This window comes from Bradyrhizobium tropiciagri (assembly GCF_001189845.1).
GTDB lineage: Bacteria > Pseudomonadota > Alphaproteobacteria > Rhizobiales > Xanthobacteraceae > Bradyrhizobium > Bradyrhizobium tropiciagri.
Genome location: NZ_LFLZ01000058.1, coordinates 1 through 57671 on the forward strand (window position 1 = coordinate 1; position 57671 = coordinate 57671).

Genomic DNA, 57671 nt, shown 5'->3' on the forward strand with positions numbered 1-57671 from the left:
AGCAGCCGCGTTGACCACGACCGAGAACGTAGGTGCCGGGCTGACCGGGCTGAGCCTAGCCTCGGGTGACAACAACGCGATCGACAATGCCGACACGTTCACGGTGAACCTGAGCGTGGCCAACGGCACGCTGGTGGTGGGCGGCGCCCATACCGGGCTGACCGGCAGCTTCGGCGGCGCGACCATCAGCTTCTCGGGCTCGCTGGCAAACGTCCAGGCGGCGCTGGCCAACAACAACATTACCTACTCGCCGAACCACAATTTTGCGGGCGCCGACACGCTGCATTTCACGGCGACCTCAACCGAGGCGGCTGCGGTCGGCGGCAACACCAGCGCGGCGACGACGGACCATACTGCGGCCATTACAGTGACCGGTCAGGCACCAAGTGGGATAGGATTTGCACTACCCACAAGCTTTGCCAACATTGATAGCGGCGGCAAATTGAATGGAATAAACCTCGGTACATTCACCGAAACAGGAGGAATAGCAGGCGATACGTTTACCTACTCAGGATCAGCAAGCGGCGGCGGAGGCACTCTCTCGGTCTCGTCCGCTGGTGTACTCAGCGCTAGCAACGTGACCGGATCAACCAGTGGGATAGTAATCACGCTCAATGTCACCGCGACTGATACGACGAACAGCTCTCAGACCACGGTTTCCTATCACATCGTGGTAGGCACTGATGGCAGCGACACTATCACTCTCGGCGCGAGCAGCACGCCGGCCATCGTCTATGGTCTGCAACTTGGCAGCAAGGGGACGGATGCTATCAACGCAAGCGCTGTTACGGGTCCCGTGTACATCGTGGATGGCGGGAATAGCCTGGGATCAGGAGCTGGAAACGGGACTGGTAACGCCGCTACTGCGACACTCACCGGCGGCTCCGGCAGTGATTTCATTTACGCAGCTACGGGGAACATTTCGAACGCCATAACTGGAGGTTCAGGAGCAGACACCTTAACTGGAGGCGGCAACACCAATACTTACATCATCAACAACGGGCAGTCTTTGGGCACTATTGGAGGGGCGGGAGATAACGGAACAGTTTCCGGTTATGATGTCATCACTAACTTCTCAACGAGCAACGACACTCTAACGCTGGTGGGTTCGGTCGCTGCGGTTGCGAATACGAGCGGTTTCAACGGCCTTGACTCGACGCTTACCATCGGGGGCAATACGGTTAAGTCGGATGCCATTTCGAACGGTATTATTACTTTCGACGTACTGGATCAGACTTTCAATTCGGCCCACACGGTAAGTCTCACGTCGACTGCTGACGTCGCGGCTGTGGTTCAATATTTGGAGAATAACAACATCGGCGCTGCGAAAGCCGTGGGTTTCACCGCGACCATAGGCGGAACGGCGCATACATACGTCTATGAACAAGTTGGGTCGTCGCCAAATAGTGCCAACGACATCTTAGTCGATTTGCAGGGAGTAACGCTAACCTCTGGAGGGACCAGTCTAACGACATTAATTTCAAATAACCACGTCAACCCAGCAGGCCTAGCCGGAAGCCCAATTAATTTGGCGCTGACCAATCTTTCGGCGGCCCCAAGCGACACGATTACCTTGAGCATTTCTGGCGCTGCTTCGGATTGGAGCCTAAGCAGCGGGACGCAGAACGCCGACGGTAGCTGGACCGTGCAAACGAATGATCCGGCGTCTCTCGAAATGATGCCGCCGTCTAATTTCGTTGGTGCAGCATTGCTGAACGTGATCGAAAGCTGGACCAATCTCGACGGAAGCTCCAGCACCAAGGCAATTGCGGACAACGTCGAATCGTACGCGCCTGGCTCACCGATCTTTGCGTGGTCTGGCGATGACAATCTGACTGGTTCGAGCAGTCACGACACTTTCGTGTTCTCGCAGCCGATCGGCAACGATGTTGTGCATAACTTCGAAGTATCCTCTGACGTGATCGACCTGATCAGCTACGGCTGGCAGAGCTTCGCGGACGTTCAGGCCCACACCACTGATGACGCCAGTGGCAATGCTGTGATCACGCTTGCCGATGGCCAGACAGTCACGCTCGATGGCGTGCATGCGGCGGACCTGACCGCAACGAACTTCGAGTTCGACGTGACGCCGACGGTCGAGAATCCGGGTGCAATTACCATCGGCGATGGCGCGATGCTGCCGTTGTCCGGCATCATCCACAACACCGGCACAATCGAGCTTCACGGCTCCGGCGACGACACGCTGCTGCAGCTGATCCAGACGGGCATCACGCTCAACGGCGGCGGTCAGGTAGTCCTGTCTGACGATGACCACAACGTCATTGCCGGCACGGCCTCGAACGTCACGTTCGACAACGTCGACAATGTCATCTCGGGTGCGGGTCAGATCGGACAGGGCAGGCTGACGCTGAGCAACGAAGGCATCATCGATGGCACGGGTACCCACGCCCTGGTGATCGATACCGGCGCCAACGTGATTACCAACGCCGGCACGCTAGAGGCGACCGGTACGGGTGGGCTGGTGCTCGCCAGTGCAGTGGCCAACAGCGGCCTGATCTGGGCCAATGGCAGCACGGTCACAGCGGAGGGCGAGGTTACCGGGAGCGGCAATGCGCTGATCAGCGGGGCCGGCACGATCGAGTTCGGGTCAGCCTCGGCGGCAGGCGTCACCTTCGACACGACCGCCGCCGGCCATTTGATCCTGGATGATGCGTTCCACTTCTCCGGCACAGTAGCCGGCCTCGATGGCAATGACGACATCGACATCAAGGGCATCAGCTTCGGCGCTGGCACCACGGTTAGCTTTACCGAGAACCAGGCGGGGACCGGCGGCGCTCTAACGGTGGCGGATGGCGCTCATACGGCCAACATCGTCCTGCTCGGTCAATACGATCCGAATGGCTTTGCTGAGAAGGCCGACGCAACGAACGGCACGGTGATCACGTATGACCCGCACCACATCGCCTGAACGGTGTGAACGCGTTCGCTCGTGGGCCAGAGCTGTCTGGAGGGAAGCCGCCCCGTAAGTTTACCCTCCTGCGGGATTTGCGCCGGCGGCGGCTATCAACGCGGCCGTTGGCCATGCTAAATGGGGGGATTGGATGATTGATTTATTTGAATCCGTCGACTGCTGCCCAGGGGCAGCCAGCGATCATGTTTAGAAGGTGGCTCCGGCCAATTTCCGCGTGAGTATTCCCCGTAAAAAAGCGGACGAATTCCGGCAGTCGCTGCAAGCCTGCCACGGCTATTTCGTCACTGCGGCCGTGTTCAGCCTGGCCATTAATCTGCTCTATTTGGCCGGTCCGCTGTACATGCTGCAGGTCTATGACCGCGTGATCTCGAGCGCCAGTGAGATCACCCTGCTCATGCTGACGCTTGCGCTGTTGCTGGCGTTCATGGCGCTCGCAGGCCTCGATGCGGTGCGCGCACGCGTCCTGGCGCGCACCAGCATCCGCCTCGATCGGAGGATCGCGCCACGGGTGATGACGGCCATCATCGACCATTCGGCAAAAATCGGCGGTGCGCGCAGCCAGCTGTTGCGCGATTTTGACACTTTCCGCCAGTTCATCACCGGATCCGGAATTCATGCGATCTTCGATCTGCCGTGGGCACCGATCTACATCGCGGTGATTTTCGCTCTGCACCCGCTCCTGGGGGCATTTGCGCTGGGATGCTCGATCATTCTGGTGCTGATGGCCTTTCTCAATGAGTGGATTGTCAAACCTCCGCTCTCCGAATCCGGCGAGGCGGCAAATCGAAATTACGGTTTCACCGAGATGAGCCTGCGCAACACAGAAGTGGTGCGCGCAATGGGGATGACCGCAGGCCTTTTGAAGCGCTGGAGCAGGGACCGCGACCGGATGATCGAGCGCCAGGTCGCCGCGAGCGATCGCGCGGCGACGATGCAGAGCATGATTCGGTTCCTGCGGCTTTCGATGCAGTCCTTGATTCTCGGTGTTGGCGCCTATCTCGTGATCGAGCGGCTCACCACCGCCGGTGCGATGTTCGCCGCCAGCATTCTGCTTGGCCGTGCGTTGCAACCGATCGAGCAGATCGTCGGATCATGGCGCAGCCTCGTCTCGGCCCGGGGGGCATTCTTGCGGGTGCGGGAGCTGTTGGCCGCGAATCCGCAGCGCCAATCAGAACTGACGCTGCCGCGACCGGAAGGCCACCTGTCTGTCGAAGCGCTGTCCTTTGCCGCGCCTGGCACATCGAAGCCTATTCTACGGGGAGTTACCTTCCAGATTGCCGCGGGTGAAGTCCTTGGGATTATCGGCCCCTCGGGCGCTGGGAAATCCACGCTGGCGCGCCATATCGTTGGCGTTCAGGCCCCGTCGGCGGGGGCCGTTCGCCTCGACGGATCCGACGTTTCGACCTGGATCAGGTCGTCGCTCGGCCAGCATCTTGGCTACCTTCCGCAAGATATCGAGCTGTTTGCCGACAGCATCGCGGCCAATATCTGCCGGTTCGATCGGAAAGCGGACGGGGAGATTATTGCGGCGGCGAAGATGGCTGGTGTGCATGACATGATCCTGCGGCTGCCCGACGGTTATGACACTCAGGTCGGGGAGGGTGGCGCGGTCCTGTCCGGAGGCATTCGCCAGCGTATCGCCCTTGCTCGTGCGGCTTACGGCAACCCGAGCCTCGTTGTGCTCGATGAGCCAAGTTCGAACCTCGATTCGGAAGGCGACGCCGCGCTTGCAGAGTGCATCACGGAGCTCAAAAAGCGTGGAACGACGGTAGTCATTATTTCGCATCGACCCGCAACGATCGGAGTGGTCGACAAAGTCCTGGTGTTGCGTGAGGGCGTCGTCGAGATGTTTGGTGCACGCCATGAAGTCCTGTCGCGTCTAACACGTCCCGTGCCGGTACCGGCCGTTCGAGGGGCGACAGGCTAGGAGACGTCATGTCATTGCTTGATCTTCCAGACCTGTCGATCCGTGCCGGCGCGGTTCCACAGCGTACAGAAGCCGCCAACAAGGATGGAACGCCAAGCGATTCCATTCGCAACATTGCTTTGGCTGGCTGGCTGATCATCGCGGTTTTCTTTTTCGGCCTCGGCACCTGGGCGGTCACCGCGCCGCTCAATGGGGCGGTGGTTGCCAATGCGGTCGTGAAGGTCGATGGCAACCGCAAGAGCCTCCAGCACCTCGATGGCGGTATCGTCAAGGCATTGCACGTCAGGGAAGGCGACAGGGTGCTCGCAGGCGATTTGCTGATCGTCCTCGACGAGACCCAGGCTCGCGCGGAGCATGAGGTGCTGACGCAGCAATATGCCGTGCTACGCGCTACCGAAGTCCGGCTGCTGACCGAGCTTGACCACGGCTCCCAACTTGTCATGCCGCCGGATCTGAAGGCGCGCTCTGACGATCCCTATTTCAAGAGCGTCTGGAACGGGCAGCTCAGTCAGTTTGACACCCGTCGGGCATCGCTCGAAGGGCAAAGAAGCGTCGTCCGCGAAAAGATCAATCAGCTGGGGTCCCAGATCGTTGGCGCGGAAGCGCAGGTAAAATCGTTCACCGATCAGATCGACTCAGTGCGCAAGGAGGCCAAAGACATTGCACCGCTCGTCGATCGGGGATTGATCGCCCGTCCGCGCATCCTACAGCTCGAGCGGACCGCGTACGGCCTCGAAGGCCAGATCGCCGATGCAAACGCCAACATCGCGAAGGCGCGCCAGGCGATTGCGGAGCAGGAGCAGCAGATCGCCCAATTCGACAATGACCGGATGACCGACGTCACAAAGGACTTGCGCGACACGCAAGCCAAGCTCCTGGAGGTCATCCCAAAGGCGATGAATGCCAAGGCTGTGCTGAGCCGGATGGAAATTCGCGCTCCCTATACCGGACGCGTGGTCGGACTCAATGTGTTCTCCGTCGGCGGGGTGATCCAGCGCGGCGATAAAATCCTGGACATCGTCCCCGATGAGGATTCGTTGACAATCGAGGCGCAGGTGGCGGTCGAAGATATCAGCGACGTGCATCCGAATACGCGCGCCGAAGTCCACCTAACGGCCTACAAACAGCGCATCGTTCCCATCATTCATGGCGACGTCATTCTGGTCTCCGCGGACCGCTTGACGGATCCCAAAACCAACAACCCGTACTATACGGCGTTCGTTCGGATCGACCAGACCGAACTGGCTGGCATGCCCAACATCCACCTTTATCCGGGAATGCCGGCAACGGTAATGATCCCAACGGTCCAGCGAACCGCGTTTGATTACATCGTGGGGCCGCTCGTGATGTCGTTCAATCACGCGTTCCGGCAGAAGTGAATCATGGACCGATTCCGTTGAGGCCGGTCTGGTTCGCTGGCGACCAATTGTTTTGAAGTCGCTGTTGCACCCGCGTCACCAATAAGGCTGCTGTGCAGGTCTATGCTGCTCCCTGCAACAGGGCGCTCTCATGTATGACGTATACTTGGGCGGGAAAAACGATCTGCTGGTGATCCGGCATGGACTTCCCATCCCTTCGAAGTTAGGCGGAAACTGGCGCAAAAAGAAGCGCACCGTGCGATCGGTGAGCGAAGGAATTCGGGAGGACGTCGAAAAGCGTGGCTACCACTGGCGCAAGCTGGCCAGTCGGGTTCGATGAGACAGCTACGTTGAGGAGCGCGTTCTGCTCTACGCTCGCCTTAAGACTCTGGTTACCGTTTTCGGCCAGCATTCGCTATTGTAGGTAGGTCGCGATCAGCGACAGCGAAGGTTCGATACGGTGTGAAACTCTGACAGCCCGGTTGGCGGTCTCTTTCGTAGGGGAGGCCCATTATGATCAAGGGCTTCGCGGTAGCCGCATTGGTGGTGCTGGGAGCATCGCAAGTAGATCAGTGTCTCACGCATGGTCGGTACACCGACGCGACGCTGGCTATGCTGAGGCAGATCAGGCACTCATTTCGCATTTGAAACGCACGCCGCGCCAACACACGCACCAGCTCCAGCCTGTCCGCGCCAGGGTTGGAGGATTCGGAGCAATCTAGATTAGGCCGGGGCGGGCCATCATCCGGCGCCGCTCAGGCGAGTAGGCCCGGCCTCGCACGGACGCAACGCGTCCAAGCGGGAGCATGCGCTTGTTAGATACTAACCGGTGACGTCGGAACGATTCAATCTCAGGGAAAGCAGGCCGTCGCCGAGAGCGGAATCACCAATGTCCTGGAGCCCACATTCATTGAATAGTTGACCGACGCGCTGACGGAATTGCCGCATGCAGCAGCGGTATAGGTGAAGGTGGGTGATACATCTGGGCCGAAATACCGGCTCTTGGTGTAGGCAATCGTTGTCGCGGCATCCGAGCAGACGGTGGTTTTGACTGATGCACACCTGGCGCCGTCTTCTACGGCAAAGTGGAGGCTGCCAATCAGAAAGAGGCCGACGCACAGCGTGATGGTGCCGACAAGGAGCGCGATCAGAATGGGCGCAATAAGAGCGAATTCGACCGCTGTCGTTCCTCCTTGATCGAGCCGCAAAGTTTTCAAGGGCTTTCGCACGGTTAGCCTAATCTGATCATTGCCGTTCCGGTGAGGGGAGTCGGAAGACCGCTGGCGATACTGAGGCCCGGGAATAATGGTGTGTAGGTAAACGTTGTTTGCACAACGATGTAATCACCAGGCTGCAAGGTTGGCATGCCGGTGGCAGAGCAATCAGCAGGCTTTGACGTGACGTCGCTGACGTACTGCAGCGCGTTCGACGAATTGATGCAGTAATACCCCTCCGACGGCGACCCCGAGATCATCGAGACGCGCGTCCCCAGGGACGTGCTCTGCAGGGCATTCTGCATGGCCGTTGATAGCCCGGGACAATTCGTCGTTGCCGGCAGATGGGATGGGTCGCAGCTCTTCCAGGCGGCTTGGCCGGCCGCCTGGGTGGCGTTCTCTACCTGCATTCGCTGGTAGATGTAGAACGATACGTCGGTGACGTTCGCCAGCGCGAGCGCGAGGATGATCACGAAAAGACCGAATTCGACCGCGGCGACGCCGCGCTGGTCGGCGGCGATTGCCTTCGTCCGATGAGCGAAACCCAACGCAGCTTTGCGGGACGAATTCAGCCAGCTCGGGAGCCCAGGTTTCATAAGACCAACGTCGCTCTGCCAGGTATCGTCGTCGAGGGCATCGATAATCCCGCGGGGATACATTCGCCATTCGGCAGGATCATCCCTGTCCCGTTCACGGTGATGTCCTTGACGACCATCGCAAAGCAGGATTTTCCGAACCCGGCCTTGTTCACGGCGCCGCTCAACGTGACGCTCGAATTCGGCAGATAGACGAGGCCGGTGATGTCCCATGCAGGGCTATTGCCGGCTGCCGAAATATCCACGCCGCTGGTCAGCTTCGGATCCTGATAGATGGCGACGCCCGACCAGGTTCCGGATGTCGGTGCGGCGATGTCGAGCGTGCCTCCCCCGGTGGGACCATGGGTGTACGAACCCGAATTATCGCCGGAGAAGATCACCGTGAGTCCGGTACCCTTGGTCGTCGTAAACGCGTAGCCGTTGGTGTCCAATTGACCGTTCTCGATGACCAGCACCGCCCCCGCCGGGGCGTCGATGGAGACGTTTCCAGTCAGTTGGAGGTCACCACAGACCACGAATGTACCGCCGAGCGATTGGGATCCGGACCATTGGTTGCTGGCCGGTAACGCCGGATCTTTCTTTTTGGTTGGCTCCTGCGGATAGGAGCTGCAGGGATCGGGTGGAATTTTGCTGGCGAGGGCGGCATAGCTATCGGAGACCGCGGGCACATTCGAATACTGCGTCACCCCGCAGCCGTTATTGGTGTTGTGTGCCGCGCCGATCGGTGCCCCAAGATTGCCGCCGTTGCATGTCGACCCCGTATTCGACATCGCGTTGCAGGCCATGCCGGCCTTCGGTGCGCCGTTGGACCGGATCCCTTGAGATCCAAGCGCCAGCAAGCAAAAGTCCGTCGGCGTGCTCGGCCGTTTTGCAACCGATGCGGCGCCGATCTGCTTTGCTGGGCCACCATTTAATGTTGCGTCACCCCTGTATCCGACAACCTGCGACAAATACAGCGGCACATACCCCGAAATGGTCGCGCTATAGCAGGTGTTGCCGCCGCCCGGACATGCTGCCGAGTTGGAAACGGTGACGCTGATGTTGCCGACACCATCTACAAATCCATATCGCGACGCGACCGCCTTGGCCTCGACATCGTAGTTTGAGCCGTTGTTGGTCGCAGCGGCGAGGGCGGCCGCATCGGCCGCGTTTTGCATGCCGCGCGTCCTCATGGACCAGTTCGAAACCTCAAAGCCGATACCTAGGGCTCCGATCCGAGGAACGAGCAGGACACCCATGATCACGTTGATGGCGCCGCGCTGATCCGAGCGCAGGCGGCAGATATGAAAAAACATCGAACAAACGGCCACGACCATCCTCATTGATCATTCACGAGGACCGGAAAGCACAAAACAATGCTTCACCCGTGACACAAATCCATTAAAAGAATGCCTATTTTTCCCGGAATAAGCGATGCAACGGCTCTTCAATTGCACTCAGAAATCTGAGGCGAATTCAGGTTTGTTTGCTAATATCTTCCTCAATTCCGTGGGAACTACGATCCCCGCGGACGTGGTGGAAAGCTAAGGGTTGACGGAAGTGTCGTAGGCCGCGGAAAGGCGGCCGCTCTCAGGCGATTCAAACCAGCTAGCTAGACCCCGTAGTCTTACGGATCAAGGTCAACTCTCGTGCCGCATCCGGCTGGCCTGTTGCTGGGGCCCGCTCGCCAGGCCATCGAGCAGGAGGCGGAGCCAGCGTCCGAGCTGGCAACGGGGGCAACCTGAACGGCGCGCTCGGAATGTCGCAGCGGTGTTCTGGATCAGATCGCGCGGGCGGTGGCGAGCGCGGCCTGCGCCATCAAGGCGACCGATCTTGTGCGGCCGCTGCTGCCGTTTCCTGAACTGCTCGATCGGAAGAATGCCCTGCGCAAGGCGTTGGCAGGGCAGGTTCAGGCAAGGACACCCTGCGCGAGCGAAACGTGCAGATTCAGAAGCTTCATTTCCGGCTCATCGACGAAGAGCGCAGCAGGCTACCAGCGGCGCCGGCCGACGCGAGCAAGCCGCCGGCGGCGGTCACGCAATGGCGACAATCCAACCCGGAGGGTTGTGGCCGGCTCGGAGGCGACGCTGCGACGTGCTTTTGAGGCGGTGCGAAGCCAGGTTGAAAAACGCATGTCATGCGTCGTTGCTGCTGTCATTGCGAGTCCATCAGCCTCCGAGTTACCTCGTGGATCATCGTGACCCGCAAAGACCGTCGCGTTGGAACATGACACCAGCGGTGATGCAGCAGTTAGCAACCGAAGAACCGATCGCGGACGTTGCTCGATGCCGGTGACCACTTGTAGACCACGGCGAGCTGGGCGCGAGAGACATTATATTGGCCCATGGCGCGCCACCAGGCCATCGCTCGAAGTAGCGTCCACTGCGGATTGGTGAGGGAGGCATCACCGCTCACCGCCGGTGACGGGGAACGCGCGAGCGGTGCGGGCACGCGCGAGGTCTGCGCCTTGGAGGTAGGCCGCGGCGGCGGGGAGCGACCCTGCGCTGCTGCAAGCGGTTATTCATGGAGCCGCCCGGCCTGTGCCGGCAATTGCGCCGGGCTGCCTTATCTCGCCAGCACGGATTTCACGCCGCGCCTCGCTAGCGTTCAGAGAGTATCGCATCGGGATCGGACTTTTGGAGCAATCAGAAGTTGCAGGAACCGGGTTCGTAGCCACGACCAGCCGATGGCGCAACAGGAAAACGTTCCAGTGCACAGGCTCTGTTGCACTCTGGCGATGCAGCCGATGGCAAGCTACGGTCCCCAGCGCTGGAGACCGGGCATTGCAATCATCTAGCGCACCATCGTCCACCGCCGGAACCCGCATGCCTGCGTGGCGCGATCTCGGGCTAAAGGTTCGGTCGCACGGCGGCCGCTGGCCAATCGCGATGGCTTGCTTCATCGGGCTCATGTTCGGCGCCTATATGGCAGTTGCCGATGCATCGCTGTTTCGATCGGTGGTCCCGGCCGGCCAAGCTGAGCTGGTCGCCAGCCTATCGACGATCGAACGGATCGGCTTCTTCGCGTGGCGCGCAGTTGTCGACGAAGTGATCTACCGCTTCATCCTGATGTCAGCCGTGGTCTGGCTGCTGGCCGCGATCGCCGGACGGCCGCAGCCGTGGTGCTACTGGGCTGCGATCGTTATCTGCGCGCTGGTGTTCTATCCGGCGGCACACCTTGGATATCTCGCTACGCTCGATCGGGCGCCGCTGATCTGGCTCCGGGAGGTCTCGCTGCATGGCGCCGCGCTATGGCTGTGGGGTTATCTCTACTGGCGCCACGGCCTTGTGGCATCGATCGTCGGACACATCAGCGCGCACTTCTCGCTGCAACCGCTGCTCAGCCTGTTCTTCAGCTGACGGGTTCCAGCGCAGATCCATCCGCTCGCCGCGGTCGAATCGGCGGTACTTCTCCGCGGTCCAAGCCTTGTGATGGTGCCAAGCCGCGAAGTCGGCCTCGGTGCGGGATTTAAGGAAGGCATCCCACTCGGCACCGAACGCCGCGCGCTGAACCGCGGGTGCATTCACCCGGTCGGCTGCCCGGGGTAGAAGCCGCCAGTGCCACATCTCGGTATTGCCCGGCGCGCCGACAGCGCGCGCGATCGAGCCGGCAGGGATGTCGCCGTACCAGACCTGCCCGCAGTCCTGGCGGTCGGGGTCGAGTCGACGGGTGAGATCGGTCATGACGGCATGCTCGCGGCGTCCTGGGGGTTTTGCAAATGGCGCGTATGCGGCCGGAAACAGGCGGATGAAAACCGCTGCTCATTGCAAAACTGAATAAGAGATTTCAAGTAGATATCCCAAAATTCATTAGGCTCTTGCAGGCGCATCACAAAGATCTCCGACCAAGTCCACAGACCAGATTTTCCTGTGCGTTCAGCGAGCCAGCGTTCGAACAACGACAAGATCCATCGTCCCCCGCTAATGCAATGCGACAGATCGATCCTTTGCCTGCTGGATGCCGCCGGCAAGCGCCTTTGCATATAGCTCGCGCGCCTTCGTCACATCGCCGCGTGTTCCGTAGGTCTTCCACGTGGAAAGAACGAGGGGATCATATGTCTCCGCGAGCATGAAGCTCGCCTGCGCGCTACCCGTCTCAAGAGCGTGTTCGAGCACGATCCGCGCTGCACTGATATCCCCTTGGCCGAGCAGGGCGCTGGCGCGCGCCAGCAACCTGGCCGCCTCCGGACCGCCTTGCGCCTCAGCGACCGCTGGCTGCTCTGTCGCAGCCGCTTCCGGCGCCCCGACCCGGTCGCGCTCCTTCTCTAGAGACTGTCGCAGCTCTGCCGTCGTACTCTTGGCGGCCTTCTTCACCTGCATCGCTTCGTCACCGGCCTTGCTAGACAGCGCCACCTCGAGGTCCCGCCGTGCCCTCGCAAGCTCGCCAGTCAGCGCCTCGGCCCTGTCGTGCTCCGTCTTCAAAGACTGTCGCAGCTCCGCCATCGCGCTGTCCGCGACCTGATTGAGCTGCGTCGCCTGATCGCGCGCCTTGTTCGCCTGCACTACCTGCATCTCAATGATCTGCTGCGCCTTCGCCAGTTCACTTGCTAGAGCCTCTGCGCGGCGCCGCTCCTTTTCAGAAGATTGTTGCGCTTCCGGCTGCATTGCCCCCACACCTTGCTTGCCCTGCGCAGCATCCTGCGGTGCCTGTGAGATCGCCCGGTCGGCTTGCTGATGAAGGGCCGGATCCCGCGCCGATGAATCGGCCTTTTGCTGGTCTTGGCTTGGGACCTGGGTCTCTTGCTTGACGGCCGCCACATCTGCTGTGCCGGGCCTGACGTTTTGCTGCTCACCAATGTATCGCGTCACGTAGGCGACGACCTCGGCGTGGAAATACCAGCCGATGAGCGGCGCCCCGACCATCACTGCGGCAATCGAGGAGATGGCAAACCAGCGCCGCGCGGTCGGTCCGCGCTTCTGTTTGCTCTGCGCGGCCTGCGCTTCGACCCCGACGCCAGCGACAGGGTCCGCGTTCGTAACCAGACGAGTTAATTCCCTCACCCTCGCGCGTTCGGCCAGGCCCGAGGGGAAACAAAAGGAGCGGGGCCCTGGCGACGCCGGGGGGGCGATCGATCCGGTTTCCTTTGGCGGAATGAATTCATCTTGCAGAATAAATTCATCACCTTCCTCTGGAAGATGCATTATTTGCCAATGCGTCGGCGTGATCTCGCTTGGCTCGCCATTTTTCCGAACCCACCCGCGCCCCTCAGCCGACCACTGAGCAGATTCGAAGCTTCCGCTTACGTCATCCTCAAGAATGACGAATGTCCCATCCTTTGGAGCGGTGTCGATCGCGCGGCGCATGTAAAAGACGCCTATTCGAAGCGGTTACACGATTTTTTAGAAGGACTTAGCCAATGCGCGGATTCTACTCCACCCCAAGAAAGGCCTCAAGAAATAGTCATTTGGGTCTTTGGCGGTAGTCCGACCGCAGCACGGCGGGCGGCGCCTACTAGGCTGTGCCGCCGCGGCCGCAGGGCGAACTCGTCCGCCACAGCGGCGGCTTTCAGGCGGCTGAAGGAGTCAAATCCGTATTTTTGGGATCAATGCTAACTCCCGTGCGAAAGCAGATCACCGCTTATGCGGGCGGACGCCCTGTGACTGCGTCAGAGCTCTTTCAGCCTCCGTTATCGCCGCGTCAGTTGAGCGGAGTCAGCGGTTGTCACCGCTGGCGCTCGTGCAGACCAGCCAGGTTAACGCCTGTGCAATTTGGCGATCCGAATACCAGCATAGCGCCGGCTCCGAGCTCTCGAACAATCGGGTGAGGTGAGCCACCGCAAGCGCCGGTCAGAAGTCCCACCAATCGCGCTCGTGGTCAAAAAACCAGGCGGCCCGTTGGATCCGCACTTCGTGGGCAGGGCAGGTTCAGGCAAGGTGCGTGTACGTCGGTAACCGCGCGCATTTGTCCTATCATACCGTTTCGAACGAAGCCCGCTGAAATGTCGTTGAAATCCCTCAATTCGAGGGGACGCTGGCGTTGCTGTGCCGTGGCGCCTTTGATTGTGGAAGTAGAGCTTGAGTTTGATCAACAACCATACGCTCAAAAGCGCGCTTTAGCAGCGCTCTGTCGCACGCTTGTACCGGGCTGTTGGCCTCTTCTTTTCAAGTCGCGCGTGCGATTTGGGTAGAAGTCAAAACTTCTTCTCTAGCAAACCTGCGCTTTGCGTAGTCAATGAGCGGGGCTTCGATCGCGCGCCAGCTTGTTTCGGCCAGAATGCAGGCGATCGGAAGTGCGACGAGGCCCGAATAAATGCCGAAGCCGGAATCAAAGATGGCGTTGAGTACCACCAGATGGAAGAGGTAAAGCGCATAGCAGCGGCGGCCCATCCAGATCAGCGGACGAAGCATCACGCGTTGTTGCGCTACAGCTCCCGACCACACCGTAACGCAGCACATCAATGCTACGCATGAGAGGGGAAAGGGGGCGCCCGCTAAGAAATAGGCGAAGTCGCAAATTGCCGTCAGGCAAGCGAGGACGGCCCATGTTGCGGGAGAGCGGCAATAGCCGCGCATCAAGCAGGCAATCAGAACGCCGCCGAGCAGTTCATCCAAACGACCGGGCAGTAGATACTCCCAGGATTGGTCGTGCAAATAGGTGGCAAACAACCAGCGCCAGACCGGTGCGAGCAGTATGCAGCTCCAAAGGGCTCTGATCAGCCATTGGCGCGACAGCCAGAAAATAAGTACTGGAAGGAACAGGTAGAATTGCTCTTCGATGGCGAGGGACCAGGTGACGAATGCTGGTTCCTGCAGGGGATAGCCAAACTGCAACCATGGCACCGCCTGAGCGAAGAACAGATAGTACCCCCAATGATCTGGCGGAGAGATAGCCAAGAGCAGCCAGTAGAGCGGTAGAATGCGGAATGCGCGCCGGCCATAGAAGGACGAGAAATAGCGGGGCTGCTTGCGACTATCGAGAAGAATTCCACCGATCAGGAAGCCACTCAAGACGAAGAATAGATCGACGCCCAAGACGCCATAGCGGAATATGGCATTGATGAACCCAAAATAGTGGCAGGAGATCACCATTGCGATGGCCAGACCTCGGAGCGCATCAAGCGGCTCGGAGCGGTCGGGCTGAAGCGAGCTCCTCATGACAATTGGCCTGGGCCCAAAAATGAAATGTCAAAAATTTATCACGAGGTTTTCTGGTACAGCAACAATGTTGGTGTCCGTTGGTTACCGGGTGGGCAGAGAAACTCTTGCTGTGGTGCAAGCGACGGTAATCGACGGTCTGCCGCTTTCCGGTTCTGTATCGGATTGTGGACAATGTTCGGGGTGGAATCTTCGCCCAGACGGAGCCGCCACCGTATTCACACGGGGCGCCCAATTGAAATCTAGTGAAATGCAAAAATCCCTGCAATTTAAGCAGTTTTGGCGACCTACTGCCTGAACATCGTGCCGTTGAGGGTGTGGGCGGCCACACCAGGTAGGGTTAATAAACGATTACCAATCGACAGAATTCTCGCGAAAGATTATACGTAATTCTCAGTTGGCACTGGATTTGCCCGCCAACGGTTTTGAGTAAATTCATCGTAAAAAGGGATATTTTCCTATGCTGAAGCTTTACATCCAGACCACCGAAGCTTTCAAGCGTCTCGCTTCGGACAAGGACGGCGTTGTGTCGTTCGAATACGTGATCGTTGCCGCTTGCATCGTCGCCGCGGTTGCTGCCGCGTTTGGCACCACGACCTCCAGCGGTATCGGCGCTGCACTGACCACCGCGATCGGCAAGATCACGACGGCGCTCGGCAACGCTGTCCCGGCTGCTTGATAGGGGCGCGGACAGGTTCTTCTGAACCTCTCGTAACTCTTGCCGTTGGCAGTTTCTCTGCCAACGGTGGAGCACGACTTTCGCAATATTCATTGTCAGAAGAGGGCTTGCTACCATGCGTAAGTATTACTTCGAAGCGAAAGAAGTCCTGGCGCGTTTGCGCACCGACGAAGTCGGCGTGGTGTCGTTCGAGTACGTGATCGTTGCCGCTTGCATCGTTGCTGCCGTGGCTGCTGCGTTCGGAACCACGACTTCCAGTGGCATCGGCGCGGCGCTGAGTACAGCGATTAACAATATCACTACCGCGGTTAGTGCTGCGGCTGCCTAAGTACATAATATCGCGCTTTGGAGGGGGTATTATTTTCGCCCCCGCCATTTTCTGAGGCATATATTTTATGAATTGGATTGCGACCACGACCTCGTGTCTGGAAATCGCATTGTTGTTCTATGTCGCAACGATCGATATCGCGACACGGTTGATCCGAAACGAAATTTGCCTAGCGCTGGCGTTCCTTGGGATCGTCGGTCAATTGGCCGGTCCGATGCAGATCGGGCAGTCGCTGGTCGTTGCTGCAATCCTGTTTCTGATGCTTTTCGTGATGTACCAGCGCGGAATGATCGGCGGCGGCGACGTCAAGCTGCTGGTTGCCTTGGCGATCGGTCTCCCGCTCGCCGGCGTGATTGAGTTGCTGACCGTAACTGCATTGGCCGGTGGCGCTCTGGCCGCAGTGCATTTGATGATGCGCCGTCTGCCATATCCGAGGCTGGCGCCCGCCGGATCCTCGCTTGCGCGAAGGGTCTACGCGGTCGAGCGATGGCGTCATTTGCGACATGCACCGCTGCCCTACGGGGTCGCCATCGCATGCGGCGGTATCTGGACCATTTTGAGCAAAGGATTTTGACATGTCGTCCGCTTTGCGCGTCTCGATCATCATGGTGCTGTTGCTAGCGGCTACAGCGCTCGGGTTGATTGCCTACAATGTGAACCGACCGAAGGACCCGGCTGTCGCGGAGGCGGTCGCGGAAAAGCAGACTCCCGCGCCTGCTGCGACCGTCGCCTACTTTGTTGCGACCCGTCCGCTGTCGAAAGGAACGCTGGCTCGGGACGAGGATTTCTCCGTGCGCCAGGCGGCGCCGAACCGTGTCCCGGCAGGCGCGATCCTCGAAACGCCTGACAGCAAGGCCGGGCTTCCCGGTTCTCTGGTTCGCAAGTTCGTCGACGCCGGCAGCGCCATCACCCTGGATGACATCCTGCGTCCGAAGGATCGGGGCTTCCTCGCCAGCGTTCTGGCGCCGGACAGCCGCGCGATCAGCATCAAGGTCGACGAGGAGACCGGCGTCTCGGGTCTGATCAGGCCGGGCGACAATGTCGATGTGGTGTTGACCCAGGTCTTCGAGAAGGCGGACCCGGTGAAGCGCGCCGTCAGCGAAACCGTTCTGTCCAATGTGCGCGTCATCGCGATCGATCAGGAGATCGCACAGGGCGGGCGCCCCGTCAGCAACGCCGTCGTAGGCAAGACCGCGCAAACCGTATCGCTGGAGCTCAAGCCGGACCAGGTCAAGAAGGTCGCCGTCGCAAAGCAGCTTGGAACGCTGTCGCTCGTCGTCCGCGCTGCGGCCGAGCAGTGGGACAAGGCCGACACGGGTGCGACATCGAGCTGCGATGTCTCGCCCGAGCTGGCGCGCCAGAGTGCCGTTGCCGGCCAGAGCACCACGGTGGCGATCTATAACGCCAGCGGCATGAAGCAATACTCGGTCAGGAAGCAGGATGCGGACGACGACTACCGTGCAGGCTGCGACGGGCCATCCCCGCTCGAGGCTCAGACGACGGCGGCGGCCAGTGACACCGGCAAAGGGGCGGAGAAGCGGTGATGAGTGTGAACATGGCAGTGGTTGATCCCCCCGAAGAGACGACGACGTCCCTCGTCACGCGTAACCGCATCGTCTGCTTCGTGAACGACGAGCTGAGCGCTGCGGCCCTGCGCAAGGGTCTCGACGGCAGCAATCTGGTGATCCGGCGCGGCACTATCCGTCATGCGACGCGCATGCTCGAAACCGACACCGATTTGTACGCGCTGGTGACCGATATCAGCGGTCTGGATGATCCCTTCACCGAACTGGAACGCCTCGCCAGCGTTTGTCCGCCCGACGTGAAAGTGGCCCTGATCGGCGAGAACAGGGAGATTACCTTCTACCGCGAGCTGATGGAGATCGGCCTTACCGAATATCTTCCAACGCCGATCACCCGGGACATGGTGCTCGACCAGCTGCGCCCCAAGCTGCTTGGCGACGCTGCGCCCGCCCAAAGTGATCGCGATCGGGGTGGGCATGTGGTCTCGATCTGCGGTGCGCAGGGCGGCGCTGGAGCAACCAGCATTGCGATCAACCTCGCGCTGCAACTGGCAGAGACCACCAAGGCCAAGGTGGCGCTGCTCGACCTGCATCTGCAGAATGGCGAAACCGCGGTGATGCTGGGTGTCCGTCCGGGACCTGGCCTTCGCATTGCCCTTGAAAATCCGATGCGGGCCGACACGCTGTTTCTGGAGCGGACGGCAATCGAGGTGAACGATCGGGTTTGCCTGATTTCCGGTGACGAAGATCTCGATGCCAAGCTCGACATCACCGAGGCGGGCGTGCGGCACGTGCTGGGCCTGCTCCGGCAGCGCTTCAACTACGTCGTCGTCGATGTGCCGGTGCCGTTCCCGGCATCGATCTATCCGGTCATCAAGATGTCCCGTCACGTGCTGGTGCTGCTGGAAGCGAGGTGACGGGCCTGCGCAATGCACATGCGCTGCGCAACGCCGTCACCAACATCGCCGGCAAGGATCGGGTCTTCACCCTGCTAAATCGCGCTGATCGCGCCGGCGGCCTGCCCAGGGCGACGATCGTCAAGGCGCTTGGTACAGAGCCGGACATGATCATCCCCGATCTCGGCAAGGGAATGACCCAGGCGGTCAATCTCGGCATTCCGGCGCTGAAGCACGTATCCAAACTGCGGCGCCACCTCGCCCCGATTGTACGGGAGATCACCGGCGTCGGCTCCATGAAAAGGTCTGGGTGGAAGAGGTGGCTCGGGCTATGAAAAAGTTCGGCAGGCGCGCAGACGATATGCCAGTACGGATGCCTGGAGCGGTGCTGGTCGCGCCACCAGCGGCACCGAGCGTGCAGCCGGTCCCGCCGCCTTTGCCGCCGACGGAACCGAGCATCGCGCCCCCGGCATCCGGCCTGTTTGCATCGGCGCCGAAGCGTGAGGAGCCTTCGCACCATCCGGTGATGCCGGCGTCGCTGCGCGAACGGGTGATCGAACAGATCGAGCCGTCGGTGGCCACGACCGTGTCCCGCGACGTCCTGCGCCGGCAGATCGAGGAAATCATCCACGGCATCGCCAATCAGGAGCGGCTGGAGCTGTCGGGCCGCGAGCAGCTCTTCCTGGCGGAGGAAATCGCCGACGACATGACCGGCTACGGGCCGCTTCGTCCGCTGCTGCTCGACGAGACGATCAACGACATCATGATCAACGGGCCGAGCAACGTCTATGTCGAGCGGGCCGGCAAGCTCGAGCGGGTCGCGGTCCGGTTCCGCGACAACGACCATATTGCCGCGGTCGCGCAGAAAATCGCCTCGCAGGTCGGCCGCCGCGTCGACGAGTCCAGCCCGATGGTGGACTGCCGTCTGCCGGACGGCAGCCGCGTCAACATCATTCTGCCGCCGCTCTCGATCCATAGCCCCTGCATCTCGATCCGAAAATTCCCGAGCCGGCGTTTCAATATCGCCGGGATGATCGAGAACGGAACGATGAACGCGGCGCTTGGGCAGTTGCTGGAGATCGCCTCCCGCTGCCGGCTCAACGTTCTGGTCTCCGGCGGCACCGGTTCGGGCAAGACGACGCTGCTGAACGCCTTGAGCCAGTTCATCGACCACAGCGAGCGCATCGTCACGATCGAGGACGCAGCCGAGCTGCAACTCCAGCAGCCGCACGTGATCAGCCTGGAGACGCGGCCGCCGAGCCTCGAGGGAACCGGGCAGGTCACCCAGCGCGATCTGCTGTGGAATGCGCTGCGCATGCGTCCGGACCGCATCGTCGTCGGCGAGGTGCGCGGCGCCGAAGCGTTCGACATGCTCCAGGCGATGAACACCGGCCATGATGGATCGGTCTCGACCGTGCACGCCAACAGCACTCGCGATGCGCTGACCCGCGTGGAAAACATGGTGCAGATGGGGCAGGTCAACCTGCCTTCGCGCGCGATCCGCGCGCAGATCGTCGCCGCGCTCGATCTCATCGTGCAGGTCGAACGCATGCGGGACGGCCAGCGCCGCATCGTGCAGGTCAGCGAGGTGATCGGCCTCGAGGGCGAAGTGATTACCACCAACGACATCGCGTTCTTCGAGTACAAGGACGAGGACATTCACGGGCGGATATCGGGCACCTACAGATCCACCAATGCAGTCCCGAAATTCAAGAGCCGCCTCGTCTATTACGGGCTTGATCGAGCCTGGGCCGAGGCAATGAGGCAGATCTGATGTCGATCCCCCTGGTCATCGTTCTGGTGCTTCTGCTGTGCGCGACGATCAATACGTTGTGGCTCGACGGGCGAGAGCGGCGTATGGACCGCCAACTCGAGATTGCTCTGCCGACGGCTGAGGCGGCAACCCTGGTGTCCATCCGTCGCGCGGCCAAGGCTTCGCGTTGGCGCATGCTGCATCGCTTTTTCAATTATCGCCCTGAGATGGTGTATCCGGTGCGCCCGGTCTATGTGCTGCTTGCGGGGGCATTGGCGGCGGCGGGAGTCCTCTATCTCAATGAGATTCTGAAGTTCTCCGGCCTCAAGGCGGGTATTGCGGCTGCGATCGTCGCCGTCCTGGTCGTGCGCGGTCTGTTCGGGTGGCAGCAACGGCGCTTTGCAAATCAACTCTTCCAGCAACTTCCCGACGCGATCCAGCTGGTGACCAGTACCGTCCGATCGGGGTTGCCCGTAAACGAAGCATTCCGCACCATCGCCCGCGAGATGCCGCAACCGACATCCGGAGAGTTTGCCATCGTCTGCAGTGAATTGAATCTGGGCAGGTCGCCCGAGGAAGCCGTGGAAGAGGTCTATCGGCGAACGCAAGTGCCGGAATATGCGATGTTTGCGGTCACGCTTGCGGTGCAATTGAAGACCGGCGGCAGCCTTGCGGAAACGCTGCAGACGCTGGGCGAGACCGTCAGCCAGCGGGTCGCGCTGGCGGCCCGTGCGAAGGCGCTGGCCGGGGAGGTCATCTTCTCCTCGCGCGCGCTCACGTTCGCGCCGCTGATCATCGGCGGGCTGCTTTACTGGATCAATCCGCAGTCGATCGATCTGCTGTTGTTCGATTCTGAAGGGAACGTGCTGCTCGCGTATGCGGCGTGTTCGGTCCTGATGGGACATTTCGTGATCCGCTGGATGGTCAGAAGGGAAACGTCGCTATGACGGCCGGTCTTGGTTTGGCGGCTGTCGCGGTCGCGGTCGCGGCTGTGACCTTCCTGTTGATCATTCGCGAGGTACATCTTCGCGCCCTGGACACGCGTGTGTCGAACGCGGTGCTGGGCATTCCCGACCGCTCGGCCTCGTCGAAGGACCTGATCGGCTGGCTTTCAACCGTTGGTATGCGCTACAGGCGCTTTTACGGTCGGGAGAACCTGGACCAGTTGCGGGTGGTGCTGCAATCGGCGGGTTTCAATCACTATCGAACGCTGCCGATCTGGATCGGCTTCAAGATGGTCAGCTCGGTTGTGCTTCCGATCGCAGCATTCTCCTTCGCGCAGATTATCGGAAGCCCGTTCAGCGACGTGATGATCTACACGTTCCTCGGCCTGGCGATCGGGATCGTGGGCCCCCGCCTGATTTTGCTGTTTCTGAAGCGGCGCTTCGATTCGGCGATTCGGCTGGGCACGCCCGATACCATCGACCTGCTTGTCGTCTGCAGTGAAGCGGGCATGGGCCTGGAGAGCGCGCTTGAACGCGTGGCGGAGGAGATGCGGGAGACCAATCCTGCCATCGCGCAGGTGTTGCACGGTCTTCTTGATGATCTCCGGATCTTGCCGAACCGCGCCGATGCATTCGAGAAGCTTGCCACCACGTCGGAGGGGCTCCGTCGTTTCGGCACTATGGTCAGCCAAAGCCTGCAATACGGCACGCCATTGAGTCAGGCTCTGCGCAGCATCGCGACGGACTTGCGCCGGGAGCGCATCACGAAGCTGGAAGAGAGGGCGCACAAATTGGGCGCCAAGCTTACCCTCCCGATGGTGCTGTTCCTGCTCCCGGCGATGTTCATCATTTTGGGCGCAAGCCCGTTCCTTCACCTCACACGTACATTCACCAACATGGGTCACTGAGCCGTGAGTGCAAGTACAATGTCACTGCCGACAAGCCTCGCTTACGATCGCGTAACGCGAGTGCTAGGCAGCGCGTGGTTTCTTCTTCTGGGACTTACCGTTGCGCTCAAGCTCGGGACATCCTCTGGCGAGCCCTGGCCGTCCCTCGTGTCGAGCCTTTGTATCGCGGTGTTTTACCTGATGCTGGCGCTGCTGGTCCTGACCCGGGCACCCGCCAAGGCGCAAGCGGAAGGTCTGCTGCCGAGGATAGCGGCATTCGTCGGCACCTATTGGCCGTGGACGATCACGTTCTTCGCCAAGACCGAAGATGCATTGCCAAACCTGGTGTCGACGGTTTGCGTGCTGACCGGGATGATCATGATCCTCGTCACCATCCGACATCTGGGACGGTCGTTCAGTCTGGTGCCGCAGGCCCGTTCGGTGGTGCAGACCGGTCCTTACAGGTGGGTCAAGCATCCTCTGTATCTGTCGGAGGAGATCGTGTTCCTCGGTGTCGTGCTGCAGCATCTGAGCGTTGTAACCGTGGCCTTGCTGATCCTGCACATCGGCATCCAGGTCTGCCGGATTCTCTACGAGGAGGACGTGCTTCGGCGCAATCTTCCGGAATATTCCAGCTACGAAGCGTCGCGCTGGAGATTGATTCCCTACGTTTGGTGAGTGGCCATGCCTTGCCGGGAAAGTTGCGAGAGTCTCAAGCGTTTGCTGATCGCGGATCAGCGCGGCGCCGCCGCCTTGGAAATGCCCATCGTCTACCTTTTCCTGCTCCTGGCTATTCTTCTTCCGCTTGCTGATCTTGCGATTGCCGGCTTCCAGTACATATCGGCATTTGCGGCGTTGCGCGGGTTCGGGCAGGCCATCCTGTATTCCCCCCCGCCCGACGTCACCAACTCGAGCACCTGGGCGAATGCCGCGATCGCCAAGGCCGATAGCCGCTATCCGATCTCAAGCATTCAGCTCATTTGTGGCGACAGCAATGCTGCCTGCGGGTCAGGAAATTCCGATCCTAACCTGGCGAAATGGTACGTGTACTCGACAACGATCACGCTGGCGCCGATGGTGCTGACATCGGTGCTGTGCACGAGTGGCAGTACCAACCCCTGTACGTTCACGCTGACTTACTCCGAGCGGTTTCAATAGGATGTGCCATGCGTAACATGCTCAATTGCCGTCGAGGCTCAGTCGCATTCGCAACCACGATTGCCTTGGTGCCGTTGATCGGTGTGATGGCGCTCGGCGGGGAGGCCGGAACGTGGTACGTGACCCAGCAGCGCGCCCAGGGGACGGCTGATGCGGCTGCCTATTCGGGCGCCTTGCGGCTGGCGTGCGACGCTTCTCCAACGGCCGGTACAAGCTGCAACAACACGCAGGCCTACGATTATCGCGGCAAGCAGGTCGCAGCGCAGAACGCGTTCTGCAATGCGTCCGGCGATCCGACCTATCCAGGCTCCACATGTGTGAGCAGAAGCGGCATCACGCAGACGGTCCAGGTCGCATCGCTGGCTTCATGGAACGGGACTGCGGGAACGTACGTCCAGGCCACCATCAGCCAGCAGCAGCCGGCCTATCTGGCCCGCGTCCTTGGCATGACGACGATCAACGTGGCCGCGACGGCGATCGCCCAAGTTGATACGGGACTAGCTCAACCTCCATGTGTGTTGGCCGTGACGGGCTCGGTGACCTTTCAAGGCAGCGCAACCGTGTCGTCGCCAACCTGCGGCATTTCGTCGAACAGCAACGCGTCGAACGCGATCGGGTTCATCGGCAATTCTGGCATCTCGGTAAATGCGCCGAGCTATACGGTCGGCGGCTGTTCGCAGACGGGCGGAAGCCAGTGCACGGGCGTAAAAACTTATCAGCAACCGATCCCGGATCCCCTGAGTGCGGTGAACACTGCGATATCGGCGCTGAAAACGGCGGACTTTCCGAACAAGCAGTGCAAAACACAGCCGACTTCGTATGAGACGGTCAAGACAGGTTCCTGCTACAATGGCAGCGTGACGTTGAGCGGCAACGTGACCTTGAGCGGCACCTACTATTTCAACGGCGATGTCACGATCAGTGGTGCCTCGACAACCGTGACTGGAACTGCCACCCTGATCATTTTCGGAAACGGAACGCTGACGATCAACGGTGGTCCGACCATCCAGCTCACGGCGATGGCCGCTCCCTCGGGCCCGTCGACCCTTTCGTCAGTCCTAAGCAAGATGGCCAAGCTTCTCATCTACGATGGGGAGAATCCGAAGAACAACCAGGATGTGAGTATCGGCGGTAGTTCGACCAGCTACTTCAACGGTATTGTCTATGTACCAAACGCTAAACTCACCTATTCCGGAAATAGCAGCTCGTCTGCCCCGGCAGCCGGTTGTTACGAGGTTATTGCATATGCGGTGAAATTTCAGGGCAACACGAAGCTGGACAACTCTCAATGTCCAAACTCTACGACCAGTCCGGGTGCCGGAGCAGAGCCGAATGTTCAAACCGTACATTTGGTGCAGTGATGAGGAGGCTCGACCAGCGGGGAGTCGCGTCTATCGAGTTTTGCCTCGTTGCCGTGCCCCTGTTCACGCTGATCTTCGCCATCTTTGATTTCGGACGTTATGCGATCACGATGCAGTCGTTGCGCGCGCTTGCCGATGCCGGCGCCCGGGCGAACATCATCCAGTGCTACTCGCCGGCTGTGATCAAGGGCAATTCACCGTCCACTTGTACCACTGACTATCTCTCGGCCACGCAGAAGCAGGCGATTGCTCCCTTCCTCTATAACTCCAGCCTCGGTCTCACGCCGACAGTGACCACGACTGCGGGAACCAATGTGCTTACCGTGACGGCAAAACTGTCAGGCTTCACGATGCTGATGCCGTTCTGGAGCACGACGACGTTCAACTCGCCGAGCGCGACTACCACGATTCCGTTCTGAGACCCGAATCGTAGGGCCTGATCGGGGTGGGTTGCCGGGGCAGGGCAGCCGCCCGATCGGCGGTTGCCCGTTGGATTGGCGGGCGACTAGCCCAAGCAGGCTACGGAAGTGGTGCGCACTGGCAACATCGGGGAGTTTTCTCGGGCATTGCGGCCGCCCGGCAGGGCTCTTTCCTTGCAATCAGGGTACGCGGCGGGGGATGATCCCCAAGCCGCCATTTGCGGCTTGGTGCCGGGCAGGCCGGTTTGCGATCCAGCGTGAGCGTGTCAGGGAATGGGAATGGGAATTCGCAAGTAACTATTTGTAATCGGACAGGTTGTAAGTTCTACGGCGTGGTGCACGAGGGAGACTAGTCAGGACGCCGGGGAGCCGTAAATTTACGGATGGCTGCGACAGCAGTGGCGAAGGGGTTTCGAATGAGTGGCGGTCGCGTGTGGGGTAGCGCGGGACGTAATGTTCTCACCTTGGGCGTAGCGGCCCTCGGTAGCGCGCTTGCCGTTTTTAGCGCGGCTGGCCAGGCGGCGGCCGCGGATCGGCGGGCTGCTCCGTCGCCCAGCGGCGTGTTCGTCAGCGAGATGAGCGACGTCCAGCGCGTCAGGGTCACCGTCAACAAGTCGCGCACCTTCAGGGTCGACACGGCGTTTTCGACGATTGTCGCGGGCTCGCCCGATATCGCCGACGTGAAGTCGCTGAGCGACCATCTCATCTACGTCCAGGGCAAGAAGACCGGCACCACCAACGTCATTCTGTTCGACAGCTCGATGAAGCAGATCGGCATTCTCGACGTCGAGGTGACGTTCGATATCGGCAATCTGCAACAGAACATCCATGCTGGCACGGGCACGCGCGGCATCCGCGTCTCCGCATCCGAAGGCCAGGTGGTGCTGAGCGGAGTGGCGGCCGATGCGGTCGCCGCGGAAAAGGCGCTGACGATTGCCAAAGGCAGCATTCCCGAGGGCGGCGTGGTCGTCAACGCGATGAGCGTTGCGGCGCCGCAGCAAGTGATGCTCGAGGTGCGCTTCCTCGAGGTCAACCGCCAGGCAGGGCGTGACCTCGGCGTGAACCTGATGGCGGCCAACGCCAACGGCACCAACATTGCCAATTCGGGGCTGGGCGGCGTCGTAGCCGCGGGCCGAACTCCCATTGGCGGTATCAATACCAACACCAGCGCCTTGGGTGCCGGAGGCAGTCCCGTCGGGGCCCCTCCCACCGGCAGCCTTCCTGTGCTTGGAACGCTGGGCACGCTTGTCGGTTCTGCCGGCGGCGTATCTCCACCCCCTTTCGGTAGCCTGCTGACCAGCATCTTGAGGACCAGCAACGGCAGTTCAGTGGATCTGCTGATTACTGCACTGGAAACCAAAGGACTGGCCCGCCGGCTTGCGGAGCCGAATCTGACCACGCTTTCCGGCGATGCCGCCCGTTTCCTGGCCGGCGGCGAATTCCCGGTGCCGATCCCGACCCAGTCTGCGGCCGGCTTCCCGACCGTGTCGATCGACTACAAGAAGTTCGGTGTCGAACTGGCCTTCGTGCCCACCGTGCTCTCGCGCGGAGTGATCAACCTCCGCGTCGAGCCCTCGGTCAGCGAGCTCGATTTCTCCAACGCGGTGACGATCCAGGGCACAACGGTACCGTCTTTGACCCGCCGCGATGCTCGCACCACGGTCGAGCTGCGCGACGGCCAGAGCTTTGCCATTGCGGGCCTCTTGCAGACCCGCAACCGGCAGGACGTTTCGCAGCTGCCGTGGATCGGCTCGGTGCCCGTGCTCGGAAGCTTGTTCGGCAGCAAGTCGTACCAGCAGGAGGAAACCGACCTCGTCATCATCGTGACGCCGCGCCTCGTTGCTCCGGCCGCACCCGGCCAGCAACTGGCATCGCCGCTCGACTCCCGCCTGCCGGCCAACGACGTCGATTTTTTCCTCAACGGCCAGATGGAAGTCCGCAAGCGCTACGACGACTACGTCAATTCCGGTGGCGACGTGAAGGGGCCCTATGGCCACATCATCGCGCCCAGTGCGGTCGTCCGCGCTCCGCCACCGGCTGCCGCTGTGGAGCAGCCGGTCGTGAAAACTTTGAACTAGAGGAGGCGATAGATGACCATCAGATATCTGGCTGTTCTCGCTCCCTTGCTGCTCGGCGGCTGCTACGGCGTCTACGGGCATGACGAGATGGACCGCTACGTGCAGCGTTCCGACACCATCACGATGAGCGCCGGCAACGCCAAAGAGGTCAACGCCGCCACCCACACGATCCATCCGTGGCCGGCCTATGTCGGCGATCGCAGGATCGCGTATGACGCACGGCGGGTGACCGAGAGCGTCAAGCGCTACGGCACCACGTCGCGGCCGGTCGATCAGCTGCCCGACTTCGGCGATCCGACCAAGGCGATGGGCCAGGCGCCGCCCGTCACCACAATTCAGAATGTCAACACAACCGGATTGGGAGCGGGGACCGGAGGCTCGGTGGCCGTTGGCGTTGGGGGCAAGTAGCCGTGAGCTGACGGGCCTCAGCCTCCTGGCATCAGTCGTTGGGATGTCGATCTCGCGATTCCTTGCGGTGCAGGCCAGATGCGGGGGCAGGGACTCGGAAGGAGAGATGCGACGTTGGTTCCTGGCGCTGACCCCCGGTGTTTCGGTCGTGCCGTCTGTTTTTCGTAGGTAGTTTTGCGATGATGCTTCGAATAGTGCAGGGAATGCGCTGGGACTGGGGAACGGGACGAGGGTTGTATCGTCTCGCGCCGGCGTTGATCTGTTGCTGCTTGGCGACGAGCCTTGGAGCCTGCGACTACACGACGCGGGAGGCCGCGATCGTTGCTCCCGTGGATCCGCCGGGCGGCGACCCCGTGCAGGAGCCGACCGACGTCAAATACTATCCTTCCGACGAGCCGGTCCGGATGGGCTTGGAGCAATACAACCGCGGCAACTACGGAATCGCGCAGCGCTATTTCAAGGACGCCGTCGAGAAATCGCCCAAGGACCTGACGGCCTGGGTCGGGCTCGCGGCGAGCTATGACAAGATTCGTCGTTTCGATCTTGCCGATCAAGCCTATGCGCAGGCGATCCGGCTTGGCGGTGAGTCCGTGCAAATTCTCAACGATCAGGGATATTCTCTCATGCTGCGCGGCAACCTGAGCGGCGCGCGGCGCAAGTTCGAGAAGGCGTATGCGCTCGATCCGGGCAACCCGGTCATCGCCAACAACCTCGAGCTTCTCAACGGCAGCCGGAAGTTCATCGAGCGGCCGCCGAACAATCAGCCGTAGGGATGATGGCCTCGCGGGATGGCGGAAGCATCGGTGCGCTGGGCGCGGCCGCGTTGGCTAGTCCTCGTGAGTTGGCCTTTGGTCCACGGCCTCAAGGACCCCGTATGATTGATCTAGGCCGCCTCCGGTCGGATTGAGGCGTGCGCATTCCTGCATTCCGCGGAAATCGACCGCGATAGTGCGCGTCCGGTTCAGGCGAAGTCGGTTCAGCTTGCGCCCGAGATGATGACGAAGGTTGTTGAGCACAGGCACGGGGCAATCGGCTACTGCGCAGGCGACGTAGCAAAGGTTGTTGGCGCCAACTGCGCCACGACAAACGTCAAGCTGAGCCTGGGAAATAAACCACAACACCTTGACCATATCTGCGTTGCCGCATGACCGCGTTCGGCTTGCCCGATCCGAAGTTCAGGATCGCGTTCCTGGACACAAAGACCCGAGGACCAGGCTGAAGTGCACCAAGAGATCCTTAAGCCGATTCTTTCTTGGACACTCGATGCCGCAGATGTCGGAATGGCCAGATCACACTATTGATGATGTCGACTCGTTCAGCGGGCACAAGTCCCGTTGTAGGGTACTCGTCCGGTTTCGGCACGCACGCGGTGCCAAACAGAATGTCCCAGAACGGAAGAAAGGCGGCAAAGTTTTTGTCTCGATGCTCGAACTGAACGGAATGATGGATGCGATGCCATTGCGGGTTGTTGATCCACGTCACATACCGACCGAGCGGGATGCGCACGTTCAGGTGAGCGCAAGCATCGGGAAGAAAAAAGATGAATCCCGTGGCGATCGCCATATCCGGTGGGATTCGAAACAGGATCGCCATAATAGGGAGAAAGGCGTCAGCCAGCACTCGCTCGAGCCAATAGTGCCGGGCACCGGTAATGAACGTCACGGCGTTTGCGCTGTGGTGGAACGAGTGCATCGACCAAAGAAACGGGATGGCATGCTGGAGACGATGGAACGTGTATTTGTAGAGATCGAGCGCCACCACGACGAATGCGAGAGAGGCGTACCACCAGTAGCCTTCGGTCGGTAAGTGAATCCAGCCGACCCCGGTAATGCTCGCTATCTTGCCTGCGACAATTGCTGCGAGCGGACCGAGCGAGATTGACAATCCGAGGTTGGCAATAACCGCAAGCCAATCATCTTGAAATTCGGAGGTGGGGACGTCCGCGATAGGCCACTTTTTCTCAACAAGGCGACTGCCGTAGATGGCTCCCAGCATCAGCGCCAAGTAAAAAGCTGCATGTGCAATTTCACTCGACATAGGAAATGACTCGCCGATGCAGTCTTTGGTCGGTAGGCAGCCCTTCGGCGTCGCCAGCGAAAATCAATTGCCAATAAAAGTCCGAGACAAAAGATAGAAAGCATCCGTCGTCTGAATGCTGAAAAACTCATACTTCCTTATACGTCAATCGAGCGCAAGTCGTGATTTTTGCGGGCTTCCGTCGCGGTTGGTTCCGGCTCGGCCTGAGGAAGGGTAGCGCGCGCCGCGCAGTTTCCTTAGGGAACGGTTAAATCACCCCGCTTTAACCATGTTTATTCACTGCTGTTCGTGCGGACGAGCCAGCGGGAAGACCAGCTTCGGATTAATCGAAATGCGCTGGCTTTGCATCGAACAACGTTGTTCCAGCAGTACGTGGTTGCATTACGGAAGCTCTGTGCCGCAAGGCGGGGGCGGCCACTCGTTTGCTCTGGCCTAATTGCTCGCTCGAGCCGGCCGTTCACACAGCAAAATGGCTGCGCACGGAGCAGAAGAGGACGATAACGTCTCGGCTGGCCCGCTCAGGTCGCGCGAACGATCGGGAGGCCGCCTGAATACGCTTTCGAAAACCGCCTCTTTGCGTAGCGGATCAGCGGAGCTTCGATCAAGCGCCAGCTTATTTCTGCAAGGATGCACACTATCGGAAGTGCGATGAGGCCAGAAAGGGGGCGGCCGAGACCAAAGAACACGTCATAAAACGACCATGTGAAACAAATAGAGCGAATAGCATCGGCGTCCCGGCCAGATGAACGGACGGAGTAGCTCTGGCCGCTCGATATTGACGCCCAGCCAAACAATGATGCAGCACGCGAATGCCGTCACCGAAAGAAAGGCGAAAGGTTTAACCGTTGCAGCATACCCGACGTCGCAAAGTGGTGGCACACAGGCCAGCACTGCCCACGCGATAACGGAGCCGCAGTAGCCGCGCGCGGAACAGGCTAGTAGCACGCCGCCGAACAATTCATCCAAACGTCCTGGAAGCAAAAACTGCCACGATTGATCGGGCAAATAGGCGTGGAACAGCCAGCGCCAGACCGGCGCGAGTAGCACGGCGCCCCAAAGGACCCGGATGAGCCATTGGCGTGGCAGGAAGAAGATCAGGATCGGCAGGACCAGGTAAAACTGCTCTTCGATCGCCAGCGTCCAGGTGACGAATGTCAGGTCGGATACAGGAAAGCCGAACTGCAGCCACGGCACGATTTGCGCGAAAAACAAATAGTAGCCCCGATGATCCGGCGGCACGAGCGCTAGCAGCAGCCAGTACAGTGGCAGGATCCGGAACGCCCGCCGGCCGTAGAAGGACGCGAAGTAGCCGGGCTGTTGGCGGCTATCGAGCAAAATGCCGCCAATCAGAAAGCCGCTGAGAACAAAGAACAGGTCCACGCCCAGCATGCCATACTTGAACCCAAAGTAGTGGCGGGCGATCACCAGCGAAATGGCGAGGCCTCTGAGCGCATCAAGCGGCTCGGAGCGCGTCGACGAATCTGGACGCACATTGCTCATAGCAATCGGCCCGAGCCATACAATGTGAGATAATCTACCACGATATCATGGAATCTGAGTGCGAGGATAGGACGTGTGGCCCGTTAGTCGCAGCGCAAGAACCGCGGCTGGCACGGTCGCGAGTCCAAAGGCGACATCCATCAGGTAGTGACCGCCGGCAGTTAGCGCCGAGATGATCATCAGGACATTCAGAGGAAGATAAACGGGAAAGAGGACCGTTCCTCTGCTTGAGAGGATCAAGATCAAGGCAAGTGCGGCGTGGAACGAGGGAAACTGTATGATGCCTGTGGCTTTGTCCAGATCGATGACATGCATCGATCCGGAACGGATGGCATAGAAGTCGGGCAGGTAGTAGGCGCTCGTCAGATGTGCCACACCGTAATGCGCCCAGGCACCTTCTGCAGGGAGTACCATCGATATCGGGATTACGATGAGCAGAGTTACGGCGAACAGCCAACTGAACGTCCTAGCCTGCAACAGCCTTTTGGTCGAGCATAGCACAATAAGCAGGATGAAAACCTGAGTGATCATGGTGTCGTAAATCAGGTCGAGCGTCCAGCCGACCGTCGGGTGCTCGATCTTCAACCATGCAAATAGCGCTAACCAATTGAACGAGACAGCGGCATCCATGGCTGCCAGCGTATTGTCGACCAAGGCAAAGCGTCGAGCGGCAGCAAGGTAGCTCAGAACGATGGCAACGTTAGTGAATGCAACCAGTTGCGCGCATGTCAGGGCAACTGATGCAAAGAGTGGGTTCTTCCTTACCCTCGTGTAAAACAAGTTGAGGCCAACCAGCACGAGGAAGCCGAAGATGATCGGGAAGCCGAGCGAGACCTTCATGTTCGACAGATAGAGGCCTAACGCAGCGACCGCTGTCATCGCTCCGATGATTAGCCAAAAGTGCGTCGCTTCGGCGGATTCTTGGCCATGAGTTCGCACCAAACTCGGCGCTTTGCGCTCAACACATTCAGAATAACTCATTGAAATAAGCCTGCCTGAAATGGCATTAGCCTACCATCATTGCCCATGATCTCTCAATACCGCTTTCCTCGACAATGGTGCGAACGTTAACGGGCTTCGGCCGGATCGACGCGCGCACCTATCTCTCGATCTTTCATCTCGTAGGGGTATTCTTTCCTGAACTGCTCTCCCATGCAGGCGAGACGGTCGGCGCTGGGCGGTCGGCCAATCCGCACGACAAGGAATAGCGCTAACCGACAAGTTTCCGCGGCAAAATCCGATTTCGAGTTAGCTCCGACAAATCCGGAGCAAATGGACCCATTGCGCAAAAGAGCTCGCTCGTCGCAGCAATTGCGAGTCCACTGGCACTCCGGGCAACTACGGACAATCCGTTTCCGCCTTCCCTGAGGCTGCAGTTATCCTTAGAGTTTGCCTCGAATCTCAGACCTAGGGAGAACACATGGCGGCCCTCGACTTGCCTCCGGTTGCCGTGCGTACCGGCCTGTCGGCAAGAACGAGGTTCCTCTGTGTTCTCTTCTTCTTTTCCGGCTTTCCGGCGTTGATTTATCAGCTGACCTGGCAGAGGGCGCTGTTCCGGGTCTTCGGTGTAAACTCAGAATCCATCACTATCGTGGTTTCCGCGTTTATGCTCGGCCTTGGGCTGGGCAGTCTTGCAGGCGGTTGGATTTCGAAGCGCCGCAACATCAGTCTGTTGCCGCTACTGGCGACGATCGAGATCGTTACGGCGATGTTCGGGATTGTCTCGCTCAGCACATTCGAACAGGTTGGTGCGTTTGTCGTCGATTGGCCGCTGCCGGCGGTCGCCGCCGTCAACCTGTTATTGGTGCTTATTCCGACCCTGTTGATGGGGGCTACGCTGCCGATTTTAGTCTCGCACCTGGTGCGTTCTTCAGGGGAAGTAGGTAGCGCTGTCGGCCTGCTATACTATGTCAACACGATGGGAGCGGGAGCGGCCTGCGTGTTGTGCTGTGTCTTGCTGTTTCCGTTCTTCGGCATGGACCGCGCCGTGCTGACCGCAGTCGCCGTTAATGTTGTCGTCGCACTGTGCGCTATCATCATCCACGTATTCCATGACGATCAGGCATCATCGCGAGACGCCGCGACTATTCGGCCCGCGTCCAAGTCTGCCACCCACTTGCCGGTAACCATCCTGCTCTCCGCGCTCGGTGGCTTTATTTCCCTGTCTTATGAAATCTACCTATTCCGGATCATCTCTTACGCATCGGGATCGAGTGCAACCACCTTTGCGATGACGCTCGCCTGCTTTCTCTTCGGGATCGCCGCAGGAGCACGCAATGCCGGACAGCGTTGCGAGGACGGCTCGCCATTGAACGTCATCCGTAAGGCGGCCGATGAAATCGTCGTCGCCAATATAGTTGGGCTGATCTTTTTGCCCATCATGGCACATTCGGCGTTTGGCCGCGGAACGATCGGGATCGCATTGCTTCTGGTCTATCTGATCGCCCGCCAGTGGGGTTCACTCCTGCCGTATCTTGCCCAAATCGGAATCTCACCCGACGAGCGCGCGGGGATGAGGACGTCGCTGTTATACTTTGCCAATATTCTGGGATCGGCGACGGGTGCGATCCTCACTGGATTTGTACTGACGGATTATCTGACCTCCGTGCAATTGGCTGTCGCGCTAGTTCTCGCGGGTACAGTCTGTGTTTTGATCCTTTTGGCTCAATCGGAGGGACTGCGCAGCGAACGCCGAAAACGTTTGCTGAGGGCAGTCGCCGTGCTGGCGCTGGCCTGCGTCGTCATCCCCGCGACGTCGCACCGCGTGTTTGAAAACCTACTTGCCAAGGACCAAACCGACTACGATTTCACCGACATCGTCGAGAACCGCAGCGGCATTATCACCGTCGACAAGGATGGCAACGTATTCGGAAATGGCATGTATGACGGCCGTTTCAACACTCGCCTCGCCGGGGATCCGAACGGCATTGTCCGTCCCTACGCGCTGAGCCTGTTTCGTGACGCGTCTCGCGACGTCCTGATGATCGGCCTCTCGTCGGGCTCCTGGGCGCAAGTAATCGCGAATAACCCCTCCGTGCGCTCGCTCACGATTGTAGAGATCAATCCCGGCTATTTAAGTCTTATCAAGCGGCGAGCGGAAGTGGCATCGGTGTTACAAAATTCTAAAGTCAAGATCATCGCCGACGACGGCCGGCGCTGGCTAAGCCATCATCCAGATCAACGCTTTGACGCGATCGTCTCCAACACGACCTGGAATTTTCGCGCCAACACAACCAATCTACTTTCGACGGAATTTCTTGAGCTTGCGAAGCGTCATCTCAATTCCCGCGGTATCCTGTTTTACAACACGACTGACTCCGACCGGGTCCAGCGGACAGCTTGCCTCGCCTTTCTCCATGGTGCGCGTTTCACCAATCATATGGTTGTCTCGGATGCGCCGATTGATTGGAATTTTGAGCGCTGGCGCCAGACGCTGGCGTCCTACGTTATTGACGGTGAACGACAGTTCAGGCCTGAAAGCGCTGAGGATCGTGTGCTTCTCAATGCTGTCACATCACGGGACTTTGCACGAGAGGCTATCGAGGAATGCCCGCAACTTCTCGCTCGAACGGAAGGTAAGAGGCCCATTACCGACGACAACATGGGAACGGAGTGGCGCTATCCCATCGGCCTTGATTGAGGATGTCGGGCTGGTGAGCTGACTCACACTCTTGAAGCATGCGCCGCCGGGCCCGGATCGGACTGGTTCTTCTGTTGCGGCGATGCCGTGCATTTCCAACGGCGGACCTTGCTGATTCAAATATCGTACGTGGCAGAACTCATGCCAAACGGCTGCTGTTGTTTGGTTCTCACAAAGTTGAGAAGAGCCACGACGAGGCTGACTGCGCCAGCTCCCTTGATGTGTTGCTGCGGAAGAAGTGTCCTATCACTCCCCGCGCCTGGACGTAGACGTCCGTGTTATTGGACCGCTGATTGATACCGTACAACGCCAGATGCGTCTCGATCTCGGTCGTAGCAACGGGGGCGAGCCGCCAAGCCAGCGCGTTCTGACGTGTGTAATAGTCGGCCTCGGAACTCGGGCGCTATCCCGACCATGGTCGATACTGCGTAAGGCGGCCTCAATCGCCTTTTGCCGACAGATCGCAAGCAGACGATGGCGCAGCAGGCAGCAGCGCTGGATCTCCTACGAAAGCTCGGCGATGCCGATCGCGAGCAGCCATTCGATGGTAGACCGCGGCGCCAAATCGGCGAAGATCGCCTAGCGTAGCGCGTGGCAGGTCAAGCCGTTCACCGGGGAGCAGCAGGGGCGGCGTTGCCAACACCACAAACTCACCGGAAGCATTGGCGTTGTTGCGGTTAGCTCATGTGCGATCTGGAATTGCCCGTTCAGGGTGCGGAAACCTCCGATGCCAGGCGCGGGGCTGCAGCGTTGACGACGGCGGTGCCAAGCTGGCTGTAGATCGGACCTGCTGACCACAAGTCGTGCGCCGCCTGCAACGGCTCGATCTGAAGGTTCACCCACCAGGCCCTTTCATTGCCGTGCCTATACAGCTCCTGGTGATGGGCGCTACACAATGGGACAGTGAACTCGTCGCTTACCTTGCGGCCGAGAGCCTTGGGTTGAGCGAACTTCAAATGGTGGGCATCGCATGGACTTTGCTGGCAGACGACCAAACAAGCCGCTCATCGTCTCCAACGAGGGCTCATCCCTGCCAGGTGAACCTGTTTCGCCGCACCGCGGCGCCGAACGCGCTAGGCTAGATAGCGATGCTTCTTGATCTCCCTGATGAACATGAGGCGTCTGGCCTGCGCGGCATTGAGCAGGCCCTCGAACAAGACGAAGACCTCGCGCGCCTGGACGTAGACGTCGGTGTTGATGGAATGCTGATCGAAACCGTACGACGCAAGACGCTCCTCGATTTGGGTCGTAGCAACAGGGTCGAGCCGCCAACTCAGCGCGTTTTGACGTGTGTAGTAGTCGGCCTCGTCCTCGACCTCAGGCGCGATCCCGGCCATATCGATGCGGCGTAAGGCGGCCTCAATCGCCTGTTGCCGATAGGTCGCAAGCAGCCGATGGCGCAGGAGGCGGTAGCGCTGGATCTCCCAGGACAGTTCGGCGACGTCGATCGCGAGCAACCATTCGATGGCAGACTGTGGCGCCAAATCAGCGAAGATCGCCTGGCGTAGCGCGTGATAGTGGTCGAGGCGTTCGCCGGGAAGCAACAGGGGTGGCGGCGCCAGTACTTCAAACTCGACCGGCAGCGTTGTTGCGGTCAGCCCGCGCGCGGTTTGGAAGGGACCGTTCATCGTGGGGGAGCCTCCGCCCCTAAGCGAGTGGGAGCGGCCGGGCTCGCGACGGTGAGCGGGCTGTGGACCGGGCTCGCCGTCCACAAGTCAAGCGCCACCCGCGACGGCTCGATCTGCAGATTCGCCCACCAGGCCCTTTCATTGCCATGTCGATGCAGCTCGTGGTGATGGGCGCGGCACAGCGGGACGGTGTATTCGTCGCTGACCTTACGGCTGAGAGCTCTTGGTTGGGCGAACTTCAAATGGTGCGCGTCGCATGGGCTTTGCTGGCAAACGAGGCAAGGCTGCTCCCGGACAAAGAGCAGGTGGCCCTTGCTGCGCTTGCGGGGAAGCTCTTTGGGGTGGGCCAGCGCGGCCTCGGGCGCAGCTGGTAGCGGGGCGACCCGCAGCGCGGACTCGGTGCCCGAAGGACCCTCCGGGAGCGGCTCCGGCGGCAGACTTGGGTCTTGTTCTAAGGCGGCCGCCTGTTCGACCATGGTGGCTCGGCCGGCCTCCTGAAGCCTGACCAGATAGGCGGCCTCGACGAGCTTGGCGTCCGGCTCCAAAAGGGTGTTTTTGAGCGGGAGGCTAGCCTTGGCCCAGACGAGGAGGTCATCGCCTGGAGGCAGGACCGCGAGCTGGCTCAACAGCCGCTCCCGGAGCTCGGCAGACTGTGGGGGGCCAAGCACCGGCGCGCGGTTGAGAACGCCCTTGGCGGGCTTGGCCCTCGCGCCAGGGAGCGCTTGCGGCGCCGCGGCCGGCGGGCTGGCCACTGCGTCAGGCGCGTCGAGATCGTCCTCGCCGGCAATCCCGACCAACGCAAATAGGGCGTAGCGGCGGGCGTAGGTCAGCGCAGCGCCCATGCGGTGCGGCGCCTCGGTGTCCTTGGCGGCGCAGACCGGAAGGTCGGAGGAGATCCATTCCCCGGAGGAATGGGCGATCAGGGTGGTCAGATGAATCTGCCCGCTGGCGGCCTCCAGGCGGGTGGTCTGGACGGTGGCGATTTCCTGCTGGCTCAAGCTTTTGCGAACGATGTCGAGGCCAGAGGCAAGGGAGGCGTAGCGGAAGGTCCGATCATCCTCCCTGGGGAAGGGCGAGCGGATGGTGGCGGTGAGCGTCTTTTCGGGGTTGACGAGGTCGGCCTGAGCCCGCGCCAGGGCGGCGGCGATGGCCCCGATGCTCTCACTGGACTGCAGCATCGGCATTCCCCACCTCGACGGCATCGAAGCTGACGGCGCCGGATTTGGACCGCTTGGCGCGCACGCCGTGGCCGGTCGCCTCCTTGGCGTCCTCCGGGACGAGCGCCTTCAGCTCCGCTTTCGCCACTTCGTGGTCGCCATGGGCGGCCCGGGTGCGCAGATAGGTGGTGGCCAGCTCGGCCCAGAGATTGGATCCGCTCATGTCGACGACCTTGACCGCCTCCAGCCGCGGCCGTGGCGCCTCGATGTTGAACGGGACTGGTGGATCGCCGGTCTTCACGCAGCGCCAGAACTTCCTCTCGGCGGTCAGCAGAAGGTGCTGGTAGAGCGGATCGGCATGGATGTTGATTTCGACCCATTTGCCGCCGCCGGTGATGATCGAGAGCACGGCCGAGCGTGCAGCCACAACCCACATGCTGTGCTGCAGCTGCGCCATGTGCTTTTCGGCAGCGCCCTCCTCGGTGAAGGCCCAAGGCAGCATGAATTTGGCTTCGAACACCGCGCCGGTCTGTTCGACGATGCCGTCCAGCGTTGCTGCCATCCATGTATGGACGGGGTGACGGACACGCTTCTGGACGTCTTTCACGGTCTGGCTGTTGTTACGCTGGTACCAGGCCCGATTGAGCTCCTCAGTGGCGGTGCCGAGCTGGACGACCAAATTGTTGGATAAGTCTTCGGGCTCTGTCTCGCCGCGCTTTTCCCGCCACAGGCGGATGAGGTCGGCCTCATCATTGCCCATGATGATGCGGGCATCCGAGCCGCCGATGAAATGGCGGCGATCGGCAGGGTTGAACTTGACGAGTTGGAATTGCGGCGCTGTTGCGCCATCGGTCTGAAGAGCAGTCACCGGTATCTCCTGATCTGACCACCGCGGCGAAAGGTGCCGCACTGCGCAAACCTCGCTGGATGCGAGGTGAGATACCGGGGCCGAAGTCTGCCGGCCGACTCAGTAACGCTCCGTTTGCCGCGGAAGGCCAGTGCTTTCTGCAGCAATAATCTTGCTCTTTTGCGCGTCACAGCTTGATGGGATCGCGGATCGGAGCGAGGTGGTGGCGTGACCGGTGAAGGAGGGGATAGGGCATGGCGTCAAATCGACAAATCGAAGCCAATCGGAGAAACGCCAAGCACAGTACGGGTCCGAAGACTGACCCGGGAAAGCTTCGATCAAGCCGGAATGCGCTCCGTCACGGACTGTCGCGCTCGATCGCAGATGAGAACGTGGGGGCTAACGCACTGACGCGCGCCGTTCTGGATCGGTTGGAGCAAGAGACGCTTTCGATCGAGCCGACCGTCTTGGTTCAAAGCAAGCGGGAGCTCGCCCGCATCCGCGCCGTCCGCTATGAATTGCTCGTCGCCTTCTTGGCAGCACCAGACCATGCGCTAGCAAAACGGCTTCGCGGCCTTATGCGGTACGAATCCGCGGCCTTCGCGAAGCAGAAGCATGTGATCCGGTCGGGCAAGAGTAGCAGAGCGCGCGCAGAAACGACCGGGCTTCCGGCGCAAGCGGAGCGTTCGTGCAGCAACACATAGAAGGCAAAGAGGGACGCGCGTGCGATGGACGCCCAATAGTCGAGCCGGCCATTACGGCCAGCCTTAGGATGATACATACCAAGCTCAAGGAGGCTGAGCAGATTGCGAGAGCCGCGGCGGCTTGTGCCGAGCCGGGCAGCGTCAGCGAGAGCGTCCAGCTCTTTCGATGGAGATCGAGCAGTTGATCTATGGCGCCGGACGGCTGCAGGACGCGGCATCCTTGTTCCGCACGTTGCTGCGAACGTGAAGGGCGCTCGTAGTCACGGCTGTGCGGATGGGGTTAGTTAGCAGCGCTTATCGCGGATATACCGCCTCAATAGTTTGATCGGATCGGCGGCCAGCGCCTCGGCGATGGCAATAAATTCGATGACGTCGAGCCGCCGCTCCCCGCCCTCATATTTGGCGACAAAGGATTGCGGCTTGCCAAGCTTCTTGGCGAGCGCGTGCTGGCGGATGCCGGCCTTCTGTCGTTGCGCGACCAGGAGCGCGATGAGGCGTTGATATTCGGCAGATTGGAGGGATTTTTGCATCGCCGCCGGGCGTTAAGGAATCGGGCGACAGGCAATCTGATCCTGGATTCGGATTATCCCAAAATGGGATATTATTAACCGTAATCCGTTAGAGTTCGGGACGTTCGCTCGACTTGAGGACCGGAACGAGCGAACAGACCAGTGCGCGATGGTGATGTTGGGATTGGCGGAGATGGCGACACAGAGCAGCGGTGTAGGAAGCCGTATCGAGGAGCCGGGCGGGCGGAACGGGAGCCGTTCGCTAGCCGTTGCAAGCACCGGTCCTTACCAGGGCAACGCAGACGAAATGACGGCCTTCAACGTTGGCGCGGTGCGTTACATCAAGCTGGGTGAGGGCGGCAAATGGGCCGGAGAGGCCATAAGGGCGGGCATTCTACCGTTCGGATATCGCGCCGTAGCCCATACGGCTTGCGCGCAAGGCGATTGGGACAGGGTACGCGAACAGCTCATTACGATGGGCCGAACGAAAACCGGAGTGGGGCAGGGCCTGCGTGAGCTCCAGGCGTTTTATTCGATGGGCGAAGATACACTATGGGTGACCATAGCGGACGGACATCTTTGGTGGACGTTCGCGGATGCAAAAGTGATTGCAGGCGATCAAGACTATGATGCACCGGCCCGGTTCCGCCGCACCCGCGGCGGCTGGCGGTGCACCAGCCTTGGCGGGGTGCCGCTGACCTCGCGCAGCTTAAGCTCGGCGTTGACCAGCACCGCGAATTACCAGATGACGATCTGCGCAGTCCGGCAGGCGGATTATTTGTTGCGACGGATCCGTGGCGAAGACGAGCCGCTGCGCGCCGAGAGCGATCAATTGCTGTCGGACATGACCACAACCGTCGCCGCCATGGTGCGTCGCCTGGACTGGCGGGATTTCGAGACGCTGATCGATTTGATCTTCTCCCGCGGTGGTTGGCAGCGCATAAGCTTGCTCGGCGGCAACCAGGCGGACGTCGATTTGATCTTAAGGCAGCCGATCATCGGCGAAACCGCCTGGGTGCAAATCAAGTCGCAAACCTCGCAGGCTGAATTCGACGACTATCTTGGCCGGTTCGAACGTGAGGCAAGCTGCGATTTCTTCTTCTTTATCTATCACAGCGCGGCTCGTCCGATCAGAGGGCCCGCCGCAACGAAGGTCCGTGTTTGGTCGGCCGACCAAATAGCGAGCGCGGCGATCGACGCCGGTTTGCTGCGCTGGCTGTCTGACCGCCTGATCTAGCAACCAGAATAATTGATCAAGAGCAGAACCTGATCCACCAGGTGCCCCATTCAACTCGTGTCCGCAGGGCGGAATGTTCGCCGCTGATTCACACCATATGCTGGGGGACGAGCAGGTGCGGGAGCGACGGCCACGGTCCGAGACATAATCAATCGATGGGTTGTTTATGAGGTCGTCCCTCGCATTGGGTTTATGATTTGGATACCGGCGAAATCCTTTTCATTATCTGTCACCAAGAGACATTCGTTTGCGCCGGCAACAGCCGCAATGATCATATCGAGGCCATTGCGAGGTCGACCGGTGGCCTTACCGTCGGCCATTAGCCGCGCCCAGATGAGACCCGCTTTGTCGTCGAACGACAAAATGCGACCTGCGAACAAGGCTTGCGGGCCTTCCGACCCGGTAAACCAGGCATCAAGCGCATCCCGCTTCTTGCCGCGCGGCTTTTCGAGAATGCCGCGGCGGATTTCCGCCACCGTAAGCGACGCGATGAATAGATTTTCGTCTTGCTGCTCCGCCCACCAGGCCAACAGGGATTCAGCGGGGTTGGGCCTGACAACATTACTGATGATGTTGGTATCAAGGAGATAGCGCGTCACAGATCGACCTTGCGTCCCTTTTCGCGCGGGCGGGGAAAATCGAGGCCTGCGCCCACGAGGGGCGACCGACGCAAAGCGGTCAGGATACGGGCCGGCCTTGGCGGCTCACCGGTGACGGCGGTCTTGACGGCTGCACGCACCTGCTCGGCTTGCGGCCCCTCTTCGGCCAATCGCCGAGCCAGCGTGCGGATGAGCTCTCGGTCAGCGTCCAAGGCCATCACCTCGAAGCGGGTGAAGCCGCGCTGCGTCAGTCGGGCACGGTAGTTCTGGATTGCTCTCCTCTGTGCGACGTTGCCCATGGCGGACCTCCATTCTATATCTGGATATATAGCCGATAATCGTCTCGGAAACAAGGTGTCCTCTTGCCAACAAGGCGGGCCGGATGCGCCGTCGCGATCTTGCAGCAAAATCTGCGGTCTGCCGATCCCTCATCGGCGGCATAAGGGGCGTCTGCGCGGATCGAGAATGAGGTCCTCGCGGCGGAGGCAGTCTGGATCGCGCCCGTTTTCGCAACGATGCTTTAGCGTTGGAATGGCTCGCCCGTAGCCTCCAATACAGCCTTTAGGCCGCACGCCGTTTGCATGCGCCGCACGGCGACGTCGCAATATTGTGGGTCAAGCTCGATGCCATAACCGACCCGTCCGGTGCGCTCGGCGGCGATCAAGGTGGTTCCTGAACCGACAAACGGATCAAGCACGATGGCTTTGCGATGGGAGCAGTCGCGGATGGCGTCGGCGACCAAGGCAACGGGTTTGACGGTTGGGTGCAGCGCAAGGTCCTCGCGGCCATCGCCAAAGCCGCTCGCACCGGCGTAGCTCCAGACGTTGCTGCGGTTGCGGCCGTACTTGCCAAGCCCGATGTTGTTGAGGTGCGGCGCCGTTCCGGCCTTGAAGACCAAGACGAGCTCATGCTGCGAGCGGTAGAGAGAGCCCATGCCGGCGTTGCTCTTGACCCAGACGCAGATGTTTTTGAGCTCGGTATAGGCGGCCTGACCGGCGCTCATCATATGCGCGATATGGCGCCAATCGATGCATTGAAAATGGATGGCGCCGTCATCGGAATAGGCCGCCAGGTGGCCGAAGACCTCGGACAGAAAGTTGGTGAACTCGCCATCCGACATCTCGCCCGAGGCCATGGCGAACTCGCGATGCTGGATTTGGCCGAGCCCCCCGACATGGCCTGCGATCGGGACATTGTAGGGCGGATCGGAGAAGACCATTTGGGCGCGCGCATCGCCGAGCAGGGTCTGGTAGGTCTCACCCTTGGTCGCATCGCCGCAGATCAGCCGGTGCGCCCCGATGCACCAGATGTCGCCGGGCCGGCTGATCGCCGGTCCCTCGGGCGGCGGGATCGGCAGGTCCGCGGCATCCTGCGCGGCGTTGGTCGCCTCGCCAATCAGGATGTCGATTTCAGGTAATTCAAAGCCGGTGATGGTAACGTCCAGATCGATGTCGAGATCCGAGAGGTACTGCAGCTCAAGGCCGAGCAGGCTGCGATCCCAGCCGGCGTTTTCGGCAAGCTTGTTGTCCGCAATGACATAGGCACGGATTTCGCCCTCGCTCATCTGCGAGAGGCGAACGGTTGGCACCTCGGCAAGGCCGATGGTCTTTGCGGCCGCGAGGCGGCCGTGCCCCGCGATCACACCATTGTTGTCGTCGACCAGGACAGGATTGGTAAATCCAAATCTTTGGATCGCCTTTGCGATTTGCGCGATTTGCTTCTTTGAATGGGTGCGCGGATTGGTGGCGCGCGGATTTAGATCGCAGGTCTTTTGATAGGTAAGGTCGAGCTTTCTGTTCCAGCGTGGGTCTTCTAACATGTTGGTCTCCCATTTTGGTTCACGAGGGAGACCTACCGCGGCGGCGGGATCATTCAGGATAATACGAGCCCTATTTGTCTGAAGAGATCCGATTGAGAAACGACCGCCAGCTGATAGGGAGGCGCCACTTTCTGGCGACAATTTTTGCGGCCCGCTCATGCGGCGGTCCGGACCACCAATCCTGCTCGCGCAGGATCGACCAGCCGCGAAGGCCCGAAGTTCGGTCTCGCTTGGTTAGCCAGCCGAGGTAAGCCCGGTAATCCGCGGTGGCCGCGGCAAATCGAATTTGCTGGATCAGACGCTCTTTGGGTCGACCAGCCCTTCGTTTCAACTCGCCTCGGAGGCTCTTTGCGACCAGATCCAAAAACCAGGCGGGCAAAGGCCGATCTGCGTTGACCGACAGGATGCCGGCGAGCTGCTGCGGGGTAGGGATTTCGCCCGCTTCGAGGAGCCGCTGGCAGTTTTGCAGGCTGGTATCCTCGAACAGGTCGTAAAGCGTGGGTTTGGATACCGTGGGTTTGGATACATCGTCCATCGGATCACCAAGGGGGCAGATCGGTTAGATCGAATATTTCTCATGAAACGCCAGCAAAGCCTCGCCCAAGGGCGACGGTCCGCCGCGGGCGGCTTTGAGAAATTCGTTTGTCTCCACGTCGATCTCGGTGCCCGGTTCTTTCTTGTGCTTGTTGGCTTCCTCCTGCCGCTTGATCCACTCTTCCTCTGTCAGGGCTTCTGGTGACAGGAGTACGGGACCTTCAATTTCAAGCGCTTCCGGAGCGGTAAGGCCGCGCAACCATTCGATTTGGACAGCGGCCGCGGTGTTTCCGGTCGCAGCCACCGCCTTGAGCTTGAGGATTGCGATCTCAAGCCGGGTCATTCGTTCCGTCTTACCGCCGATCTTGACGCATTCGGTCTTGAGCGCGAATTGGCGTGTTAGCCGCTCGATGCTGACCGCCCCCTTGGGCCGGCCTTTGGGGTTGCCAGAGGTCCCTTTGCGAAATTGGGTCGCAATCGGTGGCGATCTCCTTCTAGGCTTGGTCATCATGCACGCCTCCTTGATCCATCGCGCTCCGATGGATCGCCTTTGCTTGTTCTTTCAATTGTTCGATGGACGCGACATCGCGCTCATATTCGTCCCTAAGGAGCTCGAACCGTTTGCCATCCCAAGGCGGGGGACCGGCGCATTTGAAAAGCCATGCAGCAAGCGGCATGGGTATGCCATCGGGGACCACGATGACGGAGCGGCTGACGATTTGCGGCGGCGGATCGAGCAATTTGGCCCGCTTGCATTGTTCCAGAAACAGCTTGATCGCACGGATTTCGCCCGCGACCACGCGCTTGAACAACCCGTGCAGCACCGCCTCATGCGGATGCAGTTTGGTGATTTTGCCATCGATGCGGGCCTCGATCGGCCGGTCCAGCAGCGCGGCAACATCAGGAGCGCGCTGTTTGTCTCGGCGCCGGCCCGGCCGCAACGGTTGCGCCCGTACCCCAAAACGGGTCGCCTTGGGCGGTTTGCCATAACCGACCTCGTAGGTTTCGTGCGGTTCGCTTTCGCCGCCGGAAGCCTCATCGTCATTCTTGCTCATCGCGCCGCTCCATCTTTTGCACCGCGGACGCGAGCGGCCCGGGCACAGCCCAAAAGCCGATGCACGCCGAATCGCGGGTCAGCCGCGTCAGTTGCGATCATCGTCGATTTGGTTTCTGGGGGGCTGTCGGTCAGGATTGGCCGACCGGCTCAAGAGCACATATAGGCTCGGATTTTTCAGCGTCAAACATATTTGGTAATGAGGTTAACCTGCAGAGCGGAGGGAGCCTTTTGGGGGGAGCTTTGCCGCACCTGGAGCGGACTTTCCCGCTCGATGAAAGCCAATTTTCCCGTGACGCGTTTGTCGGGAATTGCGCGAAAAAATCCCGATTTTCCAGTATTTTGGCTCAAGGGGTTGTGCGCCAATGGGGCGCATTTTTCGTATTTGCCCTGTTAATTCCCGTTAGGTCAGTTAGTTCGGGGTCAGCACGGCGTCGACGCGGCGGCTGTTTCGCGTGCTGATGATGATGGCGCCGTTGCGGATGGCAAATCTCGCGCCGACGAGTCTCGGAATCTTTTCGGTCAGCGGTGATGGCAGCGGAATCATTCCGCCGCTCGCGGGATCGCCGACGTTGATCGGCGGCCCGCCCGGAGCGGCCGAAGGCGCTGCCTTGATGTACTCCTTGATCAATTGGGTTTCCTCCCGCGAGAGATTGAGTGCGGTCTGCTCGCTGATCGTCGCTCTCTTTTCCGCCTCGGCCTTGTCCCGCGCTTCTTCCTGTTGCGCGGCTTCGCGCTTGGCTGCGTCCTGTTCGAGCCTTGCAAGACGTTCCCTCAGCGGGATCAGCTCCCGACGCAGCGCGGCATTGTCCGACTTCAACGTGGAGATCTGGCCGAGCGCGATCGCTGCGGCCACGCACGCAACGACTGAAATCAGGCTGAGGCACGCAACGGCCAGCCCCGTCATTCCGCCGCGGCTTTCGCTGCGTCGATCCGGTCCGTCGTTCGCGGATCGCCGTTTCCGCGCGCGGCGGAGCTTGGGCATTCTGGCGCCCAGCCACCCGGCAAGTTGCGACAGCCGAGAATCGTTTCGATCCGTCGGATGAATCGAGCCAAATGCCGGCTCGGGGACGATCGGAGCGCGTGCGGGCAGGGCGGGTGCTGCAGTTAGGCGGTTTGTGTTCGCGTTCGCGCGATCGGCAAGCTCTTCCATGAGGCGCGGCAATTGGCGAGCAATATCGTCGGGCTGCTTGACCACAGCATCGCCGGTCGCATCGCGCGTGTCGGCCGCAGCAATTTCCAATGGCTCCGCCTGCGGTTCGCCGAGCTCCTGTTCGGTGATCTCCTGCTCGGCGAGTTCCTGTTCGGCGCGGGACGCTTCGAGCGAGCGCCACAGCGCGAGGCCGGAGTCCGTGATCTGCAGCCCGGTCTCATTGATCGAGGCCCATCCGGATTGGAACACGTCGGCGTCGCCAAGCTCGGACGATCGCTTCAACTTCGTGGCCGCATCGCCCGCGGCGATCATGCGCTTGACTTCGCGGCTGACCTCTTCGAGCGGGATCCGTTGCTCGGGTCTTGCGGCCAGCACGCTCAGGATCGCCAAGTTGAATCTCATGTGGCGCCCCTCGATGTCCCATCAAGCGGTCGTGCAGGCGTTGCTCTCCCGTGCGGGCGACGTGCGAACCTCAGCGGAGGTCGAAGCAGATCAAACATGCCGTCGTGGACGTCCATCAGTCGGAGAGCCAGGCGAGTGTAGCGGTTGCCCCGCGGGCAAACAATCCGCCTTCAGGCGCACGACAGATGGATAAGTCCGCCCGTGAACGCGACTGCCGGGACCAAAGTCCACCGGCGCAGCTCAGAGAAATTCCCGAAGCCTGGAGAGCTCGATCACGTGCTCGGGCGACAGCACCTCGGGGACGAGGGGAGGCTGCGACTTGGTCCGGATCTCGTAGAGATGTCGGGTCTTCTCGGGCTTGCCCATGAAGTCCCGAATGCATTGGTCGAGCGTTCCGTTGACGATCATATACGGCGCGCGACCCTCTCGCCTGGAATTGCCGAGAGAAGGCCATTTGTATAGGTAGGCCGCAGCCTGGAAGTCCACCTGATGAGAGTGGTCGGTCATTCAAGATGTCTACCCGAAAAAGCCTGCTCGTCAAAGCATGCCGGCCCGCGCGCACCAGCGCAGCGGAGATGCGAGAGCTGTGCGTCGTCGCGCGCGTCTTCGGCCAAGCGTGCCATCGTGGATGCCGAGCGGTCTGCCAACCACCTCGCGGTGGCGCCATCACCAGCGTCTGCCGTCTCGCTTCGATATCGCGCGAGCCAAGATGTGCGTCGACGCGTAGCGGACGCCAACGCCCGCTGACGAAGACGGCATCGCTAGCGGCGCGTGCGCCTGCGACAATCAAGTCGCTTCACGATTACGCTGTGCCGGCTACCATCATTCTCGTTGGCGTAGCCGAGAACATAAGCCAACTGATCGCCGATCACGAATCCATTCGACGCGCGCTCACGCCAATTAAGTTGGAGCGAATGATGGATTTCGAGTTGAGCGAGATCATAGATACGCGACTCAAGTTGACGCCGTTTCAACTCGGCCCCAACGTGAGAAACAAGATAATAAAGCTATCCTATGGATTGCCTTACTACGTGCATATGCTGGGCAAGCAGGCATTCAAGGTCGCCGCTATCAAGAAGCAATTGTCGATAACGAATGAAGTCTTGAATTCGGCGATGGACGAATTTCTCGAAGATACCGAGCAGTTTTACTATGACGATTATCATAATGCGGTGACCAGCAACCAAACTGACTCCCAATTCAGGGAGGTATTGCTGGCCTGCGCGATGGCAAATCGAAATGAAAGCGGGTTGTTCTCTGCTACAAGCGTGATCGAACCGCTTTCCCAAATTCTTGAGCGCGAAGTTAAGCACGCTAATTTCCAGCGCCACCTTACTGAGTTTATGTCCGATGCTCGCGGACCGATCCTCATAAGGCGTGGTTCAGTGCGTCAACGAAGATACCGATTTACCGATCCGATGATGCAGCCGTACATTCTGATGCGCGGCATTCGCGAAGGACTTATCCCGGAGGCTAGCTTTCCTGCGGATTGCGACGCCATCTGGCGGACGCGGCCTTTTTGGCGATCTCAGCCTTCTTTTCGGGTGACATCGTTGCGGCCCTCGCCTTCCCACCGCGCCTACCCAACGCCACCGCAGCCGGGTCTTTCCCCTCTTCCTCGGGCGCAGGATCGCGGTCGGGCGTTTCGCCTGTAGCGATATCAATGATTCGCTTGGCGAGCTAGTTGGGGTCTCTAGGGCGTTTTGGGGTCATTTGTACGATGCGATTTGTGCGCCATGGTGGTTTGAACGAGATCATCTTCATCAGCATCGATGATCAAGTAACCAATGACCATCCATCCGGCGCAGAGGCCGAAAATGATCAAAGCCGCTTTTAGCCACCGTATCATCGAAGCAAATATGCCCCCAGAGCCGGTTATTTACCATCCCCGCCGACCGCCACAATCAAACTGACCCACTACCTATATTCTTGATTTGTTCTTTTGGCTGTCGTAGCGTCCAAGAACGGGCGGTCTTGCTCAGGTCAGGGGTGAACGGGCCGAGATGGCAGCCGCAGCCACCATCCTTCACGCGGACCTGGATGCGTTTTACGCGTCGGTCGAGCAGCTGCTCGAGCCGTCGCTGCAAGGCAAGCCGATCGCCGTCGGGGGCGGCGTTGTGCTTGCAGCGTCCTATGAGGCCAAGGCCTTCGGGGTGCACGGTGGCATGTCGGGACGGGAAGCTCGCCGGCTCTGCCCGCAGCTCATCTTCGTCGGCGGCCATTTCAGCGATTACCAACGGCTGGGTGACGCGGCCATCAAGGTGATCGGCGACTTCACGCCGCTGGTCGAGCGCATCTCGATCGACGAGGCGTTTGCCGACGTTGCCGGCTGTACGCATCTGTTCGGAGCGCCTGCCGAAATTGCCGCGGCGATCCGGCGGCGCGTGCGCGCCGAGCTCGGCCTTGCGATCTCGGTCGGCGTCGCCCGCACCAAGCACCTCGCGAAGATCGCCTCGCAGGTTGCCAAGCCCGATGGACTTGTCGTCGTTGATCCCGACGCCGAGCTCGGCTTCCTTCACGAATTGCCGGTTGAATTGATGTGGGGCGTAGGACCGGTCACCCGCACACGGCTGGACGCGATCGGCGTCTCGACGATCGGACAACTCGCCAAATTGTCGGAGCGCTCACTGACGCGGTTGCTGGGTCCCGCGGCAGGCGAGAAGCTTGCGGCGCTGTCCTGGAATCGCGATCCGCGACAACTCAAGCCGCATCGGCGCGCGCGCTCGGCGGGCGCACAATCGGCGCTTGGCCGAAAGCCCGCGATCGAGCAAGTCATTCGGCCGACGCTGCTTCATCTCGCCGATCGCGTCGCCACGCGGCTGCGGGCGAAATCCCGGCCCGGGCGAACCGTCACGGTGCGCGTCCGTTTCGCCGACCTGAAGTCGGTGACGCGCTCGATGACGCTCGATGCGCCGATCTGCACGACGATGATCCTCGCCCGGCTCGCCGAGAATCTGGTGGGCGCAGCTCTGGCCGATCACCCCAGCGAGAAGTTCATTTCGCTGCTGGCGATTTCGGTATCGCACCTCGAGGAGCATTGGGATCTTGCGCTCGAGCTTCCGCTTGGACTGGCCGATGAAGCGCTTCGCGCCGGAAGCCCGACTGGGATGGCGCGCTGGGCGGCGGACCGTGCCATCGACAAGGTCCGCGATCGCTTCGGCTGGGATGCGATCGGATATGGTTCGGCGGCGCTGGAGGTCGTTCGCTCGGTGCCCGACGACTTCCGCAAGCTGGCCGAGAAAGATCTCTAGCTCTGCGCCGGTTCACCGGCTTGTCATCGCATTAAGAAAGGGCAATTTGGAATCGCGGGCTTGTGAGTAGTGCCCGGGCGCGCTCGGTTTATCCTACGCATGCGGAGGATAGCCATGAAGTTCAGCGCCGAACTGATCCAGACGATGCGCGATGCGTTGGAGACGGTGATGGCAAGCGTCCCGGCCGATCAATCCGTGTTCGGTCTCAAGGCGGCGGTTGCCGAATGCATCTTGCGGGCGGCCGCCCATGGCCAGACGTCGTTCGACGGGCTCGTGACGTCAGCATCCGATCAGCTGCAGTCGATCATCTCGATGCTGACCTAGGAGATCGGATCGGACGCGAGGATCGCTCGCGGTCCTGTCTACCTGCCGCACGAATGGCGGCAGGCGATCGTTGTCAGCGGAGCTGGCGCAGCGCTTGCTCGCGCTCGTTACCGCGCAGCCGCGTTGAACGCCTATGATGAACCGATGGCGTCCTTCGCGATCCTGGTCAGAGCTTCGTATCCGGACGGCGTCAGGTGCAAAAGATCGCTCTTGTAATTGGCGCACGGCGTGGTCCGTCCGCATGCGATGTTGGAGGCGTCGATCGTCCTGATTCCGAGCTCCCGGCTTCTTCGGCTGAGTTCGGAATTGACCGATCCAATGTTCTCGGCTGCGCCCTTCATTTGCTCGCCTCGCGGAAGAATCTGGATCGAGTAGATCTTGCCGTTCGGCCAAAGCGCCCTGATCTCTTCAAACAGCTTTTGATAGGATTCCATCACGCCGCACGGCTTGTCGAGGTAGATGTTGTTGGTCCCGACCAGCACGATGACGGACCTCGGCTTGATCTTACGCAATCGCTCGCGCTCGTGTTCGATGAACCAGAGCGTGTTCTGAATCCTGTCGCGTCCGACACCGAGGTTGGCCACCGGCCCGGCGCCGAGCGAGGCTGACAACTCCTTCGGCCACGCCTCGACCAGCGAGTCGCCGAGCATGACCGTCGAAACATCGCTGGTTAAGCCCGACACATTTCGCTCATATTTGCGTAGAGCATCGGCATTGTCCGGCATGGCCGGTGTCACGGCGAATTGCGCATCGGTCTTGTCGCATGCAGCGCGCGCACTCTGCGCTCGCCCCACCGACGGTAGACAGAGTGTCGCGACCATTGCTAACGTCGCCGCGGCATAGACGATTGATGTCGTTGACGCGGTGTGGCGGAGCGTTCCATCAGGCGTTGTCGATGTCATTGCGCGGTTCCATCTGAAGGCAGTCAATCCGATGTCGCTGAGCATTTCGATCCTGGGACAGTCAAACAGCATCTTGAAGGCAGGCTTTTTCCAGAAGCTCCTGGACGCTGATGACACAATTGAAGTGAAATCAGCAGGAAGGATCGGTGCATCTCCGTCCTTGCTCGGCCCTTACTTCGCCCAGGGCGACTTCTTCAAAGGCTCGGAATTTTGCATAGTCGACACGTGCGTCATCGATTTTTCGCTCCTTTCGGCCAATGCGATCGACTACTACGATGTTGTGAAGTGGGTTGAGTGGATTGGGCATTCTGCCAAACGCGCCAATTGCGAGCCGGTTTTCGTTTGCATACCGGTAAGCGACATCAACGCGTCGAGGACGATCATCTCCGCCTGCATTTCAGTCTGCCAGAAGCAGGACTGGTACTACCTTGACGTCAGGGACGTCATTGCCGCCGTCGTCAAGTCCAACAACGTGGACGCGAAGGAACTATATGCAGACGGCAGTCATCCGGCCGAGTTCCTGTCAGGGGTGATAGCCACGCACCTTGGCAATTTCTTGACTAAGATACGAAACGCGGCGAGCGCAAAGTGCAAACGCACGTTTGCATTCACGGCTTACGACCGCGTCCCGCTCAGGGATCAAATACCGAGCACTCCGCTCGAATATTCATCGAGGCTGATAACGTTCTCGGGTGTCAGGCTGGAACGCGGAGAGACGTATCCGATCCACATCGGCTCGGATTCATCGGTCCGCGGGCTCATGGTGAATTCAGCAGCCTGCAAGAGCGTGCTGTCGATCGAGGGAGATCGAACCTTCTACAAGAACTTGCGTCTCAAGCCCTATCACCCGACCAATTTCGAGGCGAGGCTGATTCCGATTTGCAGGCCAATTCGCGATCATCAGGGAATGGTCAGGCTGTCGCTGACGAACCAGGATGTTCCCCTGAGCGATGTCACGCTTCATAGCTCGAAGGAAGAGAATGGCGAAGGCTTCGTCGAAGTCGCCGATCTCGTCGTCGAGCGAGGATACGACCTCGTGACCTACACCACCACGCGGCCCGCCGATCCGGCTTCCATCAGGTGGATGGCGGATTGAGGTGCGCGATTCGATGTGGCAATCGCCGGAGCGAAGCCGGTCACGAAGGTATGGGCTCGTCAAGCGTTTGCACTTTTTGTGCGTTAGCGATCCTTTGACCTCTCATGAACTGACCGCGGAGAGCTGAGATCGATCGAGATCTTCCGCGTAAATCGAGCTTGCGATGTAGGCGTGAGGAGTTATCTCTTAGTCCTTTAGCCTTCGCAACGCAGCTGACCAAGCCACTTGGTTATGGTCGGCGGGCAGAAGCCTGCGACTCGCGTGGCGGTCTTGGGCGTCTGCCCGCTCGGCACATGCGCGATTGCGCGGACGGCTTAGCCTGGAACTCGCTGGCCACAGGGCGGGATGGAGGTCACTACCCCCAGCCTTTTCGCTACGCGTTCTGCGCGCTCGTTCGAACTGCAATTTGAGCTTCGACCGAACTTGAGCCTTCCCGCATTGCCCCACGCAGACATGGCTCTCGCCATATTCCGCGGCCAAAACCGATCAATGGTGCGAAAGTCGATGGACAACTCGGTCGGCGCTTTGGCTGACAATGTCCTTCCGCTGTAGAATCGTTCCGATTCGAAGGCGCTCTTCATATGACATTCCAAGCCCTCCACAATGGCCATGACGTTAGGTTGATCGGCTACACGCCCGAGGCGGTAAGGGCAGGTCGTCGGCGCGTCTGGTGGCGACAATGACATCAGGCTATTGGGAATTCCGCTCCAAGGGCGGCACGTTTCGGATCGTGCCGCTCAACGGGCGATTTCACTTCTTCTTCGAAGAGGAGGATTTCGGATCCTATCACTCGGCAGTGGCTGCGCTCGAAGACCTACTCGGAGGTTATTCCCATTATCCGTCGGCCCGCGGCCTCCCGCTTGAAGTCCCCGAATGGACGTTCGTTAGGGTGGGATGAAGACGGTTATGGCTACGAGTTCCTTCTGGTTGGTGACGGGCTCAGCCGGCACGCATTTCGAGCCAACCTGGTCGCTTCCCAGCAGGGGTCGACGCTCGTCAACACGCTGCGCCAGCATGATGACCGAACCAGCGAAGCCGTTCGGGGCGACCAATGCTTGTTGCAGTCCTAGCGAGTTCCAGCGCGTCGAGCCGCTTCCCAGCTTGCCTGAGCTGCAGTACGTTACCCGCTTTCCCATTTGCCCCCCATTTGCGCACTTTGATGGACGCTCAGTCGGGACAATTGTTGCCCTTGGTTCTGCTCTCTGTCGGATCACGTTGAAGTTGTTGCGGAGCACCAAATGGATACCATGCTGGATAACCGGGTTGCGGAAGGACGGCTCACGAGCTTGGAGGAGCAGCTTTCGAACTTCGCGCGCGAAGCGGGAGTGAGCCCTTCGAGTCCAACGACCGGCACAAAAGGGCCTCGTGCGCTGCGGGCGACGATTCATCGATTCAAAGATTGGCGCTACCCAGCTTCCGTCGGTTTTGTGTTGCTGGCATCCATTGTTGGCGGTGCTTGGTGGTGGTCCTCCGTTGGTACGGCGGTCGTACCCTCCTCAAAGCCCACATCCCTGACACAAGCCTCGCCGAACGACATTGCGCCGACTGCCGTTGTGCTTTCCCCCGATCTGGCACAGCAACTCCAACTGATGGCGCACGATCTCGCCTCCTTAAGGCAAGTGGTCGAACAGCTACGGCTGAGGCAAGAACAACTGGCCCGCGACAATGATAGCGCGGCAAGCCAAATCGCGGCAGGACAGGCGGAAATAGCACGCAACAACAATGTCGTTGACCAGATCAAGGCTGTCCAAGTTCAGATGACGCAGGAAAGCAAGACGGTCACCGAGCGGCTCAACGCGAGCCAGGAACAGCTGACCCGTCTGATCGCGAACACCTCGCCGCCAAAGGCGGAGCCTGAAGAGACTAAGCAGACGTCAGACCAACCAACGGTAACCTCCGCAATACCCTTGCCGCGTCCGCGGCGGCCGACCAATGTCACCCAGACGCATAAGCCGGCGCCAACCCCGGCGCCGCCGCAAGCCAGCAGGCCACAACCTGCGGCATGGCCATGGTCAGCGCGCTAATCCGCGCCGTCGCCGCTTCATTCCGCTGTCGCGGTAAACCGACATTTCGGCCGATGTGAAGTCGAAGTAGGTTGTAGGCTCGATGAAACCGGCGTGGCATTGCGGCCGCCCTGGGTCAGGATTAACCGCGGAAGCAACGTATGGGCATGCGCCTTGCAGTTTGGGCGATGCTGGGAATTTCAGTCTCCCAGTTCAGGAACAAACCGTCACCAGGTGGGTATTTTTGGGACCGGTGGCTCGATGAATTGGGAGGTGTCTTTGACCTACACAACGTCACTACCGGCCCGGTTCCTGGTTCGGAAAGGAAGCACCGACTGGATGGTTTACGACCGAGAACTCAAGGGGCCAGCACAGCTAGAAAAAGGCGGCCGCTTCGCTGAGAAGCTGACGAAGGAGCAGGCCGAGCTCGTAAAGCAGGCGTTGATGAACACACTCCCTACAAGTGCGGCCAATCTTCGCCGGTGATGGATATCTCGGATGATCGTTGTTGGGATAAATCGAGAACAAATGACATCCGTGTTACCTAGTAAGTTATATGAACAGAATTGGGCAGGGCGAACGAAGTGCGGCGAAATGGCGACGCATCGGTGGGGGAACTTGGGCCGCCGCGAAATTCAACTTTGGCCATTGGGCGTTGGCGTGAGGCATCGCCTGGCCGACGTGACGGAACGACCCGGGAACGCTTCAAGGCTTCAAAGCGTGCCGGGATTTCTTGATTTACCCCAAGAGCGGCCCCTGCGCCCGTCAGGGCGACGCCATTGCGATCGGCTTGCTTGTGGTTCGAAAAACCAAACTGAATTTCAACCGATGGTCTGGCGCTGGAAGCAACCTCTTCACATCGCGTTTGAGGTGCCGGGTACGAGGGCATCCGCCCTCAGCCTCTGGATCGCCAACTGCTCTTCCGTGAGGCGCCTTTCGACGAATTGCCGCTCTTGTTCGGTCAGGTTGCCTTTGAGCAATCGGCGATAGCGCTGGACATTGTTGCCGTAAACTTTCAGGCGCATCAACTGCTCGTCGGTCATCTTGATCTCCATGGGGGATCGGAAATAGGGGCGAATACCTTCCATAAGAACCGCAGTGGGCCGGAGGTCGTCTCGCAACCGTCTCTGCGCCAACACGACGGCGTTTCGGTGATCTTACTCAACCATCCTGGGCAGGGTTCAAGCCGATGATGCGTGCCGGATAGCTGCTTCGCACGGAAGCCGCGGATCAGCATCTATCGATACGCAATCACAACTGGCAACGGCTTCACGCCAACCGCCTATCAAAGACTAAAAGCCCCCCGCAATATCAAGCCACCGTCGTGATCTGCATCTTGCAGTTCGATCAAAGTCGGACAATGCACACTTTACTCCCGCAGCAATATAGCGAGCGTAGAACCATTACTCTGCTCTACAAATGGCTGGCTGGAAATTCCGAGGTATGCTGTCGAACATGAAATGCGTTTGGGGCTATGGCAGAACCATCCGAAGTCGCGGTGAATTTTGGCAACCACAATGCCTCCGGTTCAAGTCTCGGTGTGCATAATGGAGATCATGGGACTGCGCCGACAGTACGCCCAGCAGAACAGGCGACCGTTCCTAACATAGCGTTCGGAATGCCATCTCATCCGCGCCCCCTTCTGAAGATGTTCACGTCAATTGAAAACCGGTCGCGGCATCGCGGCGTTACGTACTCAGATACTGAGTGGCCGAGTGTGAAGCCCGCACTGAGGCCCAGGCGATCAACTGCGCCGATAGTCATCCTCGATACGGATGATGTCGTCCTCGCCGAGATAACTGCCGGTCTGCACCTCGATCAGCTCGAGCTGGATCTTGCCGGGGTTCTCCAGCCGATGCACCGCGCCGATCGGGATGTAGATCGACTCGTTCTCGTGCACCGTCTTGATCAGCTCGTTGACAGTGACCTGCGCGGTGCCGCGCACCACGATCCAGTGCTCTGAGCGGTGATGGTGCTTCTGCAGCGACAGCCGCCCGCCCGGCTTGACGATGATGCGCTTGACCTGGTGGCGGTCGCCATTGTCGACCGACTGATAGGAGCCCCAGGGGCGATGCACCTTGATGTGATTCTCGGTCACCTCGGGCGCGGCGACCTTCAGTTTCGCGACCAGCCGCTTCAGCCCGTTGGCGTCCTTCTGGCGCGACACCAGCACGGCGTCCTGGGTCGCGACCACGACGAGATCGTCGACGCCTTCGAGCGCGACCAGCGCCCGGTCAGTCGCGACGTTGCAATTGCGGCTGTCCTCGAACACCGCCGCACCGCGCGCCGCGTTGCCGAGGCTGTCCTTGTCGGACAGCTCCCAGACCTGACGCCACGAGCCGATGTCGGACCAGCCGCACGCCACCGGCACCACCGCGGCATGAGCGGTCTTCTCCATCACCGCGTAGTCGATCGAGATCGCTTTTGCCGCGGCGAATGCCGATGCATCGAGCTTGACGAAGCCGAGATCGCGCGTCGCTGACGCGACCGACTGCTCCACCGCAGCAATGCTGTCCGCATCGACATTGCGATACTCGTCGAGCAGCACGCTGGCGCGAAACATGAAGTTGCCGCTGTTCCAGAGGTAACCCGCATCGATATAGCCTGCCGCCGTCGCGGCATCCGGCTTCTCGACGAATTTTGCCACCGCGCGCACCTCGCCGGCGACCGCCTCACCCGGGCTGATGTAGCCGTATTCGGTGGCGGGCCGTTCCGGCTTGACGCCGAACGTCACGATGCGGCCGGCTTCCGCAGCCACCAACCCGCCGCGGCACGCGGCAACGAAGGCCGGCGTGTCGCGCACCAGATGGTCGGCGGCGAGCGCCAGCACGATCGCTTCGCCGTCACGGCTCTGCGCGAATGCGGCACCGGCTGCAATGGCGGGCCCGGAGTCGCGGCGCATCGGCTCGAGCAGCACGTCGGCCTCGCGGCCGATCTCGGCCAGCTGCTCCAGCACCATGAAGCGATAGGCCTCGTTGGTGATCACGATGGGACGCTCGAACAAGGTCGGATCGGAGACGCGCAGCAGCGTCTCCTGAAAGGTCGAGCGCGCTCCGAACAGCGACAGGAACTGCTTCGGATGCACTTCGCGTGACGCCGGCCAGAGCCGCGTGCCTGCGCGGCCACACATGATCAGGGGAATAATTCGTCGGTCCATCGATGCCTGAAGTCCTGTCGTGCTTATGGTCAAAGACAAATTGAGCGAAGGTAGCCGCGATGCCAACGACGAAGGACACTAGCACGACGAATCCGTGCCGCCGTGCGGACTCTGACAGGCGTACCGGATACACTCCGTCCCAGCCGTCAAGCGGCGTTTTCCCGCGTGAGTGATGCTCCCGCCTCTGCGGCGTCAGGTCGCGGTATGCACAGAGCATACTCCGGAAGGAGTAGGTGGGCTCCTCCATGGGGGAAATAGCGCGCGCGGGCGAACTGCACGAAACTACGACGAAATTTCGGATCGGCGAGGGCAGAGCCCGTTGGGTAAAGTAATCGCAGCAGTGGCACGGATTGCAAAGGGTGGGTTACCCCCGTTGCTTGTGCTGGCCGTGCTCGTGCAACCTGCCGCCTCTCGTCAATTGCGGCGAGAGCCACAGCCAGAAAAGCCGCAAGTGACGATGAATGCCTGGGCGATCGGCCTCGCCAGCGCCGCATCTCGTTAGATCGTGTCGCCATACGAAAGGTGATTGCGGATGGATCGCACGGTTGTCCTCGATAGTGAAGTAAGCCCTGCCTGCGACATCG

General features: G+C 60.3%; 55 protein-coding genes (1 of these 55 running past the window's edge). 32 read left to right on the forward strand and 23 right to left on the reverse strand.

What is annotated here, in order from left to right; all coding sequences use genetic code 11:
* The first annotated feature begins 10 nt into the window (after nt 1-10).
* The 4 genes from AKN84_RS46315 (at nt 11) to AKN84_RS46320 (ending at nt 6557) form a co-directional block, all read left to right on the forward strand.
* Complete coding sequence (locus tag AKN84_RS46315) at nt 11-2929, forward strand: beta strand repeat-containing protein (protein ID WP_128971356.1); 2919 nt, start codon at nt 11-13, stop codon at nt 2927-2929.
* Nucleotides 2930-3146: 217 nt separating this feature from the next.
* Nucleotides 3147-4859, forward strand: a complete 1713-nt coding sequence (locus AKN84_RS32910) for a type I secretion system permease/ATPase (protein WP_050424676.1) — start codon at nt 3147-3149, stop codon at nt 4857-4859.
* An 8-nt stretch (nt 4860-4867) separates the two neighbouring features.
* Entirely contained in the window at nt 4868-6238 is a 1371-nt protein-coding gene (locus AKN84_RS32915; RefSeq protein WP_050424626.1) for an HlyD family type I secretion periplasmic adaptor subunit, read from the forward strand.
* 130 nt (nt 6239-6368) lie between these two features.
* On the forward strand, nt 6369-6557 hold the full coding sequence (locus tag AKN84_RS46320) for a hypothetical protein (protein WP_128971357.1): 189 nt from the start codon (nt 6369-6371) through the stop codon (nt 6555-6557).
* A gap of 511 nt (nt 6558-7068) precedes the next feature.
* Here AKN84_RS46320 and AKN84_RS32925 read toward each other — a convergent pair.
* The 3 genes from AKN84_RS32925 to AKN84_RS32935 are packed head-to-tail and all read right to left on the reverse strand — an operon-like array spanning nt 7069 to nt 9343.
* Entirely contained in the window at nt 7069-7434 is a 366-nt protein-coding gene (locus tag AKN84_RS32925) for a TadE/TadG family type IV pilus assembly protein (RefSeq protein WP_157863368.1), read from the reverse strand.
* A 14-nt stretch (nt 7435-7448) separates the two neighbouring features.
* Entirely contained in the window at nt 7449-8090 is a 642-nt protein-coding gene (locus tag AKN84_RS32930; RefSeq protein WP_157863369.1) for a TadE/TadG family type IV pilus assembly protein, read from the reverse strand.
* On the reverse strand, nt 8024-9343 hold the full coding sequence (locus tag AKN84_RS32935; protein WP_157863370.1) for a pilus assembly protein TadG-related protein: 1320 nt from the start codon (nt 9341-9343) through the stop codon (nt 8024-8026). Before AKN84_RS32935 ends, AKN84_RS32930 begins: the two co-directional genes overlap by 67 nt.
* A 1488-nt stretch (nt 9344-10831) precedes the next feature.
* Here AKN84_RS32935 and AKN84_RS32940 point away from each other — a divergent pair.
* The gene (locus AKN84_RS32940) at nt 10832-11365 is read left to right on the forward strand and encodes a hypothetical protein (RefSeq protein WP_050424631.1); all 534 of its coding nucleotides are present in this window, start codon (nt 10832-10834) and stop codon (nt 11363-11365) included.
* 561 nt (nt 11366-11926) lie between these two features.
* Here AKN84_RS32940 and AKN84_RS32945 read toward each other — a convergent pair.
* Together AKN84_RS32945 and AKN84_RS32950 are read right to left on the reverse strand one after the other, a co-directional pair.
* Entirely contained in the window at nt 11927-13309 is a 1383-nt protein-coding gene (locus AKN84_RS32945) for a hypothetical protein (protein WP_050424632.1), read from the reverse strand.
* A 798-nt stretch (nt 13310-14107) separates the two neighbouring features.
* Nucleotides 14108-15100: an acyltransferase family protein gene (locus tag AKN84_RS32950; protein ID WP_050424633.1), complete on the reverse strand. Its 993-nt coding sequence runs from the start codon at nt 15098-15100 to the stop codon at nt 14108-14110.
* 460 nt (nt 15101-15560) lie between these two features.
* Between AKN84_RS32950 and AKN84_RS32955 the strand changes: the two genes are divergently transcribed.
* From AKN84_RS32955 to AKN84_RS33025, 16 genes are all read left to right on the forward strand, one after another.
* Entirely contained in the window at nt 15561-15779 is a 219-nt protein-coding gene (locus AKN84_RS32955; RefSeq protein ID WP_050424634.1) for a hypothetical protein, read from the forward strand.
* Nucleotides 15780-15894: 115 nt separating this feature from the next.
* On the forward strand, nt 15895-16107 hold the full coding sequence (locus AKN84_RS32960; protein WP_050424635.1) for a hypothetical protein: 213 nt from the start codon (nt 15895-15897) through the stop codon (nt 16105-16107).
* 67 nt (nt 16108-16174) lie between these two features.
* Complete coding sequence (locus tag AKN84_RS32965; RefSeq protein ID WP_050424636.1) at nt 16175-16681, forward strand: A24 family peptidase; 507 nt, start codon at nt 16175-16177, stop codon at nt 16679-16681.
* A gap of 1 nt (nt 16682) precedes the next feature.
* Nucleotides 16683-17651 (forward strand): Flp pilus assembly protein CpaB, encoded by a 969-nt coding sequence (cpaB, locus tag AKN84_RS32970; RefSeq protein ID WP_050424637.1) that lies wholly within the window; start codon nt 16683-16685, stop codon nt 17649-17651.
* Nucleotides 17651-18547 carry a CpaE/TadZ family protein gene (locus AKN84_RS32975; protein WP_244485642.1) on the forward strand — a complete coding sequence of 299 codons (897 nt, stop codon included), beginning with the start codon at nt 17651-17653 and terminating at the stop codon, nt 18545-18547. The genes cpaB and AKN84_RS32975 overlap by 1 nt, the downstream gene beginning before the upstream one ends.
* Nucleotides 18544-18861 carry a CpaE/TadZ family protein gene (locus AKN84_RS49440; RefSeq protein ID WP_244485643.1) on the forward strand — a complete coding sequence of 106 codons (318 nt, stop codon included), beginning with the start codon at nt 18544-18546 and terminating at the stop codon, nt 18859-18861. Before AKN84_RS32975 ends, AKN84_RS49440 begins: the two co-directional genes overlap by 4 nt.
* Complete coding sequence (locus AKN84_RS32980; RefSeq protein ID WP_128971362.1) at nt 18858-20300, forward strand: TadA family conjugal transfer-associated ATPase; 1443 nt, start codon at nt 18858-18860, stop codon at nt 20298-20300. The genes AKN84_RS49440 and AKN84_RS32980 overlap by 4 nt, the downstream gene beginning before the upstream one ends.
* Nucleotides 20300-21226 carry a type II secretion system F family protein gene (locus tag AKN84_RS32985; RefSeq protein WP_050424639.1) on the forward strand — a complete coding sequence of 309 codons (927 nt, stop codon included), beginning with the start codon at nt 20300-20302 and terminating at the stop codon, nt 21224-21226. The genes AKN84_RS32980 and AKN84_RS32985 overlap by 1 nt, the downstream gene beginning before the upstream one ends.
* Nucleotides 21223-22131 (forward strand): type II secretion system F family protein, encoded by a 909-nt coding sequence (locus AKN84_RS32990; protein ID WP_050424640.1) that lies wholly within the window; start codon nt 21223-21225, stop codon nt 22129-22131. Before AKN84_RS32985 ends, AKN84_RS32990 begins: the two co-directional genes overlap by 4 nt.
* Nucleotides 22132-22311: 180 nt before the next feature.
* A complete protein-coding gene (locus tag AKN84_RS32995) occupies nt 22312-22788 on the forward strand; it encodes a methyltransferase family protein (RefSeq protein ID WP_244485644.1) in 477 nt (158 codons plus the stop codon).
* A 42-nt stretch (nt 22789-22830) separates the two neighbouring features.
* Nucleotides 22831-23268, forward strand: coding sequence for a hypothetical protein (locus AKN84_RS33000; RefSeq protein ID WP_244485645.1), 438 nt, complete (start codon nt 22831-22833; stop codon nt 23266-23268).
* Nucleotides 23269-23276: 8 nt separating this feature from the next.
* Nucleotides 23277-24629, forward strand: a complete 1353-nt coding sequence (locus AKN84_RS33005) for a TadE/TadG family type IV pilus assembly protein (protein WP_162240919.1) — start codon at nt 23277-23279, stop codon at nt 24627-24629.
* Entirely contained in the window at nt 24629-25048 is a 420-nt protein-coding gene (locus tag AKN84_RS33010) for a TadE/TadG family type IV pilus assembly protein (RefSeq protein ID WP_347337377.1), read from the forward strand. The genes AKN84_RS33005 and AKN84_RS33010 overlap by 1 nt, the downstream gene beginning before the upstream one ends.
* Nucleotides 25049-25464: 416 nt before the next feature.
* A complete protein-coding gene (locus AKN84_RS33015; protein ID WP_050424645.1) occupies nt 25465-27126 on the forward strand; it encodes a type II and III secretion system protein family protein in 1662 nt (553 codons plus the stop codon).
* 12 nt (nt 27127-27138) lie between these two features.
* On the forward strand, nt 27139-27534 hold the full coding sequence (locus AKN84_RS33020; RefSeq protein WP_050424646.1) for a hypothetical protein: 396 nt from the start codon (nt 27139-27141) through the stop codon (nt 27532-27534).
* A 269-nt stretch (nt 27535-27803) separates the two neighbouring features.
* On the forward strand, nt 27804-28304 hold the full coding sequence (locus AKN84_RS33025) for a tetratricopeptide repeat protein (RefSeq protein WP_244485646.1): 501 nt from the start codon (nt 27804-27806) through the stop codon (nt 28302-28304).
* Between the two features lie 466 nt (nt 28305-28770).
* Here the strand turns inward: AKN84_RS33025 and AKN84_RS33035 are convergent, their stop codons facing one another.
* From AKN84_RS33035 to AKN84_RS33045, 3 genes are all read right to left on the reverse strand, one after another.
* On the reverse strand, nt 28771-29571 hold the full coding sequence (locus AKN84_RS33035) for a sterol desaturase family protein (protein ID WP_050424648.1): 801 nt from the start codon (nt 29569-29571) through the stop codon (nt 28771-28773).
* Between the two features lie 687 nt (nt 29572-30258).
* Entirely contained in the window at nt 30259-31071 is an 813-nt protein-coding gene (locus AKN84_RS33040; protein ID WP_050424649.1) for an acyltransferase family protein, read from the reverse strand.
* A gap of 45 nt (nt 31072-31116) precedes the next feature.
* Nucleotides 31117-32052 carry a phosphatase PAP2 family protein gene (locus AKN84_RS33045; protein ID WP_128971365.1) on the reverse strand — a complete coding sequence of 312 codons (936 nt, stop codon included), beginning with the start codon at nt 32050-32052 and terminating at the stop codon, nt 31117-31119.
* Nucleotides 32053-32491: 439 nt separating this feature from the next.
* On the opposite strand from AKN84_RS33045, the gene AKN84_RS33050 reads away from it, so the two are divergent.
* A complete protein-coding gene (locus AKN84_RS33050; RefSeq protein ID WP_050424651.1) occupies nt 32492-34711 on the forward strand; it encodes a fused MFS/spermidine synthase in 2220 nt (739 codons plus the stop codon).
* Between the two features lie 1073 nt (nt 34712-35784).
* Here AKN84_RS33050 and AKN84_RS33060 read toward each other — a convergent pair.
* The 3 genes from AKN84_RS33060 to AKN84_RS33070 are packed head-to-tail and all read right to left on the reverse strand — an operon-like array spanning nt 35785 to nt 38364.
* Nucleotides 35785-36339 (reverse strand): hypothetical protein, encoded by a 555-nt coding sequence (locus AKN84_RS33060; RefSeq protein WP_050424653.1) that lies wholly within the window; start codon nt 36337-36339, stop codon nt 35785-35787.
* Nucleotides 36336-37517 (reverse strand): ERF family protein, encoded by a 1182-nt coding sequence (locus AKN84_RS33065; RefSeq protein ID WP_050424654.1) that lies wholly within the window; start codon nt 37515-37517, stop codon nt 36336-36338. The genes AKN84_RS33060 and AKN84_RS33065 overlap by 4 nt, the downstream gene beginning before the upstream one ends.
* On the reverse strand, nt 37501-38364 hold the full coding sequence (locus AKN84_RS33070; protein WP_050424655.1) for a YqaJ viral recombinase family protein: 864 nt from the start codon (nt 38362-38364) through the stop codon (nt 37501-37503). Before AKN84_RS33070 ends, AKN84_RS33065 begins: the two co-directional genes overlap by 17 nt.
* 233 nt (nt 38365-38597) lie before the next feature.
* Between AKN84_RS33070 and AKN84_RS33075 the strand changes: the two genes are divergently transcribed.
* The gene (locus tag AKN84_RS33075; protein WP_128971367.1) at nt 38598-39047 is read left to right on the forward strand and encodes a hypothetical protein; all 450 of its coding nucleotides are present in this window, start codon (nt 38598-38600) and stop codon (nt 39045-39047) included.
* A 284-nt stretch (nt 39048-39331) separates the two neighbouring features.
* Here the strand turns inward: AKN84_RS33075 and AKN84_RS33080 are convergent, their stop codons facing one another.
* The gene (locus tag AKN84_RS33080; RefSeq protein ID WP_050424657.1) at nt 39332-39577 is read right to left on the reverse strand and encodes a helix-turn-helix domain-containing protein; all 246 of its coding nucleotides are present in this window, start codon (nt 39575-39577) and stop codon (nt 39332-39334) included.
* Nucleotides 39578-39749: 172 nt separating this feature from the next.
* Between AKN84_RS33080 and AKN84_RS33085 the strand changes: the two genes are divergently transcribed.
* On the forward strand, nt 39750-40793 hold the full coding sequence (locus AKN84_RS33085; protein WP_244485647.1) for a restriction endonuclease: 1044 nt from the start codon (nt 39750-39752) through the stop codon (nt 40791-40793).
* A gap of 164 nt (nt 40794-40957) precedes the next feature.
* On the opposite strand, the gene AKN84_RS33090 is transcribed toward AKN84_RS33085, so the two are convergent.
* The 8 genes from AKN84_RS33090 to AKN84_RS33125 all read right to left on the reverse strand — a co-directional run bounded on the left by AKN84_RS33090 (nt 40958) and on the right by AKN84_RS33125 (nt 46861).
* Nucleotides 40958-41392, reverse strand: a complete 435-nt coding sequence (locus AKN84_RS33090; RefSeq protein ID WP_050424658.1) for a PIN domain-containing protein — start codon at nt 41390-41392, stop codon at nt 40958-40960.
* The gene (locus tag AKN84_RS33095) at nt 41389-41691 is read right to left on the reverse strand and encodes a hypothetical protein (RefSeq protein WP_050424659.1); all 303 of its coding nucleotides are present in this window, start codon (nt 41689-41691) and stop codon (nt 41389-41391) included. Before AKN84_RS33095 ends, AKN84_RS33090 begins: the two co-directional genes overlap by 4 nt.
* A gap of 221 nt (nt 41692-41912) precedes the next feature.
* Entirely contained in the window at nt 41913-43370 is a 1458-nt protein-coding gene (locus AKN84_RS33100) for a site-specific DNA-methyltransferase (RefSeq protein WP_244485648.1), read from the reverse strand.
* Complete coding sequence (locus AKN84_RS33105; protein ID WP_050424661.1) at nt 43282-43746, reverse strand: hypothetical protein; 465 nt, start codon at nt 43744-43746, stop codon at nt 43282-43284. The genes AKN84_RS33100 and AKN84_RS33105 overlap by 89 nt, the downstream gene beginning before the upstream one ends.
* Before the next feature lie 24 nt (nt 43747-43770).
* Nucleotides 43771-44256, reverse strand: coding sequence for a DUF5681 domain-containing protein (locus AKN84_RS33110; protein WP_128971368.1), 486 nt, complete (start codon nt 44254-44256; stop codon nt 43771-43773).
* Complete coding sequence (locus AKN84_RS33115; RefSeq protein WP_050424663.1) at nt 44240-44800, reverse strand: DUF5681 domain-containing protein; 561 nt, start codon at nt 44798-44800, stop codon at nt 44240-44242. Before AKN84_RS33115 ends, AKN84_RS33110 begins: the two co-directional genes overlap by 17 nt.
* A 411-nt stretch (nt 44801-45211) precedes the next feature.
* On the reverse strand, nt 45212-46342 hold the full coding sequence (locus AKN84_RS33120; protein WP_128971369.1) for a hypothetical protein: 1131 nt from the start codon (nt 46340-46342) through the stop codon (nt 45212-45214).
* 252 nt (nt 46343-46594) lie between these two features.
* A complete protein-coding gene (locus tag AKN84_RS33125; RefSeq protein ID WP_050424665.1) occupies nt 46595-46861 on the reverse strand; it encodes a hypothetical protein in 267 nt (88 codons plus the stop codon).
* Nucleotides 46862-47163: 302 nt separating this feature from the next.
* Here AKN84_RS33125 and AKN84_RS47515 point away from each other — a divergent pair, with 302 nt between their 5' ends.
* The 3 genes from AKN84_RS47515 (at nt 47164) to AKN84_RS33140 (ending at nt 49929) form a co-directional block, all read left to right on the forward strand.
* Complete coding sequence (locus AKN84_RS47515; RefSeq protein WP_050424666.1) at nt 47164-48009, forward strand: hypothetical protein; 846 nt, start codon at nt 47164-47166, stop codon at nt 48007-48009.
* 348 nt (nt 48010-48357) lie between these two features.
* On the forward strand, nt 48358-49605 hold the full coding sequence (gene dinB / locus AKN84_RS33135) for a DNA polymerase IV (RefSeq protein WP_050424667.1): 1248 nt from the start codon (nt 48358-48360) through the stop codon (nt 49603-49605).
* 114 nt (nt 49606-49719) lie between these two features.
* Complete coding sequence (locus tag AKN84_RS33140) at nt 49720-49929, forward strand: hypothetical protein (protein ID WP_050424668.1); 210 nt, start codon at nt 49720-49722, stop codon at nt 49927-49929.
* A 131-nt stretch (nt 49930-50060) separates the two neighbouring features.
* Here the strand turns inward: AKN84_RS33140 and AKN84_RS33145 are convergent, their stop codons facing one another.
* On the reverse strand, nt 50061-50831 hold the full coding sequence (locus tag AKN84_RS33145) for an SGNH/GDSL hydrolase family protein (RefSeq protein WP_157863371.1): 771 nt from the start codon (nt 50829-50831) through the stop codon (nt 50061-50063).
* A gap of 31 nt (nt 50832-50862) precedes the next feature.
* On the opposite strand from AKN84_RS33145, the gene AKN84_RS33150 reads away from it, so the two are divergent.
* The 4 genes from AKN84_RS33150 (at nt 50863) to AKN84_RS33170 (ending at nt 54416) form a co-directional block, all read left to right on the forward strand.
* Entirely contained in the window at nt 50863-51927 is a 1065-nt protein-coding gene (locus tag AKN84_RS33150) for a hypothetical protein (protein WP_050424670.1), read from the forward strand.
* 679 nt (nt 51928-52606) lie between these two features.
* Complete coding sequence (locus AKN84_RS46335; RefSeq protein ID WP_128971372.1) at nt 52607-52825, forward strand: hypothetical protein; 219 nt, start codon at nt 52607-52609, stop codon at nt 52823-52825.
* A 340-nt stretch (nt 52826-53165) separates the two neighbouring features.
* Entirely contained in the window at nt 53166-53951 is a 786-nt protein-coding gene (locus AKN84_RS33165; protein ID WP_050424673.1) for a hypothetical protein, read from the forward strand.
* A 252-nt stretch (nt 53952-54203) separates the two neighbouring features.
* A complete protein-coding gene (locus AKN84_RS33170; protein ID WP_244485649.1) occupies nt 54204-54416 on the forward strand; it encodes a hypothetical protein in 213 nt (70 codons plus the stop codon).
* A 368-nt stretch (nt 54417-54784) separates the two neighbouring features.
* Here the strand turns inward: AKN84_RS33170 and AKN84_RS33175 are convergent, their stop codons facing one another.
* Both AKN84_RS33175 and AKN84_RS33180 read right to left on the reverse strand, forming a co-directional pair.
* Nucleotides 54785-54973 (reverse strand): hypothetical protein, encoded by a 189-nt coding sequence (locus AKN84_RS33175; RefSeq protein WP_050424680.1) that lies wholly within the window; start codon nt 54971-54973, stop codon nt 54785-54787.
* A gap of 701 nt (nt 54974-55674) precedes the next feature.
* On the reverse strand, nt 55675-57087 hold the full coding sequence (locus tag AKN84_RS33180; protein WP_050424674.1) for a mannose-1-phosphate guanylyltransferase/mannose-6-phosphate isomerase: 1413 nt from the start codon (nt 57085-57087) through the stop codon (nt 55675-55677).
* 532 nt (nt 57088-57619) lie between these two features.
* Here AKN84_RS33180 and AKN84_RS33185 point away from each other — a divergent pair.
* On the forward strand, nt 57620-57671 hold part of the coding region annotated (locus AKN84_RS33185; protein WP_050424675.1) for a coiled-coil domain-containing protein (this coding region is incomplete at its 3' end). 1886 nt of the annotated region lie beyond the right edge of the window; 52 of 1938 annotated nt are visible.

Coding starts and splice junctions, on each gene's coding strand:
- AKN84_RS32915 (WP_050424626.1), top strand. CDS start 4,868: ATGTCATTGCTTGATCTTCCAGACCTGTCGATCCGTGCCGGCGCGGTT.
- AKN84_RS46320 (WP_128971357.1), top strand. CDS start 6,369: ATGTATGACGTATACTTGGGCGGGAAAAACGATCTGCTGGTGATCCGG.
- AKN84_RS32930 (WP_157863369.1), bottom strand. CDS start 8,090: ATGTATCCCCGCGGGATTATCGATGCCCTCGACGACGATACCTGGCAG.
- AKN84_RS32935 (WP_157863370.1), bottom strand. CDS start 9,343: ATGGTCGTGGCCGTTTGTTCGATGTTTTTTCATATCTGCCGCCTGCGC.
- AKN84_RS32940 (WP_050424631.1), top strand. CDS start 10,832: ATGCCTGCGTGGCGCGATCTCGGGCTAAAGGTTCGGTCGCACGGCGGC.
- AKN84_RS32945 (WP_050424632.1), bottom strand. CDS start 13,309: ATGCGCCGCGCGATCGACACCGCTCCAAAGGATGGGACATTCGTCATT.
- AKN84_RS32950 (WP_050424633.1), bottom strand. CDS start 15,100: ATGAGGAGCTCGCTTCAGCCCGACCGCTCCGAGCCGCTTGATGCGCTC.
- AKN84_RS32955 (WP_050424634.1), top strand. CDS start 15,561: ATGCTGAAGCTTTACATCCAGACCACCGAAGCTTTCAAGCGTCTCGCT.
- AKN84_RS32960 (WP_050424635.1), top strand. CDS start 15,895: ATGCGTAAGTATTACTTCGAAGCGAAAGAAGTCCTGGCGCGTTTGCGC.
- AKN84_RS32965 (WP_050424636.1), top strand. CDS start 16,175: ATGAATTGGATTGCGACCACGACCTCGTGTCTGGAAATCGCATTGTTG.
- cpaB (WP_050424637.1), top strand. CDS start 16,683: ATGTCGTCCGCTTTGCGCGTCTCGATCATCATGGTGCTGTTGCTAGCG.
- AKN84_RS32975 (WP_244485642.1), top strand. CDS start 17,651: ATGAGTGTGAACATGGCAGTGGTTGATCCCCCCGAAGAGACGACGACG.
- AKN84_RS32980 (WP_128971362.1), top strand. CDS start 18,858: ATGAAAAAGTTCGGCAGGCGCGCAGACGATATGCCAGTACGGATGCCT.
- AKN84_RS32985 (WP_050424639.1), top strand. CDS start 20,300: ATGTCGATCCCCCTGGTCATCGTTCTGGTGCTTCTGCTGTGCGCGACG.
- AKN84_RS32990 (WP_050424640.1), top strand. CDS start 21,223: ATGACGGCCGGTCTTGGTTTGGCGGCTGTCGCGGTCGCGGTCGCGGCT.
- AKN84_RS32995 (WP_244485644.1), top strand. CDS start 22,312: ATGCTGGCGCTGCTGGTCCTGACCCGGGCACCCGCCAAGGCGCAAGCG.
- AKN84_RS33005 (WP_162240919.1), top strand. CDS start 23,277: ATGCGTAACATGCTCAATTGCCGTCGAGGCTCAGTCGCATTCGCAACC.
- AKN84_RS33010 (WP_347337377.1), top strand. CDS start 24,629: ATGAGGAGGCTCGACCAGCGGGGAGTCGCGTCTATCGAGTTTTGCCTC.
- AKN84_RS33015 (WP_050424645.1), top strand. CDS start 25,465: ATGAGTGGCGGTCGCGTGTGGGGTAGCGCGGGACGTAATGTTCTCACC.
- AKN84_RS33020 (WP_050424646.1), top strand. CDS start 27,139: ATGACCATCAGATATCTGGCTGTTCTCGCTCCCTTGCTGCTCGGCGGC.
- AKN84_RS33035 (WP_050424648.1), bottom strand. CDS start 29,571: ATGTCGAGTGAAATTGCACATGCAGCTTTTTACTTGGCGCTGATGCTG.
- AKN84_RS33040 (WP_050424649.1), bottom strand. CDS start 31,071: ATGAGCAATGTGCGTCCAGATTCGTCGACGCGCTCCGAGCCGCTTGAT.
- AKN84_RS33045 (WP_128971365.1), bottom strand. CDS start 32,052: ATGAGTTATTCTGAATGTGTTGAGCGCAAAGCGCCGAGTTTGGTGCGA.
- AKN84_RS33050 (WP_050424651.1), top strand. CDS start 32,492: ATGGCGGCCCTCGACTTGCCTCCGGTTGCCGTGCGTACCGGCCTGTCG.
- AKN84_RS33060 (WP_050424653.1), bottom strand. CDS start 36,339: ATGAACGGTCCCTTCCAAACCGCGCGCGGGCTGACCGCAACAACGCTG.
- AKN84_RS33065 (WP_050424654.1), bottom strand. CDS start 37,517: ATGCTGCAGTCCAGTGAGAGCATCGGGGCCATCGCCGCCGCCCTGGCG.
- AKN84_RS33075 (WP_128971367.1), top strand. CDS start 38,598: ATGGCGTCAAATCGACAAATCGAAGCCAATCGGAGAAACGCCAAGCAC.
- AKN84_RS33080 (WP_050424657.1), bottom strand. CDS start 39,577: ATGCAAAAATCCCTCCAATCTGCCGAATATCAACGCCTCATCGCGCTC.
- AKN84_RS33085 (WP_244485647.1), top strand. CDS start 39,750: ATGGCGACACAGAGCAGCGGTGTAGGAAGCCGTATCGAGGAGCCGGGC.
- AKN84_RS33095 (WP_050424659.1), bottom strand. CDS start 41,691: ATGGGCAACGTCGCACAGAGGAGAGCAATCCAGAACTACCGTGCCCGA.
- AKN84_RS33100 (WP_244485648.1), bottom strand. CDS start 43,370: ATGAGCGGGCCGCAAAAATTGTCGCCAGAAAGTGGCGCCTCCCTATCA.
- AKN84_RS33105 (WP_050424661.1), bottom strand. CDS start 43,746: ATGGACGATGTATCCAAACCCACGGTATCCAAACCCACGCTTTACGAC.
- AKN84_RS33110 (WP_128971368.1), bottom strand. CDS start 44,256: ATGATGACCAAGCCTAGAAGGAGATCGCCACCGATTGCGACCCAATTT.
- AKN84_RS33115 (WP_050424663.1), bottom strand. CDS start 44,800: ATGAGCAAGAATGACGATGAGGCTTCCGGCGGCGAAAGCGAACCGCAC.
- AKN84_RS33125 (WP_050424665.1), bottom strand. CDS start 46,861: ATGACCGACCACTCTCATCAGGTGGACTTCCAGGCTGCGGCCTACCTA.
- dinB (WP_050424667.1), top strand. CDS start 48,358: ATGGCAGCCGCAGCCACCATCCTTCACGCGGACCTGGATGCGTTTTAC.
- AKN84_RS33140 (WP_050424668.1), top strand. CDS start 49,720: ATGAAGTTCAGCGCCGAACTGATCCAGACGATGCGCGATGCGTTGGAG.
- AKN84_RS33145 (WP_157863371.1), bottom strand. CDS start 50,831: ATGACATCGACAACGCCTGATGGAACGCTCCGCCACACCGCGTCAACG.
- AKN84_RS33150 (WP_050424670.1), top strand. CDS start 50,863: ATGTCGCTGAGCATTTCGATCCTGGGACAGTCAAACAGCATCTTGAAG.
- AKN84_RS46335 (WP_128971372.1), top strand. CDS start 52,607: ATGACATCAGGCTATTGGGAATTCCGCTCCAAGGGCGGCACGTTTCGG.
- AKN84_RS33165 (WP_050424673.1), top strand. CDS start 53,166: ATGGATACCATGCTGGATAACCGGGTTGCGGAAGGACGGCTCACGAGC.
- AKN84_RS33175 (WP_050424680.1), bottom strand. CDS start 54,973: ATGACCGACGAGCAGTTGATGCGCCTGAAAGTTTACGGCAACAATGTC.
- AKN84_RS33180 (WP_050424674.1), bottom strand. CDS start 57,087: ATGGACCGACGAATTATTCCCCTGATCATGTGTGGCCGCGCAGGCACG.